The 56685-nt window shown below is 71.6% G+C and carries 48 protein-coding genes (1 of these 48 running past the window's edge); 27 read left to right on the forward strand and 21 right to left on the reverse strand.

All coding sequences use genetic code 11. The features are described from left to right. The 3 genes in view from chvE to mmsB are tightly spaced (each overlapping or abutting the next) and all read left to right on the forward strand, a layout consistent with a single transcriptional unit that may run on beyond the window. Positions 1 to 960, forward strand: partial view of a multiple monosaccharide ABC transporter substrate-binding protein gene (chvE, locus tag AB0C26_RS19110; RefSeq protein WP_360248561.1) — the 3' portion only. It extends 174 nt beyond the left edge of the window; the window shows 960 of its 1134 coding nt (coding positions 175–1134); the start codon falls outside the window, past its left edge; it ends in the stop codon at positions 958 to 960. Continuing rightward, positions 957 to 2489 carry a multiple monosaccharide ABC transporter ATP-binding protein gene (gene mmsA / locus AB0C26_RS19115; protein ID WP_360248564.1) on the forward strand — a complete coding sequence of 511 codons (1533 nt, stop codon included), beginning with the start codon at positions 957 to 959 and terminating at the stop codon, positions 2487 to 2489. Before chvE ends, mmsA begins: the two co-directional genes overlap by 4 nt. Continuing rightward, entirely contained in the window at positions 2486 to 3733 is a 1248-nt protein-coding gene (mmsB, locus tag AB0C26_RS19120; RefSeq protein ID WP_360248567.1) for a multiple monosaccharide ABC transporter permease, read from the forward strand. The genes mmsA and mmsB overlap by 4 nt, the downstream gene beginning before the upstream one ends. 48 nt (positions 3734 to 3781) lie before the next feature. On the opposite strand, the gene AB0C26_RS19125 is transcribed toward mmsB, so the two are convergent. Both AB0C26_RS19125 and AB0C26_RS19130 read right to left on the reverse strand, forming a co-directional pair. After that, positions 3782 to 5041, reverse strand: a complete 1260-nt coding sequence (locus AB0C26_RS19125; protein ID WP_360248570.1) for a hypothetical protein — start codon at positions 5039 to 5041, stop codon at positions 3782 to 3784. Positions 5042 to 5208: 167 nt separating this feature from the next. Beyond that, positions 5209 to 6090 carry an alpha/beta hydrolase gene (locus AB0C26_RS19130; protein WP_360248572.1) on the reverse strand — a complete coding sequence of 294 codons (882 nt, stop codon included), beginning with the start codon at positions 6088 to 6090 and terminating at the stop codon, positions 5209 to 5211. 99 nt (positions 6091 to 6189) lie between these two features. On the opposite strand from AB0C26_RS19130, the gene AB0C26_RS19135 reads away from it, so the two are divergent. Continuing rightward, positions 6190 to 7641, forward strand: a complete 1452-nt coding sequence (locus AB0C26_RS19135) for a pectate lyase (protein ID WP_360248575.1) — start codon at positions 6190 to 6192, stop codon at positions 7639 to 7641. 503 nt (positions 7642 to 8144) lie between these two features. On the opposite strand, the gene AB0C26_RS19140 is transcribed toward AB0C26_RS19135, so the two are convergent. From AB0C26_RS19140 to AB0C26_RS19160, 5 genes are read right to left on the reverse strand one after another with little or no spacing between them, the layout of a single operon-like run. Further along, positions 8145 to 8618 carry a GNAT family N-acetyltransferase gene (locus AB0C26_RS19140; RefSeq protein ID WP_360248578.1) on the reverse strand — a complete coding sequence of 158 codons (474 nt, stop codon included), beginning with the start codon at positions 8616 to 8618 and terminating at the stop codon, positions 8145 to 8147. Continuing rightward, the gene (locus AB0C26_RS19145) at positions 8618 to 9499 is read right to left on the reverse strand and encodes a hypothetical protein (RefSeq protein ID WP_360248581.1); all 882 of its coding nucleotides are present in this window, start codon (positions 9497 to 9499) and stop codon (positions 8618 to 8620) included. Before AB0C26_RS19145 ends, AB0C26_RS19140 begins: the two co-directional genes overlap by 1 nt. Continuing rightward, the gene (locus AB0C26_RS19150) at positions 9496 to 9852 is read right to left on the reverse strand and encodes a PadR family transcriptional regulator (RefSeq protein ID WP_360248584.1); all 357 of its coding nucleotides are present in this window, start codon (positions 9850 to 9852) and stop codon (positions 9496 to 9498) included. The genes AB0C26_RS19145 and AB0C26_RS19150 overlap by 4 nt, the downstream gene beginning before the upstream one ends. A 28-nt stretch (positions 9853 to 9880) precedes the next feature. Next, positions 9881 to 10099 (reverse strand): hypothetical protein, encoded by a 219-nt coding sequence (locus tag AB0C26_RS19155; RefSeq protein ID WP_360248587.1) that lies wholly within the window; start codon positions 10097 to 10099, stop codon positions 9881 to 9883. A 45-nt stretch (positions 10100 to 10144) separates the two neighbouring features. Next, positions 10145 to 11818: a GMC family oxidoreductase gene (locus tag AB0C26_RS19160; RefSeq protein ID WP_360248590.1), complete on the reverse strand. Its 1674-nt coding sequence runs from the start codon at positions 11816 to 11818 to the stop codon at positions 10145 to 10147. A 48-nt stretch (positions 11819 to 11866) separates the two neighbouring features. Between AB0C26_RS19160 and AB0C26_RS19165 the strand changes: the two genes are divergently transcribed. After that, positions 11867 to 12631: an alpha/beta fold hydrolase gene (locus AB0C26_RS19165; protein WP_360248593.1), complete on the forward strand. Its 765-nt coding sequence runs from the start codon at positions 11867 to 11869 to the stop codon at positions 12629 to 12631. Between the two features lie 553 nt (positions 12632 to 13184). Here the strand turns inward: AB0C26_RS19165 and AB0C26_RS19170 are convergent. After that, a complete protein-coding gene (locus tag AB0C26_RS19170; protein WP_360250027.1) occupies positions 13185 to 13817 on the reverse strand; it encodes a hypothetical protein in 633 nt (210 codons plus the stop codon). Positions 13818 to 13951: 134 nt separating this feature from the next. Between AB0C26_RS19170 and AB0C26_RS19175 the strand changes: the two genes are divergently transcribed. Then, a complete protein-coding gene (locus AB0C26_RS19175; RefSeq protein WP_360248596.1) occupies positions 13952 to 15394 on the forward strand; it encodes an NAD(P)/FAD-dependent oxidoreductase in 1443 nt (480 codons plus the stop codon). 121 nt (positions 15395 to 15515) lie between these two features. Then, positions 15516 to 20714 (forward strand): hypothetical protein, encoded by a 5199-nt coding sequence (locus AB0C26_RS19180; protein WP_360248599.1) that lies wholly within the window; start codon positions 15516 to 15518, stop codon positions 20712 to 20714. On the opposite strand, the gene AB0C26_RS19185 is transcribed toward AB0C26_RS19180, so the two are convergent. Beyond that, the gene (locus tag AB0C26_RS19185; protein WP_360248602.1) at positions 20698 to 21141 is read right to left on the reverse strand and encodes a hypothetical protein; all 444 of its coding nucleotides are present in this window, start codon (positions 21139 to 21141) and stop codon (positions 20698 to 20700) included. The genes AB0C26_RS19180 and AB0C26_RS19185 overlap by 17 nt on opposite strands. Positions 21142 to 21276: 135 nt before the next feature. Here AB0C26_RS19185 and AB0C26_RS19190 point away from each other — a divergent pair, with 135 nt between their 5' ends. Genes AB0C26_RS19190 through AB0C26_RS19200 form a run of 3 tightly spaced genes read left to right on the forward strand, consistent with a single transcriptional unit; the run spans position 21277 to position 23281 of the window. Next, positions 21277 to 21690 (forward strand): DUF1810 domain-containing protein, encoded by a 414-nt coding sequence (locus tag AB0C26_RS19190; protein ID WP_360248605.1) that lies wholly within the window; start codon positions 21277 to 21279, stop codon positions 21688 to 21690. A gap of 56 nt (positions 21691 to 21746) precedes the next feature. Then, complete coding sequence (locus tag AB0C26_RS19195; RefSeq protein ID WP_360248608.1) at positions 21747 to 22070, forward strand: YciI family protein; 324 nt, start codon at positions 21747 to 21749, stop codon at positions 22068 to 22070. Further along, a complete protein-coding gene (locus AB0C26_RS19200) occupies positions 22067 to 23281 on the forward strand; it encodes a DUF6596 domain-containing protein (protein WP_360248611.1) in 1215 nt (404 codons plus the stop codon). Before AB0C26_RS19195 ends, AB0C26_RS19200 begins: the two co-directional genes overlap by 4 nt. Here the strand turns inward: AB0C26_RS19200 and AB0C26_RS19205 are convergent. After that, a complete protein-coding gene (locus tag AB0C26_RS19205; protein WP_360248614.1) occupies positions 23278 to 24267 on the reverse strand; it encodes a LacI family DNA-binding transcriptional regulator in 990 nt (329 codons plus the stop codon). The genes AB0C26_RS19200 and AB0C26_RS19205 overlap by 4 nt on opposite strands. A gap of 161 nt (positions 24268 to 24428) precedes the next feature. Between AB0C26_RS19205 and AB0C26_RS19210 the strand changes: the two genes are divergently transcribed. From AB0C26_RS19210 to AB0C26_RS19255, 10 genes are all read left to right on the forward strand, one after another. After that, a complete protein-coding gene (locus AB0C26_RS19210) occupies positions 24429 to 25319 on the forward strand; it encodes a sugar ABC transporter permease (protein WP_360249986.1) in 891 nt (296 codons plus the stop codon). Next, positions 25319 to 26233 carry a carbohydrate ABC transporter permease gene (locus tag AB0C26_RS19215; RefSeq protein ID WP_360248617.1) on the forward strand — a complete coding sequence of 305 codons (915 nt, stop codon included), beginning with the start codon at positions 25319 to 25321 and terminating at the stop codon, positions 26231 to 26233. The genes AB0C26_RS19210 and AB0C26_RS19215 overlap by 1 nt, the downstream gene beginning before the upstream one ends. An 11-nt stretch (positions 26234 to 26244) precedes the next feature. Further along, positions 26245 to 27591: an extracellular solute-binding protein gene (locus AB0C26_RS19220; RefSeq protein WP_360248619.1), complete on the forward strand. Its 1347-nt coding sequence runs from the start codon at positions 26245 to 26247 to the stop codon at positions 27589 to 27591. Between the two features lie 8 nt (positions 27592 to 27599). After that, the gene (locus tag AB0C26_RS19225) at positions 27600 to 29567 is read left to right on the forward strand and encodes a beta-galactosidase (protein WP_360248622.1); all 1968 of its coding nucleotides are present in this window, start codon (positions 27600 to 27602) and stop codon (positions 29565 to 29567) included. Positions 29568 to 29697: 130 nt separating this feature from the next. Then, positions 29698 to 30252, forward strand: coding sequence for an endonuclease V (locus tag AB0C26_RS19230; protein ID WP_360249989.1), 555 nt, complete (start codon positions 29698 to 29700; stop codon positions 30250 to 30252). A 20-nt stretch (positions 30253 to 30272) separates the two neighbouring features. Then, on the forward strand, positions 30273 to 30902 hold the full coding sequence (gene lipB / locus AB0C26_RS19235) for a lipoyl(octanoyl) transferase LipB (RefSeq protein ID WP_360248625.1): 630 nt from the start codon (positions 30273 to 30275) through the stop codon (positions 30900 to 30902). Continuing rightward, entirely contained in the window at positions 30899 to 31579 is a 681-nt protein-coding gene (locus AB0C26_RS19240) for an MOSC domain-containing protein (RefSeq protein WP_360248628.1), read from the forward strand. The genes lipB and AB0C26_RS19240 overlap by 4 nt, the downstream gene beginning before the upstream one ends. Further along, on the forward strand, positions 31570 to 31848 hold the full coding sequence (locus tag AB0C26_RS19245; protein ID WP_360249992.1) for a TM2 domain-containing protein: 279 nt from the start codon (positions 31570 to 31572) through the stop codon (positions 31846 to 31848). Before AB0C26_RS19240 ends, AB0C26_RS19245 begins: the two co-directional genes overlap by 10 nt. Next, the gene (locus AB0C26_RS19250; RefSeq protein ID WP_360248631.1) at positions 31845 to 32168 is read left to right on the forward strand and encodes a hypothetical protein; all 324 of its coding nucleotides are present in this window, start codon (positions 31845 to 31847) and stop codon (positions 32166 to 32168) included. The genes AB0C26_RS19245 and AB0C26_RS19250 overlap by 4 nt, the downstream gene beginning before the upstream one ends. A gap of 10 nt (positions 32169 to 32178) precedes the next feature. Continuing rightward, positions 32179 to 32844 carry a hypothetical protein gene (locus AB0C26_RS19255; protein ID WP_360248634.1) on the forward strand — a complete coding sequence of 222 codons (666 nt, stop codon included), beginning with the start codon at positions 32179 to 32181 and terminating at the stop codon, positions 32842 to 32844. On the opposite strand, the gene AB0C26_RS19260 is transcribed toward AB0C26_RS19255, so the two are convergent. Next, positions 32816 to 34066, reverse strand: coding sequence for a vanadium-dependent haloperoxidase (locus tag AB0C26_RS19260; RefSeq protein ID WP_360248637.1), 1251 nt, complete (start codon positions 34064 to 34066; stop codon positions 32816 to 32818). The two genes, AB0C26_RS19255 and AB0C26_RS19260, sit on opposite strands and share 29 nt — an antisense overlap. A gap of 157 nt (positions 34067 to 34223) precedes the next feature. On the opposite strand from AB0C26_RS19260, the gene helR reads away from it, so the two are divergent. Then, positions 34224 to 36350: an RNA polymerase recycling motor ATPase HelR gene (gene helR, locus AB0C26_RS19265; protein WP_360248640.1), complete on the forward strand. Its 2127-nt coding sequence runs from the start codon at positions 34224 to 34226 to the stop codon at positions 36348 to 36350. On the opposite strand, the gene AB0C26_RS19270 is transcribed toward helR, so the two are convergent. The 3 genes from AB0C26_RS19270 to AB0C26_RS19280 are packed head-to-tail and all read right to left on the reverse strand — an operon-like array spanning position 36347 to position 38342. Further along, a complete protein-coding gene (locus tag AB0C26_RS19270; RefSeq protein WP_360248643.1) occupies positions 36347 to 37339 on the reverse strand; it encodes an acetylhydrolase in 993 nt (330 codons plus the stop codon). The genes helR and AB0C26_RS19270 overlap by 4 nt on opposite strands. Further along, complete coding sequence (locus tag AB0C26_RS19275; RefSeq protein ID WP_360248646.1) at positions 37336 to 37656, reverse strand: transcriptional regulator; 321 nt, start codon at positions 37654 to 37656, stop codon at positions 37336 to 37338. The genes AB0C26_RS19270 and AB0C26_RS19275 overlap by 4 nt, the downstream gene beginning before the upstream one ends. Further along, positions 37653 to 38342 (reverse strand): hypothetical protein, encoded by a 690-nt coding sequence (locus AB0C26_RS19280; RefSeq protein WP_360248649.1) that lies wholly within the window; start codon positions 38340 to 38342, stop codon positions 37653 to 37655. The genes AB0C26_RS19275 and AB0C26_RS19280 overlap by 4 nt, the downstream gene beginning before the upstream one ends. 144 nt (positions 38343 to 38486) lie before the next feature. Here AB0C26_RS19280 and AB0C26_RS19285 point away from each other — a divergent pair, with 144 nt between their 5' ends. Further along, the gene (locus AB0C26_RS19285) at positions 38487 to 39674 is read left to right on the forward strand and encodes an MFS transporter (RefSeq protein ID WP_360248652.1); all 1188 of its coding nucleotides are present in this window, start codon (positions 38487 to 38489) and stop codon (positions 39672 to 39674) included. Positions 39675 to 40064: 390 nt separating this feature from the next. Here the strand turns inward: AB0C26_RS19285 and AB0C26_RS19290 are convergent, their stop codons facing one another. Next, complete coding sequence (locus AB0C26_RS19290; RefSeq protein WP_360248655.1) at positions 40065 to 41030, reverse strand: helix-turn-helix transcriptional regulator; 966 nt, start codon at positions 41028 to 41030, stop codon at positions 40065 to 40067. A 104-nt stretch (positions 41031 to 41134) separates the two neighbouring features. On the opposite strand from AB0C26_RS19290, the gene AB0C26_RS19295 reads away from it, so the two are divergent. Genes AB0C26_RS19295 through AB0C26_RS19305 form a run of 3 tightly spaced genes read left to right on the forward strand, consistent with a single transcriptional unit; the run spans position 41135 to position 44145 of the window. After that, positions 41135 to 41821: an SDR family NAD(P)-dependent oxidoreductase gene (locus AB0C26_RS19295; RefSeq protein WP_360248658.1), complete on the forward strand. Its 687-nt coding sequence runs from the start codon at positions 41135 to 41137 to the stop codon at positions 41819 to 41821. Positions 41822 to 41862: 41 nt separating this feature from the next. Further along, on the forward strand, positions 41863 to 42609 hold the full coding sequence (locus tag AB0C26_RS19300) for an aminoglycoside phosphotransferase family protein (RefSeq protein WP_360248661.1): 747 nt from the start codon (positions 41863 to 41865) through the stop codon (positions 42607 to 42609). 48 nt (positions 42610 to 42657) lie between these two features. Beyond that, the gene (locus tag AB0C26_RS19305; RefSeq protein WP_360248664.1) at positions 42658 to 44145 is read left to right on the forward strand and encodes a hypothetical protein; all 1488 of its coding nucleotides are present in this window, start codon (positions 42658 to 42660) and stop codon (positions 44143 to 44145) included. On the opposite strand, the gene AB0C26_RS19310 is transcribed toward AB0C26_RS19305, so the two are convergent. The 4 genes from AB0C26_RS19310 to AB0C26_RS19325 are packed head-to-tail and all read right to left on the reverse strand — an operon-like array spanning position 44077 to position 50149. Continuing rightward, positions 44077 to 44631, reverse strand: coding sequence for a hypothetical protein (locus tag AB0C26_RS19310; protein WP_360248667.1), 555 nt, complete (start codon positions 44629 to 44631; stop codon positions 44077 to 44079). The genes AB0C26_RS19305 and AB0C26_RS19310 overlap by 69 nt on opposite strands. Continuing rightward, positions 44624 to 46237 (reverse strand): hypothetical protein, encoded by a 1614-nt coding sequence (locus AB0C26_RS19315; protein WP_360248670.1) that lies wholly within the window; start codon positions 46235 to 46237, stop codon positions 44624 to 44626. The genes AB0C26_RS19310 and AB0C26_RS19315 overlap by 8 nt, the downstream gene beginning before the upstream one ends. Then, positions 46230 to 48629 (reverse strand): hypothetical protein, encoded by a 2400-nt coding sequence (locus AB0C26_RS19320; RefSeq protein ID WP_360248673.1) that lies wholly within the window; start codon positions 48627 to 48629, stop codon positions 46230 to 46232. The genes AB0C26_RS19315 and AB0C26_RS19320 overlap by 8 nt, the downstream gene beginning before the upstream one ends. Beyond that, positions 48626 to 50149: a hypothetical protein gene (locus AB0C26_RS19325; RefSeq protein ID WP_360248676.1), complete on the reverse strand. Its 1524-nt coding sequence runs from the start codon at positions 50147 to 50149 to the stop codon at positions 48626 to 48628. The genes AB0C26_RS19320 and AB0C26_RS19325 overlap by 4 nt, the downstream gene beginning before the upstream one ends. Positions 50150 to 50184: 35 nt before the next feature. Here AB0C26_RS19325 and AB0C26_RS19330 point away from each other — a divergent pair, with 35 nt between their 5' ends. Continuing rightward, positions 50185 to 53004 carry a TIR domain-containing protein gene (locus AB0C26_RS19330; RefSeq protein ID WP_360248679.1) on the forward strand — a complete coding sequence of 940 codons (2820 nt, stop codon included), beginning with the start codon at positions 50185 to 50187 and terminating at the stop codon, positions 53002 to 53004. Here the strand turns inward: AB0C26_RS19330 and AB0C26_RS19335 are convergent. Then, positions 52992 to 55250 (reverse strand): AAA family ATPase, encoded by a 2259-nt coding sequence (locus tag AB0C26_RS19335; protein WP_360248682.1) that lies wholly within the window; start codon positions 55248 to 55250, stop codon positions 52992 to 52994. The two genes, AB0C26_RS19330 and AB0C26_RS19335, sit on opposite strands and share 13 nt — an antisense overlap. A 133-nt stretch (positions 55251 to 55383) precedes the next feature. Here AB0C26_RS19335 and AB0C26_RS19340 point away from each other — a divergent pair, with 133 nt between their 5' ends. Then, on the forward strand, positions 55384 to 56001 hold the full coding sequence (locus AB0C26_RS19340) for a hypothetical protein (RefSeq protein ID WP_360248685.1): 618 nt from the start codon (positions 55384 to 55386) through the stop codon (positions 55999 to 56001). 182 nt (positions 56002 to 56183) lie between these two features. On the opposite strand, the gene AB0C26_RS19345 is transcribed toward AB0C26_RS19340, so the two are convergent. Next, positions 56184 to 56426 (reverse strand): hypothetical protein, encoded by a 243-nt coding sequence (locus AB0C26_RS19345; RefSeq protein WP_360248688.1) that lies wholly within the window; start codon positions 56424 to 56426, stop codon positions 56184 to 56186. Positions 56427 to 56685: the final 259 nt, after the last annotated feature.

The following is a 56685-nucleotide window of genomic DNA, read 5'->3' on the forward strand; positions in this document are numbered from 1 at the left end:
GACGGCGACAACGTGAAGAAGCAGCTGGAGGGCCTCGGCTACAAGGTCGACCTCCAGTACGCCGGCGACGACATCGCCACCCAGACGCAGCAGCTCGACAACCAGATCACCAAGGGCGCCAAGCTGCTGATCATCGCGTCGATCGACGGCACCGCGATCACCACCCAGCTGGAGAACGCGAAGGCCAACAAGATCCCGGTCATCGCGTACGACCGCCTGATCCGCAACAGCCCCAACGTCGACTACTACGCGACGTTCGACAACTTCAAGGTCGGCGTGCAGCAGGCGACCTCCCTGCTGACCGGCCTCAAGGTGCTCAACGCCGACGGCTCCAAGGGCTCGGTCAAGGGCCCGCTGAACATCGAGCTGTTCGCCGGCTCGCCGGACGACAACAACGCCACGTTCTTCTTCAACGGCGCGATGAGCGTGCTCAAGCCGTTCCTCGACGACGGCACCCTGGTCGTCAAGAGCAAGCAGGTCGACTTCAAGACGGTGGCGATCCTGCGCTGGCAGCCGAAGGTGGCCCAGGAGCGCATGGAGAACCTGCTCACCTCGACCTACAAGGACGGGGCCAAGGTCGACGGCGTCCTGTCGCCGTACGACGGCCTCTCGATCGGCATTCTCTCTGCCCTGAAGAGCAGTGGCTATGGTACGGCCGCGCAGAAGTACCCGGTCGTCACCGGCCAGGACGCCGAGGCCGCCTCGGTCAAGTCCATCATCGCGAACGAGCAGTACTCGACGATCTACAAGGACACGCGCCAGCTGGCCAAGACCACCGTCGAGATGGCCGACGCCGTGCTGAAGGGCAACAAGCCGACGACCAACAACGACAAGGACTACGACAACGGCGTCAAGGTCGTCCCGTCGATGCTCCTCGAGTCGGTCATCGTCGACAAGGCCAACTACAAGAAGGAACTCGTCGACACCGGGTACTACACCGAGGCCCAGCTCGGGTCATGAGTGACACCATCCTGCGCATGCGGGGCATCTCCAAGACGTTCCCGGGCGTCCGCGCGCTCGACGACGTCAACCTGGAGGTGCTCCGCGGCGAGATCCACGCGATCTGCGGGGAGAACGGCGCCGGCAAGTCCACCCTCATGAAGGTGCTTTCCGGCGTCTACCCCCACGGTGAGTACGACGGTGAGATCGAGTTCGACGGCGCGCCGGTCCGGTTCGCCGGCATCCGCGACAGCGAGCACAAGGGCATCGTCATCATCCACCAGGAGCTGGCGCTGGCCTCGAACCTGTCGATCGCCGAGAACATCTTCCTCGGCAACGAGCTCGCCACCCGCGGCCTGATCGACTGGAACCGGACCAACGCGGCCGCGGCCGAGCTGCTGCACCGCGTCGGCCTCGACGAGAACCCGGTCACCCAGGTGATCGACCTCGGCGTCGGCAAGCAGCAGCTGGTCGAGATCGCCAAGGCGCTGTCCAAGAAGGTACGGCTGCTGATCCTCGACGAGCCCACCGCGGCGCTCAACGACGACGACTCGGCCCACCTGCTCGGGCTGCTGCGCGGCCTGCGCGACGAGGGCATCACCTGCGTGATCATCTCGCACAAGCTCAACGAGGTCCTCGACATCGCCGACCGGGTGACCATCCTGCGCGACGGTCACACGATCACCACGATGCCGTCCGAGGGCCTGACCGAGGAGCGGATCATCTCGGGCATGGTCGGGCGCGACCTCGACCACCGGTTCCCGCCGCACACCCCTTCGGTCGGCGCGGAGGTGCTGCGGGTCGAGGACTGGACGGTGCACAGCCCGACCCAGCACGGCCGGACCCTCGTACACCAGGCGAATCTGACGCTGCGGCGCGGCGAGATCGTCGGGCTGGCCGGGCTGATGGGCGCCGGCCGGACCGAGCTCGCGATGAGCATTTTCGGACGTTCCTACGGGGCGAACATCTCCGGGCGTCTCTACAAGGACGGCAAGGAGATCACCTTGCGGTCCGTACGCGAGGCGATCGAGCACGGCATCGCGTACGCCACCGAGGACCGCAAGCGCTACGGCCTGAACCTCATCGAGGACATCAAGCGCAACGTCTCGGCGGCGGCGCTCAGCCGGCTCGCCAAGAGCGGCTGGGTGGACGACAACGAGGAGTACAAGGTCGCCGAGGGATACCGCAAGAGCCTGAACATCAAGGCGCCCAGCGTGTCGAGCGTGACGGGCAAGCTCTCCGGCGGCAATCAGCAGAAGGTCGTCCTCGCGAAGTGGATCTTCACTGACCCGGACGTGCTGATCCTCGACGAGCCCACCCGCGGCATCGACGTCGGCGCCAAGTACGAGATCTACACGATCATCAACGAGCTCGCCGACGCCGGAAAAGCCGTGCTCGTCATCTCCTCCGAGCTGCCCGAGCTGCTCGGACTCTGCGACCGCATCTACACGCTCTCGGCCGGGCGGATCACCGGTGAGGTGCCCCGCGCCGAGGCCACCCAGGAGGGCCTGATGACCCTGATGACCGCCGGGCAGGAGGTCCACTCGTGAGCAGCCTGGCCCCGACCAACGCCGACCTGAGCGTCGACGCGCCGCCGCCGGTACCCGTACGCAAAGGCCCGGGTTTCTCCGTCAACCTGCGCCAGAGCGGTATCTACCTGGCGTTCGCGGCGATCGTTGCGCTGTTCACGATCCTCACCGGCGGCGACCTGCTGGCGCCGCAGAACATCAGCAACGTGATCGTCCAGAACTCGTACATCCTGATCCTGGCGATCGGCATGATCCTGATCATCATCGCCGGGCACATCGACCTGTCGGTGGGCTCCGTGGTGGCGGCCTGCGGCGCGGTCGCGGCCGTGCTGATGGTCGAGCACAGCGTGCCGTGGCCGCTGGCCATCCTCATCACGCTGGTGGTGGGCGGTGTGATCGGCGCGTGGCAGGGCTACTGGGTGGCGTACTTCGGCATCCCGGCCTTCATCGTGACGCTGGCCGGCATGCTGCTGTTCCGCGCGGTCACCCTGATGATCCTGGGCAACCGCGGCATCGGCCCGTTCCCCGACGAGGTCCGCACCCTGTCCAACGGCTTCATCGACGGCTATCTGGGCAACATCGGCCTGGGCGCGCTCGGCGGCGCCGACCTGCTCAGCCTGCTGGTGGGCGTGGCCGCGGTGGTGGGCATCGTGGTCGTGCAGTGGCGCGCCCGCGCGGGCCGCCTCAAGTACGGCCAGTCGGTCGAGCCGTTCCCGCTGTTCATCACGAAGATCGTGATCGCCGCCGCGGTGGTCATGTTCGTGGTGGTGCAGCTGGCCCGCTTCCGCAACCTGCCGTGGGTGCTGGTGCTGCTGGCGGCGCTGGTCCTGGGCTACTCGGTGCTGACGAACAAGGCGGTCTTCGGCCGTCAGATCTACGCCATCGGCGGCAACCTGCAGGCCGCGACGCTCTCCGGCGTCAAGGTCAAGTCGGTGATCTTCTGGATCTTCGTCAACATGGGTGTGCTGTCGGCCCTGGCCGGCATCATCTTCGCCGGCCGCCTGAACCAGGCCAACCCGACCGCCGGCAACAGCTTCGAGCTGGACGCCATCGCGGCCGCCTTCATCGGCGGCGCCGCCGTCCAGGGCGGCGTGGGCAAGGTTGTCGGCGCCATCACCGGCGGCCTGATCATGGGCGTCATCAACAACGGCATGTCCTTGATCGGCGCCGAGTCCGAAGAGGTCATGCTGGTCAAGGGCGCCGTGCTCCTGGCCGCGGTCGCCTTCGACATCTGGACGAAGCGCCGCGCGGGCGCCTCCCGCTGAGCCGTCGCTGAAGGCGGGCGCGTCAGTTCGAGCGCCCGCCTTCAGCCATCAGATCGTTCGTACCGCCGGCCGGCGGAGCAGGCCGACCGCGACCAGGACCACGAGCACGCTGGTGCTGATGACCGTGATCGGGCCGGGGCGCAGGGGGCCGAACACCCAGAGCGTTATCCCGCCGATCGACATGAAGATCAGGAACCAGGCCGACAGGGGAACGATCGAGCGGGCGGCGGACTTGGCCGCTTCGCTCACGCCCACCGCACAGGCGGCGATCCAGGCGACGTCGATCGCCACCACGGCGCCCAGCAGGCAGCCCAGCATCTCCGGGATCCCGACGAGTTCTCCGTACGCCAGATAGCGTTGCGCCGTCGTCGCGAAGGAGACGCTGAGCAGGGCGGCGGCCGCCAGAGCGGCGACCGGCACCACGATCCGGCGCAGCGAGTCGCTGGCGGCCCGGACGAGGCTCACGGCCGCGTCCTTGAGGTACGTGGCGCAGGCCAGGACGAACTGCAGCAGCCAGTTGACCACGCCGATCAGGAAGACCAGCAGCGCGTGGGCGATCCGCAGCAGCGCGGTGCCGGCCATCGAAAGTGCTGTCAGGACCGTGTACGCGGCGACCGCCACAAATCGCGCCACCGCATGGGTGATCTGGCTCAACGGGTCACGGTCGCGCATCGTCGTGGTCGCCGGCGGTCGCGGCCGGCGCAGGCTTCGGAACCGCGTCGGCGCCGGGATCGACCACTCCTCGCGCTCGTCGACGACGAGCAAGACGCCGGCGATCGCGGCGACTCCGACGATGAGCAGAGCGGCCGCCGCCGCGGCGAAGACGCTGATCAGCCGCAAAGCCGTAGACAGCTCGCCGGGCAGGGGAGCGAACGCGCCGAACGGCGGGCTGGTCGCGACCGACCGGAGCACCAGGGCGCCGAACGACAGCGTCAGAAGACCGGCGGCCACTCGGCCGATTCCAGGCCGATCGCCGGCCATGACGGCCACCGACCACGCCACGAAGACGGCGACGGTGGCGACGATCAAGAGAAGCGCGAACGTGGCGTGCAGTCGCGCGCCCTGACCGTCGAACGACACCAGCGCCGAAGCGCAGATACCGGCCCAGGCGAGGCCGGCCGCGATGGGCACCGCCCCGTGGTCTCGCAACGGCAGAGTCACCAAAGGAAGGCCCACGACCGCCGCCGCCGTGAAGATGGGCACCGCGCTTCCGGACCGAGCGGCGAGCAGGACCAGCAGGGTGAGCGCGATGCCGAAGCCGAGCAGTGTGGACGCCGCGACCCAGCCGGGAAGGCCAGCGAGCGGCAAGAATTGCTGATGGGTGTGGCAAAAGAGGTCTACCCGCCGGATCTTCTTGACGTCGCAATCCTGGTGCGAGCAACCCCGGAGCGGGGCAGTAGTCATGACGGTCATTGTCAGGTCACGCTGTGTGCACTCCCATGGGGTGATGCGGCCGACTCCGTCGCCTGAACGTGCTAGCCATTCCGGGCGGCTGATGGCTGGTGGAGAAAGCCGATCAGGGCGGCCGCCAGAGCTTCGGGGTTCTCCTCGGCCATGTGGTGGCCCGACTCGATGGGGACGCCGCGGACGTCGGGGGCCCAGCGGCGCCAGATGGCCAGCGGGTCGCCGTAGAGCTTTTCCATGTCGTCGCGGGTGGACCAGGCGAACAGGGTGGGACAGGTGATCGTCCGGCCCTGGGCGCGGTCGGCCAGCTCGTGCTCGTTGTCCACGCCGAGGCCGGCCCGGTAGTCCTCCAGCATCGCCCGTACCGTGTCGGGGTCGTTGGTGGCCTCTCGGAACTCGGCGTAGTTCTCGGCGCCCATGCGGGCCGGGTCGCCGGAGTACCAGGCGTCGGGGTCGGCCAGGATGGCGCGTTCGGGCTTGTCGGGCTGGGCGAAGAAGAACCAGTGGTACCAGTCGCGGGCGAAGCGGGCGTCGCAGCGGGACAGGGCTTCGCTGATCGGCACGCCGTCCAGGACGGCCAGCTGGTGGACGCTCTCCGGATGATCCAGAGCCAGCCGCAGCGCCACGTAGCAACCGCGGTCGTGGCCGGCGGCCGCAAAGGAGGCGTGGCCCAGCCTGGCCATCAGGGTGTGCAGGTCGCGGGCGACGGTGCGCTTCGACTGTTGCAGGTGGTCGTGTTCGATGGGGGCCTTGCCGGAGCGGCCGTAGCCGCGCATGTCGGGGCAGACGACGGTGAAGCCGGCGGCCACCAGCAGCGGGGCCACGCGGTGCCAGGTGGCGCCGGTACGGGGATGGCCGTGGATCAGAAGCACGGGCGGGCCGTCCCCCGCGTGGCGGACCCGCAAGCCCACCTCGCCGACGTCGATCCACTCGTCACGGAAGCCTTCGAACATGGCGAGTGACGTACCCGCGAAAAAATCTTTGGAACGCGAGCAACCTTTCGGCGGCGCCGGACCACTTGATCATGTCTGAAGTGATCAGGAGGACGTTTGATGAAGCACGCAAAGGGTGCGCTGGCCGTCGGGGTCGCCGTGGTGGCGCTCGCGGCGGCCGGGCTGACCGCCACCGCGTTCGCCGCGGGTGGGCCGTCGCTGAACGACACGTTCGAGGACGGCGACACCAGCGGCTGGTCCAAGTCCGGCGGGTCGTGGTCGGTGGTGGCCGACGGCAGCAAGGCGCTCCGGCAGGCCGACAACGGCAGTGAGCTGGCCCGGTTCTTCGCGGGGGACAGCGGCTGGACCGACTACTCGGTGCAGGCCTCGGTACGGCCGCTGACGCTGGCGTCGTCCGGCGCGTCGGCCGGCATCGCGGCCCGGGCCGGCGGCTCGCACGAGTTCGAGCGGCTGGTCCTCGCCTCCGGGGCGGCGCGGCTGGAGGAGGTCAAGGGCTCGTCGGTGACGGTGCTGGGTTCGCTGACCCTGCCGACGGCCGGCAGCGGCTGGCACAGGCTGCGCCTCGACGTCTCGGGCAAGCGCGTCACGGGCTACGTCGACGGCAAACTGGTGGGCGACGTGTCCACCGCGAAGCTGGCGAAGGGCCGGGTCGGCCTGCTCACGGTCGGCGCGTCGGCCTCTTTCGACGACATTTCCGTGGGTACGGCGGGAAGCACCCCCACAACCGCACCGACGTCCACCGCCTCCGCGACCACCCCGGCGCCGTCCGCTCCGTCCGCGGCGCCGACCGCGACGGCCACGGGCAAGCCGGCCACCACCGCGCCGACGGCCACCGCGACCGCCAAGCCGAGCACCACGGCGCCGACGGTGGCCGCCAGCTGGCCGACGCCGGTCAGCACCACCACGCTCACCGCCACCCGCAAGATCACGGGTTCGGTGGACGGCGGGAACGTGCGCTTCGTCGGCGGCGGTGACCTGGGCGGCGACGGGCAGGACGAGGGCCAGGACCCGCTGTTCCAGCTGGCCGACGGCGCCACCCTGTCGAACGTCATCATCGGCAGCCCGGCCGCCGACGGCGTGCACTGCCTCGGCACCTGCACGCTGCGCAACGTCTGGTGGCAGGACGTGGGCGAGGACGCCGCCACCTTCAAGGGCACCTCGGCGAGCCAGACCATGACCGTCGTCGGCGGCGGCGCCATGCACGCCTCGGACAAGACCTTCCAGCACAACGGCCCCGGCACCTTCGTCATCAAGGACTTCCAGGCCCGCGACATCGGCAAGCTCTACCGTTCCTGCGGCAACTGTTCCAAGCAGTACGCCCGCAAGGTCCAGGTCTCCAACGTCACGGTGACGACGCCGCTCAAGGCTCTGGTCGGCGTCAACGCCAACCTCGGCGACGTGGCCACTGTGGACAAGGTGACGGTGGTCGGCGGCACGAGCAAGACCGTCGTCTGCGCCATCTTCAAGGGCGTGACCAGCGGCGAACCGACCCAGGTGAGCTCGGTCCCGGACGGCAAGTCCTGCACCGCCACCAACATCACCCTGAAGTAGCACCACCCCGAACCGGAGCGAGGGCGCGCAGCCCCGCCCCCGCTCCCCGGGCGGACCGGCCGGTCGGGACCCCGGCCGGCCCGCCCGCACCAAGTCCAGCCCGCACCAAGTCCAGCCCGCACCAAGTCCAGCCCGCACCAAGTCCAGCCCGCACCAAGTCCAGCCCGCACCAAGTGCCGCCAGCGGCGACTTCAGCCCGCGCCAAAGTTCAGCCCGCGCAAAGTCGAGCTGGCGGGCGAGTCCGGCCCGCGCCAAGTCCAGCCGGAGGGCGAGTCCGGACCGCGGCGAGTCCAGCCGAGGCTGGGTGCGGCCCGTGCCGCGATCAGACCCGTGCCGAGTTCAGCCGACGCGGAGCGCGGCCCCTGCCGAGTCCAGCCGAGGCTGGGTGCGGCCCGTGCCGCGATCAGACCCGTGCCGAGTTCAGCCGACGTGGAGTGCGGCCCCTGCCGAGTTCAGACCGCGGGGAGTGTCAGCGGGGCGGAGTCCGCGGAGCTGGGCGGCTCTCAGTCGAGGCGCATCACGGTCTCCTCGATCTCTGTGTGGCGGCCGTTGGCGTAGCCGGTGTCAGTGCCGGTGACGGTGAAGCCGGCCTTTCGCAGGACCCGGAGCGAGGCCACGTTGTCGCTCGCGGCGCGGGCGAAGAGCGGGCGGGTCGGTACCAGGTCGAGGAGCAGGGTCAGGGCTCGGCCGGCGATGCCCTGGCCCCAGTGGGCGCGGTCGATCCAGTAGGTCACCTCGGTGTCGCCCTCGATGACGAAAGCGGCGATGCTGCCCACCGGGCGGCCGTCGAGCGTGACGATCCGGTTGGTGACGTCGGGCCTCGCCCTGATCGTGGCCATGTGGGCGTCGAAGGCGGGCCGGTCGTTCGGGTCGCGGGCCGTGAAGGCGGCCATGTGGACGGACTCGGGATCTCGCATCTGGTCGAACAGGGCGTCCAGGTCGGCGTCCTCGATCGGGCGCAGCGCCACCTCAGCCATCAGGTTCCTCCCCGTGTGGATGAGCCCGGACCGTACCAGCGGGGTACGACAACTCCGGCCGCCAGCAGAAGCGCCACCGGCGGGAGCGCCGTCACCGCCAGGTCGGCCGCCACGAGGGGGAAGGCGGGAAGGCCCTCCGCGGTGAACAGCGCGGCCCGGACCAGGACGGTGTTCAGCAGGAACAGGCCCGCCGCCATGGCCAGGCGCTCGTCGACGGCCAGCCAGACCAGACTGCCCAGGAAGAGGGCGGACAGGGCGGCGAAGTTCAGGATTCCCGACACGCTGGGGAAGAACGACGTCAGGATCAGCACGAGCGGCAGGACCGGCGCGTATCTGACAAGCGCGGTGGCCGGCGCCGGCCGGCGCCGGACCAGCGGGGCGAGCAGCACCACGGCCAGCGGGAAGCACCAGAAGCCGCTGAAGACCGGGCTTCCCATGGTGTACGCCAGGGACAGCGTCACGCCGAAGGCGGCCGCGGCCGTGACGATCGCGGCGGCGAAGCGATTCGCCAGGGCGGCCACGATGGCCAGGGCTCCGAGCGCGAGGGCCGCGAGGGTGAGGCGGAACTCGGTGGGCGACCAGAGGGCCGGCCCGCCGCGGGTGAGGTCGCTCGTGACGACGACCGCCCGGTCGGCCACGTCGTAGACGAGCAGCATGAGCGCGGCGGCCCGGAAAGCGGTGAGCCAGCCGCCCCGGTGGTGGCCGGCGTGTGCCCGCAGAGCACCCAGGATCAGCGCGGCGTCCTCCCGCGCCGAGGGTCGGCGCCGTCCCTCCTCAGTGGACTCGAGAAGCGTCGCCAGGAGTTCGGGTCCGCGCGAGTGGCGGTAGCCGGCCGGATAGAGGCGCAGCAGACGCGCGTACCGGCGCTCGAGCGGGCTCACGCGAGCCGGGCCGTGCGGTCGGCGAACCCGATGGCCCGGGCGAGGCGGCCCGCGGGGAACGGGCGGTCGGTGACCACGCGGGCGGCCTCGGCGAGGTGGGCGGCCTCGGCTTTCAGGGCGGCGAGGCCGTCGGGGGTCAGGGTGTAGTAGCGCCGGGCCCGCCCGTTGACCACCTCCTCCCGGACGGCCTGGACGAGGCCCTCGTGGGTCAGGCGGTCGAGCGCCGTGTAGAGGGTGCCGGTCGCCGGCTTCACCCGGCCCCGGGACAGGGCCTCGGTCCGTTTGATGATCGCGTAGCCGTGCAGCGGTTCGTCCTGGAGCGCGGCCAGGATGAAGTAGGTCGGTTCACGCATGGGCGAACTATATATGTAGCCGAACTACTTATGAAGGGTGATCCGCAGAATGTCGACCACAGCTGCCGGCGCGGCGGCAGGTGAGCATCGCGTGCGGCGAGTCCTTGCCGTACGGATAGGGCCGGGTCTCCTCGCCCGCCGCGTAGCTGACGGCGGCCGCGTCGAGCACGGTGGCCCCCGGCTCCGACCGGAAGATCGGCTCGATGGCCTGGAAGCGGACGTGCCAGCCGCCGACCGTGATCTCCAAGGCGGCCGGGTCGAGCGTTCGGAGAACTGTGGCATACCCGTGTTTTCACAGGCGGAGCGCGCCCGGAGCGTCGGCGGGAACGGCCGGCCGGGTGGGTTTCACCGGGCTCAGGCGGACGTACGGCGTACCGGGCCCCGGTCGTGGATCTTCATCTCCTTTGTTGGGCCACAGGGCGACCGCGCGCTCGGCCATCGCCGTGATCGTCAGCGACGGGTTGACGCCGAGGTTGGCCGCCACCGCCGAGCCGTCGATCACGTGCAGGCCCGGATGACCGAACATCCGGTGGTACGGGTCGAGGACCCCCGTCTCCGGTGAGGTGCCGATGGCGCAACCGCCCAGGAAGTGCCCGGTCACCGGGCGCCCGGCGAGCTCGGTCATGGCGCCCAGCGGCACCCCGTCGATCTTGTCGGCGACCCGGCGGGCCACGTCGTGCGCCGCCGGCACCCACTCCGGATTCGGCTCGCCGACGCCCTGCCGGGTGCGCAGCCGGCCCCGCTTGCGGTAGACCGTGATCGAGTTGTCCAGGGCCTGCATGGCCAGCAGCACCACGGTCTCGGTCGACCAGCGGCGCGGCGACGTCAGCAGCCGCAAGTCACGGCGGTCGCGGACCAGCTGGCGCAGCCCGGTGAGCATCCGGGACCGGCCGCCGGCGTCGTCGACCAGCGTGGTGGCCAGCAGCGCCAGCAGGTTGCTGCCCCGCCCGTACCGGACCGGTTCGACGTGGGTCTCGGCGTCGGGATGGATCGAGGAGGTGATCGCCACGCCCCGGCTGAAGTCGGCGTCGCGCCGGCGGGTGCGCACGCCCAGGATCGACTCCGAGTTGGTCCGGCTGAGCTCGCCCAGCCGTGGCGAGACGCCCGGCAGGGAGCCGCGGTCGCGCAGCCGGTGCAGGAGCCGCTGCGTACCCAAAGCGCCGGCCGCGAAGATCACCTGCCCGGCGGTGAAGGTCCGGCGGCGAAACCCGCCGGTGCGATGGGTGCGGACGGCGAAACCCCCTTGCGGGAGCGGTCGTACGTCGGTGACGGTGGTCAGGGGCACGACCGTCGCACCGAGGCGTTCGGCCAGGTACAGGTAGTTCTTGACGAGAGTGTTCTTCGCACCGACGCGGCAGCCGGTCATGCAGGAGCCGCACTGGGTGCACGCGGCCCGCGACGGCCCGGCGCCGCCGAAGAACGGGTCGGGCACGGCCGCGTGGCCTCCGCTGTCCGGGTCACGGCCCGGATTTCCGAAGAGCACACCCACCGGCGTACGGCGGAAGGTGTGCCCCACCCCGAGATCCTCCGCGACCGATCGCAGCGCCCGGTCCGACGCGGTCTCCACCGGGTTGAGTGTCACGCCGAGCATGCGTTTGGCCTGGTCGTACGGGCCCGCGAGCTCCGCCTTCCAGTCGGTGACGGACGACCAGCGGGGATCGGCGAAGAACGTGTCCGGCGGCTCGTACAGCGTGTTGGCATAACCCAGCGAGCCGCCGCCGACACCCGCGCCGGACATGATGAGCACGTTGTCGAGCAGCGTCAGGCGCAGAATGCCGAAGCAGCGCAACGCCGGCGCGTACACATAGCGGCGCAGCCGCCACGAGGTCTGCGGCAGCTCGTCGTCGGCGAAGCGGCGGCCCGCCTCGAGCACACCGACCCGGTAGCCCTTCTCGGTGAGCCGCAGCGCGCTGACGCTGCCGCCGAAGCCGGAGCCGACGACGAGGACGTCGTAGTCGTACGTCATGGGGTACGGTGGCACCGTTGTTGGCGGGCTGTCAACAAGGAGGATCCCTTGAATTTCCACCGGCGCGGAAGTGGAAGTCCCCTCGTCCTGATCCACGGCCTCGGCAGCCGCTGGCAGGTGTGGCAGCCGATCCTCGACGAGCTCGCCGAGCGGCACGACGTGATCGCCCTCGACCTGCCCGGCTTCGGCGCGTCCAAACCGGACGGAGGCCGCGGCGACGTGCCTCACCTGGCCGACCGGGTGACCGCGTTGCTCGACGACCTCGGCGTGACGCGGCCGGCCCTGGGCGGCAGCTCACTGGGCGGCGCGGTGGCGCTCGAACTCGGCCGCCGCGCCCTGGCCCGCTCGGTGACCGCGTTCTCGCCGGTCGGGTTCTTCGGCTCGCCGGGCGCGCGCTGGTGCCGGGGAGTGCTGACCGCGGCGCGGGCCGGGGGAGCGGCGCTGGGCCCGGCCATGCCGTGGCTGATGCGCACGACGCCGGGGCGGGTGGCGCTCTGCGGCGTCTTCTACGGCCGGCCGGCCCGCCTCGACCCGGCCGACTGCGTGACCGACGCCCGGGCGCTGGTCGCGGCGCCGGGCTTCGGCCCCGCCCGCAACCGGGTGGGGGAATGGCGTTACCGCCCCGGCATGGTGGACGGCATCCCGGTGACCATCGCGTGGGGCACCCGGGACCTCGTGCTGCCGTACCGGCAGGCGGCCCGGGCACGCGCGATGCTGCCCCGAGCCCGCCACGTACGGCTGTCCGGCTGCGGCCACCTTCCCTTCGCCGACGACCCGCAAGCCTGCGCCCGCCTCCTGCTGGACGCGAGTTGACCAGCCTCGAGCCGCGCGATCTCACGCCCGCCTTCATACCGGGGTGAGTCGGCCAGGGCTCAAGCCGCGCGACTTACGGCCGCCTTCATGTCGGGGGGAGTGGGCCGGGGCTCAAGCCGCGCGACTTGCGGCCGCCTTCATGTCAGGGTGGGTCGGCTGGGGCTCAAGCCGCGCGATTTACGCCCGCCCTCTGCCGGGCGTGAGTCGGCCGGGCCTCCGGCCACGCGAGGCGCGCGTACGGCCGGCTGCCGCTGGAGGCTAGCTGGCCGGGCCTTCGGTCACGTGACCGGCGCTGAGCGCGGCTGCTGCTGGGCGTGCGCCGTCCGGGTGTCGGGACCCTCGGCCCGCGCTGCGCCCGGGCCGCCACCGGCGCCTTGGTCGCAGACCTGCGGGATCCACGCGCCCGCGCCGGGCCGCTGCCGGCGTCTTGGTCGCTGGCCTACGGGATTAACGCGCCCGGGCCGCTGCCGGCGAGATCCGACCAGAGTTCTGGCCACTCGCGGGCTCTCGGCTGCCGCCGGACGTAAACCCGGCCGGGTTTCTGGCGAGGCGGTCAGGTCGTGGTTGCCCGGGCACTGCGGAGGTGGAGCAGTTCGCGCGCCACCTCCCGCGCTTGAGCGAGGTCATCCCGGCGTGGCGGTGCGGACCCCTCCGCGCGTGTCGGCCGGGCCGAGGGCTCCTCGACGGTGACGGCGACCTGGACGCGGCGGCCGAGCTGACGTGACAGGGCCTCGGCGATCGCCGGGCGCAGGCGCGTCTCGACGACGTCGCGGGTGAACGCGTCGGCGGCGACCAGCAGGACGGTGTTGCCGACGATCGTGTCGATGCCCACTTGGTCGAGGTAGGCCAGCTCGCGCCCGGACGGCAGGCTGATCGACGTGACGGCCCGGGACCACAACCGTTCCGGATCGACGAGTGGCGCGGCCAGTACATCGTGGACCAGGCGCGCCGCGCAGGCCCAGTCGGGCGTTCCGGACCGGGCGGCCTGCTCGTCGAGGAGCGCGGCCGTGCCGGCCGAGACCGGAACCGGCACGATCCTCGCGCCCGGCTGTCCCTGGACGGCGGCGTCGGCGAGAACCTGGCGGCGCCCCGCCGCGGTCAGCCACTGACCGACGCTCGTGCCGGCGGCCGCGGCCGCCTCGGTGAACGTCTCGTGGTCGTCGGATCCGATCTTCACTTTGGTCATCAGACCCCTCCGCGGTGGCTGTCGAAGCGGCCATTGAACAGAGCCGGGCGTGCCCTCGCAACCTCATCCGCGTGTCGCACGCGGCGCACCGACAGCCTATTGGCACCCCGCCAACAAGCTGATAATTTCGCCCCATGAACCCGCGAGTGGTCGTCATCGGAGCCGGCTTCGGCGGCATCGCCGCCGCCGCGGCGCTGCTCGAGGCCGGGTTCACCGATGTCGTCCTGCTCGAGCGGGCGGCCGAGATCGGCGGTGTCTGGCGCGACAACACCTATCCCGGCTGTGCCTGCGACGTGCCCGCCCCGCTGTATTCGTACTCCTTCGCCCCGAATCCCGTCTGGAGCCGGCGTTTCCCGCCACACCACGAGATTTTCGGCTATCTGCGGCGGGTCGCCGACGAACGCGACATCACCCGCCGGGTGCGGCTGAACACCGACGTCGTCGAGGCCCGCTGGCACGACGATCGTTGGCTGATCACCACGGCGGACGGTGACCGGATCGAGGCCGACGTGCTCGTGCCCGCGGTCGGGCAGCTCACCAAGCCGGTCGTGCCCGCGCTGCCCGGCGCCGAGCGGTTCGAGGGCCCGGCCGTGCACACCGCCCGCTGGCGTCCCGGCCTGCCCATCGACGGCAGCCGCGTCGCCGTCGTCGGCACCGGCGCCAGCGCGATCCAGCTCGTCCCCGCGATCGCCGGCCGCGCCGCCCACGTGACCGTCTTCCAGCGCACGGCCCCGTGGACGCTGCCCCGGCCCGACCGCCGTTACGGCGCCGGCCGCCGCGTCGCGTACCGGAAGGTCCCGGCCCTGATGGGTCTCCCGCGAGCCGGCGTCTGGGCCATGACCATCGTGACCGGCCGGGCCCTGCTCGGCCGGCGCGCTTCGGGCGCCCTGCTGCGGACCGTCTCCGGACTGCAGCGCCGATGGCAGGTCCGCGACCCGAAACTGCGGGCCGCTGTCACACCGGACGAGCCGATGGGCTGCAAGCGGGTCCTGTTCACCAGCGCCTGGCTGCCCGCCCTCGCGCGCCCCGACGTCAGCCTGGTCACCGAGAAGATCGTCGAGGTCACCGCCGACGGCCTGCGAACCGCCGACGGCACCCTCCACCCGTGCGACCTGCTGGTCTACGCCACCGGTTTCGCCGCCTCCGACCTGGTCACCCCACTGAAGATCATCGGCCGCCAGGGCAGCCTCGACGAGGAGTGGCGCGACGGCGCGTACGCCCACCTCGGCATGACGATCCCCGGCTTTCCCAACCTCTTCTTGATGTACGGGCCCAACACCAACACCGGCAACACGTCGGTGCTCTACTTCCACGAGTGCCAGGCTCGCTACCTGGTCCAGGCCGTCCGCCGGCTCGCGCAGGGGTCGAAACCCTTGGAGGTACGCCGTGACGTCGCGGCCGCCTACGACGCGGAGATCCAGCAGCGCTTGTCGGGCTCGGTGTGGACCGCGTGCCAGAACTGGTACCGCAACGCCGCGGGCCGCATCGTCACCAACTGGCCCGGCATGGCGTCGGAATACCGGCGCCGTACGGCTCGCCTGAACCCTGCCGACTATGCGGACGGTGGTGGCCGGTAAGCGCCGACCGCCGGCCAAGCCCCTGTCGACTTTCCGCGTCGATCACCTGAGCGGTTGACACGCCGGTTCGGCGGCGCAAACGTCATCTGACGGGCATGGGCTGTCCACGACGGAGGCCATGATGACTGACCTCGGTGCCGCGACGGGCGCGCTTGATTTTTCGCCGTACATCGCCGACCGGACCCGGGATTTCACCGGACGCGAGTGGGTTTTTTCCGAGGTCGACACGTGGCTGTCCGATGACCGGCTGCCGCCGAGGATGATCATTATGGGGGAGCCCGGTGTCGGTAAGTCGGCCATCGCCGCCCGGCTGACCCAGCTCGCCGACGTGGCCGCCAGCCACTTCTGCATCGCGAGAAGTGTGAGCACCATCGATCCGTCGTCATTTTCGCGGTCCATCTCTCAGCAACTCTGCCGCATCGACGGTTTCGCTCGAAAGATTTTGAACGACGGCAATGTCAGTGTCGCCGTCACTCAGAATGTGTACGGCAGCTACAGCACTGCCGTGGGCGCCACCATCAACAACCTTGTGATCAACTCGCCGTCCGGATCGGTGGCCTTCGTGCACACGGTGCTGGAGCCTCTGCGGTCGCTGTTCGCCGAGGGTTTCGATCAGCGGGTTCTGCTGGTGGTCGACGGCCTGGACGAAGCGATGCGGCATCAGGGCCCGGAAACGATCGTCGACCTGCTGGCCAACTCCGGCGAGCTTCCCGCGAAGGTGCGCCTCGTTCTCACCTCGCGTCCCGACCGCGCGGTATGGCGGCAGTTCGAGGCGCAGCGCGTCCCGTACTTCCGGGTCGACGCCGACCGCCCGGAGAATCTCGCCGACATCCGCGACTACGTTCGCGCTCAGATACGGACGTCACGTCCTCTTCGCGACCGGGTGGCCGAGCAGGATCCGGACACCGAGGAATTCGTCAGCCGTCTGTTCGGTGCGAGCGGGGGCAATTTTCTCTATGTCGTCTGGCTCTTGCCCTCGATCGCCGCTGGGACACAGCGTTTCGACACGACGGCCGCGTTGCCCCGGGGCATAGTCAGCGTGTACCGGGAATTTCTGCGCAACCGGAAGACCGGGAACGACACTGTATGGCGAACAACGTACGCACCGATCCTGCGCGCGCTGGTGGTCGCTCAGGAATCGCTGGACCGGGACCTGCTGGCGCGGCTCACCGGCCTCGGCCGGGAGGACACCTGGTACGGGGTTCAGGACCTGTACCAGTTCATGGATCCGGCCGAAGCGGACTCCGGGCGCTACTTCCTCTATCATCAATCGATCTCGGATTGGCTCGTCGAGCAAAGCCGTGCTCAGGATTTCTGGATCGATCGCGATGCGGCGCACCAACGAGTGGTGGATCACTATCGGGGGCCGGCGACATCCTGGGCGGCGGTCGACTGGCGTCAGGTCGACGACTACGGCGTATGCCATCTGGCCAAGCATCTTTTCGCGCTCCGATCCGCCGGTGCCCGCACCCAGCTGTACGACCTGATCTGCCAGCCGTACATGCGGGAGAAGTACCGCCGTTCCCTGTCGCATCGCGCGTTCGCCGACGACGTGGAGTTGATGATCCGCGCGGCCGGGCAGAGCGAGCCGGTCGAATGGGCCCCGCTGGTGCGCGGCTGCCTGCTCTACAGCAGCCTCGGCCTCGTCTCGTCGAAGATCACTCCGCGGGCGCTCGGATTGCTGGCCCGGATCGAGAACGCCGGCACCGCGCGTGACTACGCGGCCCTGATCCCGCACCCGAGGCACCGGTGTGACGCCTACCTGGAGATCGGCGGAGCCCTGCTGAACGAACGGCAACCGGGCGCCGCTCGGGAAGCGGCCGAACAAGCGGCCGCCGTCGCCTCCGGGCTCCCCGACGACGGTGCCCGATGGGAGGAGCTGGCCCGGGCGGCGGAACTGATGGCGCGGGCCGGCGACAGGCCGCGGGCGATGCGGATCATCGACGGTCTCCTGGCGGACCGGCTCGGGGTGCAAGCGCGCGCGGCCGCGGTGTCGGCTCTGGCGGCGGCCGGCGACCTGACCCGCGCGTGGTCCACGGCGCAGCTCCTCGAGTACGGCCAGCGCGCCCGCGCGCTCGGCGACATCATCCGGGCCGCGGTGGCGGAGGGGAATCTCGCGGAAGCGCGGCGGGTGCGTGACGTTCTGCTGGAGGGCGCGGACGCCGCCGACCCGGTCGTCGAGGCATTGGCCGGTCGGGGGCGGCTCGACGACGCCGGCCGCGAGGTCGCGCTGATCGCGAGCGAGCGGAGCCGCGACCTCAGCCGAGTACGAGTGGCGTCGGCTATGGCCGTGGCCGGCGAATATGAGCGTGCGCTGGTGACAGCCGCGGCGACGGTGGATCCCTCGGTCGCGATGGAGGCGTTCTCCGGGGTGGCCATAGCGCGGGCGGAGGCCGGAGAACCGGGCGCGGTGGCCGGCATCCTCGAGCAGGCGACGCCGGAGAGGCCGCGCGCGCTTGAACTCGCCCAGCGGGCCGTCGACGCGGCGGCCGGGACCGACGCCTCGGCCCGGTCACTGATCCACTTCACGGTGGCCGATGTGATGACCATTCTGGACCGGGCCGAGGACACGTCGGCCTTCGTCGGGGCGGCCGTGGCGGACATCGGCGGCATCGAGGACCCCGAGGTCGCGGTGGCGGCCTGGAGTGACGGCGCAGTCCGGCTGGCCGCGTGTCAGCGGCGGGAAGAGGCCGTTCTCGCCGCCCGGGAGGCGGCCCGGGTGATGGCGGAGCTTCCCGACCCGGACGTTCGCCGCGGTCTGCTGGCGACCGTCAGCCGGGCGCTGGACACCGCCGGACTGGCGGATGAAAGCGTGGCGATCGCGGCTCGGATGCGAGAAGAGTCGGCCGCACTGGGCGAGGCCGATCGCGTCGACGCTCTGCTGGACATCGCCTTCGCGCTTCCCGTGCCGGCGGGACGCGAGATCATCACGGCGATCATCAACGAGGTGGCCGGGCTGGTGGCGGAAGAGCCGAGCCGTATGGTCGCGGTGGCCCTCCTTCACCTGCGGACCGGTCCCCGGAGGCCGGCCCTGGAGATTGCCTCGAAAATCCTCGCGAAGACACCCGACGACGCGCGAGCGCTGCTTGAGATAGCCGACCTCGCATCGGAGCTCTTTGACCGCACCGCGGTCACCCGAGTTCTGGAACAGGCGGCGGACGCGGCGCTCCGGACACCGGCCCACGACGGCCGGGCCGCGACCTTCGTGGCTATCGCCGACCGGACATGGAACCTTCAGGATGGCCCATGGACCCCCGAGTGGGTCAGGCGGATCGGCGAGTCCGCGCTCCATGCGGTTCGCGAGATGGCGTCGGACATCGAGGCAGTCGAGCTGATGTGCGACCTGGCGGCCGGCGAACACTCGGCTTCTGAACGGTCACTCAGGTGGCGGGACGACCATGACGAGCAATCGATCGGTGATCGTGCGCTGCGTGCCGCCGCCGACCGTGCCGAGCGATCGACGGACCCGTACGTGCGAGCAGTGTGCTTCTGCCGGCTCGCGGTCACGACGACCGGGACCGGTGACCATCTCGCGGCCAAGAAAGCGGCCGATAGAGCGGCCGAGGCGGCGGCCGAAGCGGCGGATCCGCGGGAGCGGGCGTTCGCCTTCGCCGCCACCGCTGACGGCTACGCCCGGATGGCGGGGTCACGGACGTCGTCGGCGCCGGCCAAGCAGGCCCTTCTGGCCGCGGCGCAGGCGTTCAGCCGCGCCGGGCGGCGTACCGAGTGCATCGAAGCGGCCGGACGTGTGTTGGCGCTCGTCCGGCGATCACCTCCCGTGGAGGCGACGGAGGCGATGACCGCGTTGAGTCTTGCCGGTCGGCGAGAGGACGCGGTGGCGATCGGCTCCGCGTTCGAGCGGTCGCGACGAAACAAGAACCTCGACCTGTTCGCCGTCGTCAAAACGCATCTCGGAATCGACACATCGTGGATCAGGTTCGCGAGCGACGCGATCGAGCGAGCGGCCCGCGGTGTGGCCCGCGCATACGCGGTGGACGAGGCCCGCGAACTGGCCGGCATCCTTCGTGACCCGCTGGAGCGTACGGCCGTGCTGGTCGACATCGTGGACGCGCTGGCCGGCGCCGGTCTCCGGGACGGTGCCAGAGAGCTTCTGTACGACGTTCTCTCCTCCGCGGAAGCCGTGACCGGCGAGCCGCACAAGTGGGACGCCCTGCGCCGGATGGCCACCGCACTCGCGGAGTGCGGGCGGGTGGATGAAGCGTGGACGGTCGTACGGCGGATCGAGGACGCCGATGTCCAGCGGGACACCCTGGTCGACGTGGCCGGAACCGTCGCGGGGATCGACGAGGGAACAGCCGGGGTCTCGCTGCCGGAGGGGATGGGCGGCCTTGAGGATGTCCTCTCCGCGCTCGCTCGGATCGCCGAGGTTCAGGCCGGCGCGGGGCAGACCGCGCGGGCGATCGAGGCCGCCCGCCGGGTGGCCCGCGAAGCCGGTCAGGTTCGGCGACGCGGGCATCGGCTCACGCTTCTGACCGCTGCCGCCACGACGCTCGCCCGCGCGGGCGAAGTGGACCGGTCGGTCGGCCTGACCGAGAAAGTGCGGGCCGAGTTCACGGCGAAGGGCTTCGCCTCCAAGGCGGAGAAGGCGGCGGTCGGCACCGGCTTGGCCACCGTCTTCGCCGTGCTGAACGACAGTCACCGGGTCGCCGAGATCGTCGAAGTCGTTCTGACGACGGCCGACTCGGCCTCGGAGAGGGTCCGCGCCCGGACGCTGCGGGATCTCGCCCAACACCTGAACGGTGTGGGCTCCGAACCCGTACTCGATCAGATCACCGAGCACGCCCGGCGGATCAGGAGCGTCCGGGAACGCGTCATCGCCTTCGGCGGTGTCATCGAGGCGATGGCTGGCGCCGGGCGGGCCGGCGCCGCCCGGGACCTGACGGACCAGGCGATCGCCGTCACGGCGCCGATGAACGAGCTGGACCGGGTGACGGCCGTGGACTCCCTGTCCCGCTCGGCCGTGCGCTCGCAGCAGGCCGGGATCATCGCCGCGGTCGGCGACGTCCTGGTCCGGATGGCGACGGCCCTGCGCGATCAGCCGGCCCGGGTCGCGGCGCTCCGGGCTCAGGTCTGGTTCCTCGAACGGACCGGCCGTCACCACGAATCGATGTCGGTGTTGCGCGAAGCCCTCATGGCCGCGCATCTGGCCGGCCGGGACGAGACGCTGACCGTCCTGGGCTACGGCGCGCTGACGCTGGCGCGCGAGGACCGCGGGACCACCTTGTGGAACATCTACACCACCCTGGAGGAGATGGATTCCTGGTGGCCGGCTCCGGCTGTCGTCAGCCGAGCCGGTTGATGTCGACGCCTTTACTGTCCGAGCTGGCGCGGATGTCCTGCCGGACGGTCAACCGTCCGCTGACCATCTCGGTCACCTTGGCCCCGGTGATGCCGTGGCTCTCGGCGATCGTCTGGAAGACCTGGACCTCGGGGCCTTGCCGGGCGAACAGCGCGGCCAGTTCGTCACGCATCGCCTCGTCCGCCGTGAGCTTCCTGATCAAGCGGGCTTGGATCACCGATTGGTAGAGGTCAGGGTCGTCGGCGAACCGGTCCAGGTCGCCGGCGGCGGGCGGGTCACCGGCGAACCAGGACTTCACTTTTCCGAAGACGGTAGAGGCCTGCGCCTTGGCCGCCTCGCCGACGGCGTCGAGCGCACCCGCGCCGACGCGCCCGGCCACCTGCAACAGAGCCCCCATGATCAACGGCACCAGAGCTTCGAGTCCCATGTTTCACAGGGTCGCGGCGACGGATCGGAGAGTTTGTCAGGCACAGGTCATTCGGCGCGATGAGCGAAGGCCGACGGTGGTGGGTTCGCTCGCCCGTTTAGGCTCGTCGCATCACGTGACGGACGAGGTGGGGCGATGTCGGACCTGGGAAGGTTTGTGTCGGCGCAGAAGGGTGTCTACGACGAGGCCCTGGACGAGATCAAGCGGGGCCGCAAGCGGACGCACTGGATGTGGTTCGTGTTTCCGCAGCTGGCGGGGCTCGGGTCGAGCTCGACGGCCCAGTTCTACGCGATCCGGGATCTGGCCGAGGCTCGGGACTATCTCGCTCACCCGGTGCTCGGGCCCCGGCTGATCGAGATCGCCGAGGCCGTGGTGGCGTCGCCCGCGGCGACCGCCGATCAGCTCTTCGGCTATCCGGACAACCTCAAGGCGCGGTCGTCCATGACGCTCTTCAAGCGCGCGGCGCCCGACCAGACCGTCTTCACCGCTGTTCTCGACAAGTACTACGGCGGTGAGGCTGACCCTCGTACCGAGGAATTGCTTGCCTGACGGGTGTCGGATCCCGGCCGCGGCGTTCGTTGCACAGGTGACCGAGGGAGATGACCGTGCAGTATCTGGTTTCTGTGATCGACGACAAGAGCAACTCCGGCACCGACGACGAGATGGCCGCCATCCACGTGTTCAACGAAGGGCTTCAGGCCCGGGGGCACTGGGTCTTCGCGGGCGGGCTGGCCGCGCCCGGCACCGCCACCGTGATCGACAACCGGGATGGGCTCGGGCTGGTCACCGACGGGCCGTTCGTGGAGACCAAGGAGTACATGGCCGGGTTCTGGGTGATGGAGGCGGACGACCTCGACGTGGCCTTGAAGCTGGCCGCCGAGGGGTCGTGGGCCTGCCACCGCCGGGTCGAGGTGCGGCCGTTCCTGTGAACGCCGTCGTGCGGGCCTACCGTGCGGAGTGGTCCCGGATCGTCGCCGCGCTGACCAGGCGCTTCGGTGACCTCGACGTCGCCGAGGAGGCGGCCGCCGAAGCTTTCGCCACGGCCGTCGAGCGGTGGCCGGCCGACGGGGTGCCGCCGAACCCGGGGGCGTGGCTGACCACGACGGCCAGCCGCAAGGCGGTCGACCGGCTGCGGCGCGAGGGTAAACGCGACGGCAAAGAGCGGGAGGCTCGGGTGCTGTACGACGGTGGGCCGCCCGAGCCGGTCGGCGCCGTCGAGGACGAGCGGCTGCGGCTCATCTTCACCTGCTGCCATCCGGCGCTCGCCATGGACACCCGGGTGGCGCTGACTCTGCGCATGGTGGGCGGGCTGACCGTGCCCGAGATCGCCCGGGCCTTCCTGGTGGGGGAGGGCGCCATGGGGCAGCGGATCACCAGGGCCAAAACCAAGATCAAGGCAGCCCGGATTCCGTACGCGGTTCCGGCGGCCGAGGATCTCCCGGGGCGCCTGTCCGGCGTACTCGCCGTGCTTTTTCTGATCTTCAACGAGGGTTACCTGGCCACGGGGGCCGATTCCGATCCCGTACGGCGAGAGCTGACCGCCGACGCGATCCGGCTGACCCGGCTGGTGCGGGGTCTGATGACCGGGGACGGCGAGGTGGCCGGGCTGCTCGCGCTGATGCTGCTCATCGAGGCGCGGCGGCCGGCCCGGGTCGCCGCCGGCGGTGAGCTGATCCCGCTGGACGAGCAGGACCGGTCGGCCTGGGACACCGCCCTGATCGACGAGGGGCACCGGCTGGTGCGGGAACGCCTGGCCACGGGGGAGGCGCCCGGCCGCTATCAGATCCTGGCCGCGATCAACGCCGTGCACACCGACGCCCGGGACTTCCGGGACACCGACTGGTCGCAGATCGTCGCCCTCTACGACCAGCTGGTCCGCCTCGACGCGTCGCCGGTCGCCGCCCTGAACCGGGCGGTCGCGGTGGCCGAGCTCGACGGCCCGGAGGTGGCCCTGGCCGCCGTCGACCGCCTCGGCGACCGGCTGGACGGCTACCACGCCTTCCACGCGACCCGCGCCGGCCTGCTGCGGCGCCTGGGCCGCGGCCGGGCGGCCCGTACGGCGTACGACCGGGCGATCGAACTGGCCGGCAACACCGCCGAGATGGCCTTTCTGACCCGCCGGCGCGACCAGCTGGGTTAGGACGCGGGCGGCGGAGCCGTGCTGTCGCGGGCGACCAGGCGGGTCGGCACGAGGGTGCGGCCGGGCGGGGACGACTGGCCGCGGATCTGGTGCAGCAGGCGGTCGACGCAGCGGCGGCCCATCTCGGCGAAGTCCTGGTGGATGGTGGTGAGCGGGGGCAGGTAGGAGACCGCGTCGGGGATGTCGTCGAAGCCGACCACGCTGACGTCCTCGGGGACCCGCCGGCCCCGCTCGTGCAGGGCCCGCAGCACGCCCAGGGCCATCTGGTCGTTGGCCGTGAAGACCGCCGTGCACGTCGGGTCGGCGGCGATCTCGAGGCCGGCCCGGTATCCGGACTCGGCCGACCAGTCGCCCTGGAGCATGGGCGGGACCGGGCGCCCGGCCTCGGTGAGCACGTCGCGCCAGGCCTGGGCCCGGCGGCCGGCCGAGAACGAGTCGGCCGGGCCGCTGACGTGCCGGACCGTCTCGTGGCCGAGCTCGAGCAGGTGGCTGACGGCTTGGCGGGCGCCGTCGGCCTGGTCGGTGTCGACCACCGGGTAGCGGTCACTGGCGTCCGAGTCGACCACGACCACCTGGGCGCCCGGGGGCAGCTCGAGGGCGACCGCGTCGAGCAGGTGGACCTCCATGATGACGATGACGCCGTCGACCGCGAGCTCGCCGAGGCGGGTGAAGGCGCCGAGCACGCCGTCCTGGGTGGGGCTGGCCACCGGGATCAGCGTTATCGCATATCCCTGCTCGGCCGCGTGATTGGCGATAGCCTCGACCGTGCGGCTGTTACCGGTGGTGGCCAGGGTGAACAGGATGACGCCGATGGTGCGGAACTCGCCGCGTTTGAGGGCGCGCGCGGCGCTGTTGGGCCGGTAGCCCAGCTCCTTCATCGCGTCGAGGACCTGCTGTCGCGTCGCGTCGACGACACCGGGGTGCCCGTTCGAGACGCGCGACACTGTCTGGGAGGACACGCCGGCCAGCCGGGCCACATCCGCCATGGAAACTCGCCGAACACTGCTTGACGACGATCGCACGCGGTGACACTATCGCACTCACGATGTTTACGTAAACATCGAACATTCGAAAACAAGAAGAAACATCGAACGACATCGGTGCATGATGTTTACGTAAACATCATCGCATCACTGAGAGGGTGACCATGGCGGTCCTCCAGCCGGCGGTGGCACGCCGGCGCCGCTCCTGGCGAGGCTGGCAGTTCGTCGGCCCGTTCATGCTGATCTTCGCGCTGGTCTTCCTGGCGCCGATCGTGTACTCGATCTACCTGAGCCTGTATCGCAACCAGCTTATCGGCGGCAACTCGTTCGTGGGCCTGGACAACTACACCCGGCTGTTCTCCGACAGCCAGTTCTGGGAGTCGTTCGGCCGGGTCGCGATCTTCCTGGTCGTCCAGGTGCCGATCATGCTGATCCTGGCCCTGATCGTGGCTCTGGCCATCGACAGCGGGCGGCTGTACGGCAAGGCGTTCTTCCGGGTCTCGATCTTCCTGCCGTACGCGGTGCCGGCGGTGGTCGCGACGCTGATGTGGGGCTTCATCTACGGCGATCAGTTCGGTCTCGTCGGCAACATCAATGACGCGTTCGACATCTCGTTGCCGAACCCGCTGTCCCCCCACCTCGCGCTCGCGTCCATCGGCAACATCGTGACGTGGGAGTTCATCGGCTACAACATGCTGATCTTCTACTCGGCGCTGCGGGTCATCCCGGGCTCCCTGTACGAGTCGGCGTCGCTCGACGGCGCCGGCCAGTTCCGGATCATCCGGTCGATCAAGCTGCCGGCGATCCGGGGCGCGCTGTCGATCGCGACGATCTTCTCGATCATCGGCAGCTTCCAGCTGTTCACCGAGCCGGTCATCCTGCAGCCGCTCGCGCCGAACGCGATCACCACGTACTTCACCCCGAACCTGTACGCCTACCAGCTGTCCTTCTCGGGTCAGCAGTACAACTACGCCGCCACGGTCGCGATCATCATGGGCATCATCACCATGGTCATCGCCTACGTCGTGCAGCTGCGCGGAAACCGGGAGAGCTGATGACGACCTCGGTGGAAACCCGTTCGGCCAAGCCGCTCACGGTGCGCCCGTCGGCCCGCAAGAAGCGGCGTACCGGCAGCGTGACGCTGACCGTCCTGACCGCGTTGATGGCGCTGTACGCCCTGGTGCCGCTCGCCTGGCTGGTCATCAACTCGACCAAGACCCAGGGCAGCCTGTTCACCTCGTTCGGGCTCTGGTTCGACAGCGACGGCAAGTTCGCGCTCTGGCAGAACATCCATGACACCTTCACCTACAACGACGGCATCTTCCTGCGGTGGTTCGGCAACACCCTGCTGTACGTCGTCGTCGGCGCCGGCGGTGCGACCCTGCTGGCGGCGCTGGCCGGTTACGGCCTGGCGAAGTTCCAGTTCGTCGGCAAGCGCGCGGTCTTCGCGATCGTCCTCGGCGCCGTCGCCGTGCCCGGCACGGCTCTCGCCGTACCCACGTTCCTGCTGTTCAGCAAGATGGGCCTGACCAACACGCCGTGGGCCGTGATCATCCCGTCCCTGATCACGCCGTTCGGCCTGTACCTGATGTGGACCTTCGCGGCCCAGGCCATCCCGGACGAGATGCTCGAGGCGGCCCGGATGGACGGCGCGGGCGAGTTCCGCACCTTCTTCCGCATCAGCGTCCCGCTGCTCGCCCCCGGCATCGTGACCGTGGCCCTGTTCAGCATCGTCGCGACCTGGAACAACTACTTCCTGCCGCTGATCATGCTCAAGGACCCGGACTGGTACCCGCTGACCGTCGGCCTCAACGCGTGGAACGCGCAGTCGACCACCGCCGGCGGCGAGGCCGTCTACAACCTGGTCATCACCGGCTCGCTGCTCACGATTCTGCCGCTCCTGGCGGCCTTCCTCCTGCTTCAGCGCTACTGGCAGTCCGGCTTGTCGGCCGGCTCCGTGAAAGAGTGAAAGGTCCTTACATGTCCAAGCTCCTGAAGATCGGGGCGGTGGCCAGCGCGGCCGTGCTGTCCCTGGGCCTCGCCGCCTGTGGTGGCGGCGACGACGACTCGAGCTCGTCCGGCTCGTCGGCCACCGTCTCCGACGCCGACGTCACCGCGGCGCTCGAGAAGGGCGGCAACCTGACGGTGTGGGCCTGGGAGCCCACCCTGAAGAACGTCGTCACCGAGTTCCAGAAGAAGTACCCGAACGTCAAGATCGACCTGGTGAACGCCGGTACCGGCAACGACCAGTACACCGCCCTGCAGAACGCCGTGGCCGCCGGCAAGGGCATCCCCGACGTCGCGCAGATCGAGTACTACGCGCTGCCGCAGTTCGCCCTGGGCAAGTCGCTGACCGACCTGTCCGGCTTCGGCGCCGAGAACCTCAAGGCCGACTTCGCCACCGGCCCGTGGAACTCGGTCCACTCCAGCGACAAGGCGTACGGCCTGCCCATGGACTCGGGCCCGATGGCGCTGTACTACAACAAGACGGTCTTCGACAAGTACGGCATCAAGGTCCCCACCACCTGGGACGAGTACCTGGACGCGGCCCGCAAGCTGCACAAGGCCGACCCGAAGGCCTACATCACCAACGACACCGGTGACGCGGGCTTCACCACCTCGATGATCTGGCAGGCCGGCGGCAAGCCCTACACCGTCGACGGCACCAACGTCACCATCAACTTCACCGACGAGGGCAGCCAGAAGTTCGTCAAGGTCTGGCAGACCCTGATCAGCGAGAAGCTGCTGGCCCCGATCTCCAGCTGGTCCGACCAGTGGTTCCAGGGCATGCAGAACGACACCATCGCCACCATCGCGACCGGCGCCTGGATGCCGGCCAACTTCGTCTCCAGCGCCCCCGCCGCGTCCGGCAAGTGGCGCGCCGCCGAGATGCCGCAGTGGACCGCCGGCGCCACCGCCTCGGCCGAGAACGGCGGCAGCGCCCTGTCGCTGATGAACAAGGGCCTCAACAACAACCAGGCTTTGGCGTACGGCTTCGTGAAGTTCGCCAACGACGGCGACGGCGTGCAGGTCCGCGTCGACGGTGGCGCCTTCCCGGCCACCACCAAGCAGCTCACCGACCCGAAGTTCCTGGGCACCGAGTTCAAGTACTTCGGCGGCCAGAAGGCCAACGAGATCTTCGCCAAGTCGTCGCAGAACGTGGTCAGCGGCTGGACCTACCTGCCGTTCCAGGTCTACTCGAACAGCATCTTCAACGACACCGCCGGCAAGGCGTACGTCTCCAGCACCACGCTGGCCGACGGCCTCAAGGCGTGGCAGGACCAGTCCGCGAAGTACGGCAACGAGCAGGGCTTCACCGTTAAATGAGTGACTCAGTGACACCCCGTTGGCTGCGGACGGACTCGCGTATCGAGTACGGCGCGGACTACAACCCGGAGCAGTGGCCGAGGGAAGTGTGGGACGACGACGTCCGCGCCATGCGCGAAGCCGGCGTCACCATCGTCTCCCTCGCCATCTTCTCGTGGGCCCGGATCGAACCGGCCGACGGCCGGTACGACTTCGCCTGGCTCGACGAGGTGATGGACCTGCTCCACGCCAACGGGATCTCGGTCGACCTGGCCACGGCGACGGCCTCACCGCCGCCGTGGCTGACCACCGCACACCCGGAGATCCTGCCCGTCAACCACGAGGGGCAGATCCTCTGGCAGGGTGGCCGCCAGCACTGGCGGCCCACCTCGCCGGTCTTCCGGGAGTACGCGCTGCGCCTGGTCCGCACCATGGCGCAGCGGTACGCCGACCACCCCGCGCTGGTCGCCTGGCACGTCTCGAACGAGCTCGGCTGCCACAACATCTACGACTACTCCGACGACGCGGCCCAGGCCTTCCGGGTCTGGCTGCGCAACCGGTACGGAACGGTCGAGGCGCTGAACGAGGCGTGGGGCACGGCCTTCTGGGCGCAGCGCTACGGCGAGTGGGACGAGATCCTGCCGCCGCGGCTGGCCGCGTCCTTCCCGAACCCGACCCAGCAGTTCGACTTCAAGCGGTTCTCCTCGGACGTGCTCAAGGACTACCTGCGGGCCGAACGGGAGATCCTGCGCGAGCTCACCCCCGACGTCCCGGTCACCACCAACTTCATGGTGATGGGCGAGACCAAGGGCATGAACTACGCCGACTGGGCGGCCGAGGTCGACTTCGTCTCGAACGACCACTACCGGCTGCCCGGCGCGCAGAGCCTCGACGAGTTGTCGTTCTCGGCCAACCTGACCGGCAACCTGGCCGGCGGCCGGCCGTGGTTCCTGATGGAGCACTCGACCAGCGCGGTCAACTGGCAGCCGGTCAACCTGGCCAAGCGGCCGGGCGAGCTGTCCCGCGACGCGCTGACCCATGTGGCGCACGGCGCCGACGCGGTCTGCTACTTCCAGTGGCGGCAGTCGCGGGCGGGCGCCGAGAAGTACCACTCGGGGATGGTGCCGCACGCCGGCACGGACAGCCAGCTGTTCCGTGACGTAGTGGCCCTGGGGTCGCGCCTGCGCGAGCTGTCGTACGTGCAGGGCAAGCGCCGCACGCCGGCCAAGGCGGCGATCCTGTTCGACTGGGAGTCCTGGTGGGCCTCCGAGCAGGACTCGCACCCGACCGAGCTGCTGAAGTACAAGCAGGAGGCGCTGGACTGGTACACGACGTTCCTGGACCTCGGCGTCCGGGTCGACGTGCTGCCGGCCTCGGCCTCGTTCGACGGCTACGACCTGGTCGTGGCGCCGATCCTGCACGTGATGCCGTCGTCGCTGGCGTCTCGTCTCACGTCTTTCGTGGAGGGCGGCGGCCACCTGGTGGCGACGTACTTCTCGGGCATCGTCGACGAGAACGACCACATCTGGCTCGGTGGCTACCCGGGCCCGCTGCGTGACCTGCTGGGCGTGCGCATCGAGGAGTTCGCGCCGCTGCTGGAGGGCGACACGGTGGCGCTCTCGGACGGTCTCGAGGGCACGCTGTGGAGCGACCGGATCGACCTGATCGACCCGGCCACCGAGGTGCTGGCCACGTACAAGACCGGCGACTACGCCGGGCGCCCGGCGGTCACCCGCCGCGCGGCCGGTGCCGGCTCGGCCTCGTACGTCTCGACCAAGCTGGCCCCGAACGCGCTCGCGCCGCTGCTGAAGGACCTGGCCGGCCGGGCCGGCGTGGTCAGCGAGCTCCCGTCGGAGCTGCGCGGCCGGGTCGAGCTGACGGTTCGCGAGGGTGTCCGCTTCGTCGTCAACCGCACCGACGAGCAGCTGGACATCAGCTCGCTCGGCGGCCCGGAGACGACGCTGGCCGCCCGCGGCGTGGCGGTCCTGCCCGCCTGAGGTTGTGCACGGGAGCATCCCGGAGGCCGGTATCGTCTCCGGGATGCTCCCCGCCGAAGCCGCCGCGATCCAGGAGGCTCTGCGCCCGCGGGTGATCATGCCGCCGCCGGGCTTCGAGGTGCCGCCGACGGTGGTGGGGCTCGACGTCACGTACGCGGACGCGTTCGGCGTCGCGGCGGCGGTGGTCATCGACGTCGCGACCCTGTCGGTGGTCGAGGTCGCGACTGCTTCCGGGCCGGTCTCGTTCCCGTACGTGCCGGGGTTGCTGGCCTTTCGTGAATTGCCCCTGCTGCAGGACGCCCTGGCGCGCCTGTCGGTTTTCCCGCGCCTGCTCGTCTGTGACGGCTACGGTGTGGCCCATCCGCGGCGGTTCGGCCTCGCCAGCCATCTCGGGGTGCTGCTGGACGTGCCGTCGTTCGGCATCGCCAAGACGCCGTACGTCGGCGCCTTCTCCGACATCGCGAACGCGCGCGGCTCGTGGGCGGACATGGTGGACGACGGCGAGGTCGTCGGGCGCGCCGTGCGTACCCAAACCGGGGTGAAGCCTGTCTTCGTCTCCGCCGGCCACCGGATCGCGTTGCCGGACTGCACCTCCCTGGCGGTCCGGTTGAGCGGGCGATACCGCATCCCCGAGCCGACCCGCCAAGCCGACATCCTGTCCCGCCGGGTCCTCGCCGAGTCCTAGGAGGTGGCAGCATGGCGGCCATGGTTGACAGTTCTCTGCGGCGTGTCGATCTCGGTGAGGTGCCGTACGGCGAAGGGCTCCGGCTCATGTCCACGTGGGTCGACGAGCGGCGGGAAGGGCGCGCGCCCGATCGGCTGTTCCTGCTGACCCACCCGCCCGTCATCACGTACGGCAAGCACACCGCGGTCTCGGACCTGCCCGTGGACCCGGGGTTTCCGGTGGTGCCGGTCGACCGGGGCGGGCACGCGACCTATCACGGGCCGGGCCAGCTGGTCGGCTACCTGGTGATGAACCTGCGCGGCGGCGGGCCGGCCGACGTGGTCCGGTGGCTGGAGACGTCGCTGATCGAAGGGCTGGCCTCGCTGGGGTACGAGACGGTTCGGCGCGACACCCCCAAAGGCGCCGACAGCCTGGTCGGGGTCTGGACACCCACCCACGAGAAGCTGGTGTCGATCGGCATGCGCATCCGCGGCGGCATCACGTCGCACGGGTTCGCCCTGAACATCGACCCCGACCTGACGGTCTTCGACCGTTTCACGGCCTGCCGCCTGCCGGACGTCGAGATGACCTCGCTGCGCCGCATCTCGGGCGCCCCGGTGGACGAGGCGGCGGTCCGCGACGCGATAGCCAAGCACCTCGGCGCCGCGTGAACGTCACCGAGATCCGCCGCTTCCCCGTCAAGTCGATGCTCGGCGAGGTCGTCCCGGCCTCGGCGGTGGGCGCCCGCGGCCTCGACGGCGATCGCCTGTGGGCGGTCCGCGACGCCGACGGCAAGTTCGGCAGCGGCAAGAACACCCGCCGATTCCGGCGGATGGAGGGACTCTTCGGCTTGCGGGCGTACGCCTCGACGGCCGCCCCGATCGTCGAAACGCCGGACGGGCGCCGCTTCGCCGCCGACGACCCGGCCGGGCACGCCGCGATCAGCGAGGTGCTGGGCCGCCCGGTCACCGTCACCCCCGAGGCGGCCGTCAAGCACCACGACGAGGGCCCGGTCAGCCTGCTCACCACGGCGTCGCTGCGGATGGTGGCCGCCCTGACCGGCGACCCGGCCGAGGCGCTGCGCTTCCGGGCCAACCTCCTGATCTCCGCACCGGTCCTCGAGGACGACTGGCCGGGCCGCCTGCTGCGCGTGGGCCCGGCAACGGTACTGCGGGTGATCCGCCCGCCCACCCGCTGCGTAATGATCGACATGGCCCAGGAATCCGCCCGCCCCCGCAACGACCTCCTCAAGACGCTGGCCGCCCACCACGACATGACACTGGGCGTGGTCGCCGAGGTCGTCACCCCCGGCCCGGTCACCGTCGGCGACGCGTGCGCATGGACCTGACCGCGGCCCGCGCCGAATTCGAGTACGACGCCGTCAAGAAGGACCCCCGCGTCGCGTACGCCCTGTGGTGCGTGACGGGCCTGTTCGGCGGTCACCGCTTCTACCTGGGCGACACGGCCCGCTCGGTGGCGATGCTGTTCACCCTGGGCGGCCTGGGCGTCTGGACCCTGCTCGACGCCTTCGTCCTGGGCCGCCGGGTCCGCACCGTCAACCGTGCCCGCCGGGCCACCATCATGGCCCGCCCCGGCCTCGTGGAAGTCACGGCATGAGCGCCCAGCCGACGTGGCTGCGGGCCGAGAGCTCGTATCGGGCCTACGTACGCGGCCTCCGCTACGGCGTTCTCGGTTTCCTCCTCGCCGTGGCATCCGGCCTTCTGGGCCGCTCCGGCCTCGTCGCCCATGGGCTGCCGGTGGCCGGAGTCGCGGCGGGTTTCCTGCTGGCGTTCGGCTCCGTCGTCAGCGGCGTGGTCGGCTGGTTGCTGGTGCCCGACAAGAACCGAGCGAACGTCCACCAGGCCGCCCTCTTGCGCATGATCGCGCACGACATGATCCGCGGCCTGCCCGCGAAGGGCGCTTCGGGCTGGCGGTGACAATCGTCTGATGGGTGTCGATCTCGAAGTCAGCCGTGTGGTGCCGTCGCTTTACGCGACGCGATTTCCTCTTTTGGAAGCTGAGGTCGTCGCGTATGTCGAGCGGGCGCCCGGCATGAGCATGGTTCCGCGGATCACGCCGGGGATCGACTTTCGGCTCCTGGACGTGGCCGGTGGCTGGTGGACCCGGTACGAGCGCGGGCTGGTGGCCGTGAAGAACCCGGACGACGACATGGTTCGGCGGATGGCGGCGATGGCGACCGCGCTGGGCGCGTGGCTGAGTTTCGAGTCGGTTCAGATCCTCACCGTGGACGGGGACCGCATCGCCGCGAGGGACATTGTCGCGGCCGATCTGCCCTATCCGCGCTACTACCTGACGCGGAAGGTGCCGATCTCGGCCGCCGAGTGGGACCGTGTGGTCGCGGAGCAGGGCGACTTCGCGTGGGAGACGCGGATCGAGGCGCGTGTGCCGGACGGGCGGCGCTGGATCGCGTGCCCGCCCGTCGCGTGCTGGACGGGGCACCCGTCCGGTGAGCTCGTTCCGTTTCACCTTGACGACGTCAGTGACGGCAGCGTCGATGTGGGGGAACCGGACGAGCTCACCCTGGAGCGCATGCGGGCTCTCGCGGCCGTGCTCGGCGCGTGGGTCAGTGACGACTCCGGAAAGCGTGTCTGAGAACGTACGCGGCTACGCCCGTGCCGATTCTGGCGCCCTGGACGTCGGCCGAGCGGAAGTGGACGCCGCCCCAGGTCCGGGCCTCGATGACCTCGTTCAGGGCGCTGGAGAAGCTGGTGAACGAGCGGGTGGTGCCCGCGTCGGCGCTGTAGGCGCTGAACGGGATGTCGTCGCGGCCGAAGAAGGCGCGCATCGTGGCCATGATGGTGGAGGTCGAGCAGGTGTGGCCTGAGGTGTAGTCGGGGAACGGCGGCGTCACCAGCAACGGCGTCCATGATGGATCGGCGGTGGTGTGCGGGTTGCCGTCCGAGGCGGCCTCCCGGACCGCGGTGATCGGGCGCCAGAAGTTCCAGTGTTTCTTCTCGTTGAAGCAGGCGATCAGGGAGTCGGCGTTGGCGATCTCCGTGATCGCGAAGAAGCGGGCCGCCTGCAACGTGTTCAGGTGCTGGCGGGTGGCGACCTGGCGTTTGATCTCCCATTCGGTGAGGCGACGGTCGTGCCACCAGATCGCGGCTTCGGTCTGGTCAGCGGTACGGATCGTGCTGGTGGCGCCGCCGATCGCCTTCACCTCGTTGAGGTCGGCGGCGTAGCGGGCGGTGGTCAGCGGGGGCGGTCCGGCCGTACGGAATCGGGTGTTGCTGTCGATCACGAACGGTTTCATGTCGCCGACCCACCCGCCGTCGGCGGCCAGTGCCGGCGGGGTCGGGCGCCACTGGCCCGGTTCGGTCGAGATGTTCCAGGTGGCCGGCTCGAAGGCGCCGTCGCCGCGGCGGGCGGTGAGCATGGCGTCGGCGGTGCGGGCGCCGACGGCGATGCCGGCCGCCTTGGAACGGCCGGCGGGGATCGCGGCCAGGGCGGTGTCGTACTGCTCGCGGAGCGCGTCGCTCTGGGCGGGAAAGAGATCGAGCAGGACCGTGTACGCGGCGGAGGCGACCGCCGCGTCGGCCGAGTCGGTGCGGTGGGCGCGCGGGGCCATCAGGTACGGCTCGTAGGGGGTGCCGGCGATGGCGTTCACGGCGTCGTAGATGGCACCGTGCACCATGGCGAAACTGCGCGGGGCCACGTACGGGGCCTGGCGGGCCACCTCGTAGATGGCGGTCTGCGCGTGCGCGTTCCAGGTGACGACGGCGTTCTCGCGCGGCGGGGCGGCGGTAGGGGTGACGGCGGCAGCGGGTGTGAGCGTCAGCGTCAGCAATCCGGCGACGATCGGTGAGAGAACCATGAACTCACGATCGTCGATATAGGACGGCAAAGAAAAAGGCGAGAAGTAAAAAGCACTTCTCGCCACTTCCAACATATAGCACATAGGGGGTCTTGCGGCAAGAGCCGGTTAGTGCCGCAGAATGGCCGAATTGTCGGCGATTATCGGGGGACTTTCTATGCGCGCATTCGATCTGCCGGCCAATCTGGCGGCCAAGGCCGACCCGGCCCTGATCGCCGAGGACGACAAGCACTTCGCCGTCATCGCGCAGAGCCTGGCCGAGTCGATCGCCGAGCTGACCGCGCGCCTCGAGGTCGAGCGGAAGGCGCCCGCGGGCAAGGGGCGGCAGGCGGTCGACCGGGACGACGCGGTGAAGCGGCTGACCGCCCGGCTGCGCTCGCTGCGCCGCTACAGCCTCGACATCTGCCTCGGCCGGATGGTCGGGTCGGGCGACGGCGAACCGGTGTACATCGGCCGCTTCGGGCTCACCGACAGTCACGGGCGGCGGTTGCTCGTCGACTGGCGGTCGCCCGCGGCCGAGCCGTTCTTCGGCGCCACCCACGCCAACCCGATGGGGCTGGTCAGCCGGCGCCGCTACCGGTGGACGCGCGGGCGGGTCACCGACTACTGGGACGAGGTGTTCACCCCGGACGGCCTCGAGAACAACGCGGCCCTCGACGACCAGTCGGCGTTCGTGGCCAGCCTCGGCACGAACCGGTCGGCCCGGATGCGCGACGTGCTCGGCACCCTCCAGGCCGACCAGGACGCCATCATCCGGGCCGGGTCGCGCGGCGCGCTCGTGGTCGACGGCGGGCCGGGCACGGGCAAGACGGTGGTCGCGTTGCACCGTACGGCTTACCTGCTCTACTCCGATCCGCGGCTGGGCCACCGGCAGGGTGGTGTGCTGTTCGTGGGGCCGCACGAGCCGTACCTCGCGTACGTGTCCGACGTGCTGCCCAGCCTCGGCGAGGAGGACGTGCTGACGTGCACGCTGCGTGACCTCGTACCCCAAGGGGCGCAAGCCGTCCCGGAGAGTGACCCGGATGTGGCCCGGCTGAAAGCCGAGGCCGGCATGGTACGGGCGATCGAGGCGGCGGTGCGCTTCTACGAGGAACCGCCGCGCACCGGCCTGACGGTGACGACCGACGACGCCGAGATCCGGCTCACGGCCGGCGACTGGGCCGAGGCGTTCAGCGCGCCGGGGCCGGGCACGCCGCACAACGAGGGCCGCGATCAGGTGTGGGAGGAATTGCTGGCGATTCTGGTGGCGAAATACGACGGCGACGAGCCGGAGGAATCGCTGCGCCGTTCGCTGGTACGCCATCGCGAGTTGGCGAGCGCGTTCAGCCGGGCCTGGCCGATTCTCGAGGCGGCCGACATCGTGGGCGATCTGTGGTCGGTGCCGGCCTATCTGCGGCACTGTGCGCCGTGGCTCGGCCCGGACGGCGTACGTCAATTGCAGCGGGCCGAACCCCAAGCCTGGACCACCGCCGATCTTCCCCTGCTGGACGCGGCCCGGCAGCGCGTCGGTGATCCGGAGGAATCGCGGCGCCGGCGGCGGCGCGAGGCGGCGGTGGCCGGCCAGCGCGCGCGGATGGACCGGGTGGTCGACGATCTGATCGACTCGGCGCGGTACGACGACGGCGAGGGCCTGATGAAGATGCTGGTCCAACCGGATCTGCGTGACGTGCTGGTCGACGAGTCGGTGCTGCCCGCGGCGGATCCGGATCTGCTGGCCGGGCCGTTCGCGCACATCGTGGTCGACGAGGCCCAGGAGCTGACCGACGCCGAGTGGCAGATGCTGCTGCTGCGGTGCCCGTCGCGCAGCTTCACGATCGTGGGGGACCGGGCCCAGGCGCGCCGCCCGTTCACGGAATCGTGGCGGGAGAGGCTGGCGCGCGTGGGCCTCACTCACGTCGAGCTGGCCTCGCTGACGATCAATTACCGGACGCCGGAGGAGGTCATGGCCGTGGCCGCCCCGGTCATCCGGGCCGCGCTGCCCGACGCGAACGTCCCGGTCTCGATCCGCGCCAGCGGCCTGCCTGTCGTGTACGGCGCCGTCGGCGAACTGGACGGCATTCTGTCCTCGTGGCTCGCGTCCCATGCCGAGGGCGAGGGCGTGGCCTGCGTGATCAGCCGGACGGTGTCCCGGGGCGGCGGCCGAATCACGTGGCTGACGCCCGAGCTGTCCAAGGGCCTGGAGTTCGACCTCGTCGTGCTGATCGACCCCGCCGGCTTCGACGGCGCGGTGGACCGGTACGTCGCGATGACCCGGGCCACGCAGCAGCTCGTGATCCTGGCCTAGGGCCGCAGGTGCTGATCGAAGAAGGCCAGCGGGTACGTCTGCTGGAGCCGCACGGCGCGGGCCGGGTCGTACGTGCCGATCCAGCCGGCCAGGTCCTCGTCGCTCATTGCGGTGAGGCGGGCCAGCTGCGGTAGCAGCCAGACCGCGTCGGAGAGCGAGAGCTCGGTGCCGCCGTCGAGGTGCAGGCGGCGGCGCCAGCCGCGCAGGTGATCCCAGAAGTCGTCGGCGGGGAAGTTCGCGGTCATCATCAGGAACGGGCGGTCGAGGTCGGCCGTGATCGGCGGCTGGCACTCCATCGGGCCGTCCAGGCTGAGGCCGGCCCGTACCCGGCGGTCGCCGATCATGACGAGGGCGGTCGCCGTGCCGCCCTTGGAGAATCCGAACATGCCGACCGGCCCGAACCTGCGGGTTGCTTCCAAGCGGTCGAGCACGAAGGTGATGTCGGCGGCGTGGTCGTACGGGGTGACCGACACGTTGTCGTCGGGCACCCGGAGGCGGCCGCCGGGGAACTCGGTGTAGGCGTCGGTGTGGTCGACCGTGACGACGACGTAGCCGTGGCTGGCCAGCTCCTGCACGATGATCGTGGTCTCGGAGCGGTGACCGTCGGCGCCGTGCGAGAACACGACGACCGGCCGCCGGCCCGGGGTCTTGAGCGCCGGTGCGTTGTACCGCGCGGCCGTCAGCGGGGCCGCGGCGGCGTCGGCCGGAAGGCCGTTGCCGGCGAGCAGGGCGCGCATCGGCGCGTCCGGCATCCACGGCGCCGGCGGGCGGTGCTGGGCCGCCGCCGGGTACCAGACACTGGTCATCAGCTCCCGGCGCCGGGCGCGGTCGACCAGGTGCCGGTCGACCATCCCGATCCGATGGGGTCCCGTCGGCGCGGGCAGGGTGAGGCGGGGGCGCGCGGCCGAGGCGGGGCCGGCGAACTGTGTCGCCACCCCCGTGGCCAGGGCGGTGGTGAGCAGGCGGCGGCGGGTCAGGGCGAGGGTCATCTGTCCTCCGGGGTGGTCTCCACTCGGGCGATGAGTTGCTTCAGGCGGCCGATCTCGTCGGCCAGGGCGGTCGTGCCGGCCGGGGTGAGGGTGATCCAGGTGCGGGCGCGGCGGCCCTCGTACCCCTTCTCGACCTCGATCAGGCCCGCTGTCTCCAACACGGTCAGGTGCTTGGAAAGGTTGCCCGCGGTCAGGTCGAGCTGGTCGCGCAGGTAGCCGAACTCCACGCGGCGGGCCTCGTGCGCGACCGTGAGGATGCCGAGCCGGACCCGCTGGTGCACCACGTCGTCGAGGCCGAGGGAGGGGTGGGCGTTCACTGCCGCCGTCCGGCCCGGGCGAAGCCGGCCGCGCCCAGCAGCAGCACCAGGCCGATGAGGACCTGGGGGAGCGCCATGCCGGCCCGGAGGCTGAAATGTGGTGAGGCGAAGCCGTCGTTCATCGGCAGGATCAGCAGCACCAGGGCCAGGTAGCCGGCGGTGAACGCCAGCAGCGCGAGGTTGCGTTCGAGCCAGACCAGCACGAGCAGCGCCACCCCGATCATGCCCCACGGCATGACCAGCCGGTCCAGCACGAGATACCAGTACGGGAGCGGGCCGTCGGGGTACGGGTGGCTGCGGAAGTAGAGGAAGACCGCCAGCCAGGCGGCGGGGAACACGACGGCCGTGACGGCGCCGGTGATCGCGTACGGCAGCACGCGGGCGCCCACCCCGCGGGCCCGGGCGGCCCGGACGTAGCAGACGGCGATGACCGCGTACGCCAGCAGCATGGCCGCCGGCCAGAAGTAGAGCATGCCGTTGCGGGCGAACTCGCAGCTGCCGTCGGCATGGCAGTCGACCCGCATGCCGAACCAGTCGAACGGGATGGCGAGCAGCGTGGTGGCGCCCAGCACGAGCAGCGCGGCCCAGGTCATGCGCTGGTCGACGCGGACGCGGCGGGACAGCGCGCGCACCTCGGCCAGCATCCGGCGCGGGTCGCCGTCGGCGGAGATCGGGTTCGTCGTCATGCCAATAGGTTTCCATCGCCAACCGATCGGCGCAAGTAGGTGTTCGCCGCCACATGATCGTTGCTTGCGCTTCATATCTGCGTCCGCCTAGTTTTTATGACGCGTGCGCAACTATCAGCGTACGCAAGAAAGGGTGTGGATCCAATGCCTCTCGGACTGGTGGCTCTCGCCATCGGCGGCTTCGGTATCGGCCTGACCGAGTTTGTGATCATGGGCTTGCTGCCCGAAGTGGCGGCCGACTTCGGCGTCTCGACTTCGGCGGCGGGCTGGCTCATCAGCGGATACGCGCTGGCCGTGGTGGTCGGCGCGCTCGGCCTGACCGTCGCCACGACCCGGCTGCCGCGCAAGCCGGTGCTGCTCGGACTGCTGCTGCTGTTCATCGCCGGCAACCTGCTGTCCGCCGTCGCGCCGACCTACGGGGTGATGCTGGCCGGCCGGATCGTCGCCGCGCTGTGCCACGGCGCGTTCTTCGGCATCGGCGCCGTCCTCGCCGCCGGCCTGGTCGCCCCGCAGCGCAAGGCGGCCGCCGTGGCCACGATGTTCACCGGCCTGACCGCGGCCAACGTGCTCGGCGTCCCGCTGGGCACGCTGCTCGGCCAGGCGGCCGGCTGGCGCTCGACGTTCTGGGCCATCACGGCCGTCGGGGTGGTGGCCTGGCTGGGCATCCTGGCCCTGGTGCCGGCCGACGCCTCCGGAGCGAACAATTCGTCGGTACGCCGTGAGCTGAGCGCCTTCAAGTCGGTGCAGGTCTGGCTGTCGATCGCGGTGACGGTGCTGGGCTTCGGCGGCATGTTCGGCGCGTTCACCTACATCGCGTACACCCTGACCGACGTGGCCGGATTCTCCTCCGGCACGGGCCCGTGGCTGCTGGTCATCGTCGGCGTGGGCCTGTTCATCGGCAACGTCCTCGGCGGCCGCGCGGCCGACCGCGGCGTCGACCGCACGCTGCTGATCGTGCTGGTGGGCCTGGCCGTGGTGCTGGCCGGTTTCGCGCTGACCGCGCACAGCCGGTGGGCCACCATCGTCTGGCTGCTGCTGATGGGCGCCTTCGGCTTCGCCACGGTCCCCGGCCTGCAGACCCGCGTCATGCACTACGCGGCGGGCGCGCCGACCCTGGCCTCGGGCGCCAACATCGGCGCCTTCAACCTGGGCAACGCGCTGGGCGCCTGGGCCGGCGGCCTGACCATCTCGTCCGGCTGGGGGTACGCGTCGCCGCTGTGGGCGGGAGCGGCCATCACCGTCGCCGGCCTCGCGGTCATGGCGACGGCGGCCGCCCTGGCCCGCGCCCCGAAGAACGCGACCCCGGAGCGGGAACCGGCGCCGGCGGCCTGACCGAGGCGCGGCCCGGCGCGGATGAGAAGGGTTTGACGCCGGCCCGGGCCATCAGGCCGATGGCGGTGTCGATGGAGATCGCCCGGGCGAGCGTGAAGGCCAGGCCGGCCGCTTCCGCCCGGTCGCGGTCGGCGCCCTTCCTCTCGGACGCCGTGCGCCCGGGAACACCCGAGGGCGCAGCCCGTTGAACTCAGCTGGGGTTCCGCAATCCTGGGCTCCAGGTCGTGGGCCATTTGGTCGACCCGCGCCGCCAGCAGGTTCTCGAAGGCGAACAGCCAGGTGGCTCCGGTGGTCCGCTCCACTCCGGGCAGCAGCGAGCAGACGCCGACAGCGGCGGCGCACCGAAGTGTTCCAGGTCGTCCGCGTCCTCATCGTGCGGGAGGATCCGCTTCACTCATGGGGCTTAAGCCGCGCGCGCTCTCCGTCCATTGTCGGCGAAGTTCCGGGTCCACGAGTGGAGACGGCGGGCGCCGTGGCCGGATCCGGTTCATCGCGGCCGCGAGGTTGCCGACGGCCCGGTCCGGCCGTGCTCGATGCGGGCAGGCTGGCCGAGGCCAGCAGGGACAGTTTGTCGGCGTCGGGGGAAGCCGGGTCCGGGTGGAAGACGACCAGCATCAGGTCGTCGGTGCCGCTGATGGCCAGGCGTTCGCGGTTGAGTGTGAGTTCGCCGACCTGCGGGTGGTTGATTTTGATCGGGGCGCCGGTCTGGCCGCGTACCTCATGGCGGGCCCACAGGCGGCGGAAACGAGGGCTGGCCAGGGTCAGCTCGCCGGTCAGCTCGATGAAGCGAGGATCGTCGATGTCGTTGCCCACGGCCTGGCGCAGGTTGGCCACGAAGCACTCGGTCACTTTCTCCCACTCCGGGTGCAGCGCCTGCTCGGCCGGGTCGAGGAACAGGTCGCGCAGCTGGTTGCCGCCCGCGGCCAGGCCCGGGGACAGGGCGCGGGCCAGGCTGTTCGAGGCCAGGATGTCGAAGTACCGGTCCTCGATGAACGCGGGCTGGATCAGCGAGTCGAGGAGTTTGAGCGCGCCCGGCGGTGGGGCCTGCTTGCGCGGCCGGTGCTTGTGCCGCCGGGACGCCTCGGACACCAGCGTCAGCAGGTGGGCGAAATGGTCCTCGTCGAGGCGCAGCACCCGGGCGATCGCCTCGAGCACCTGCAGGGACGGGTTGCGGTTGCGGCCGCGCTCGAGCCGCAGGTAGTAGTCGGCGCTGATCCCGGCCAGCATGGCGACCTCCTCGCGGCGCAGGCCCGGCACCCGCCGGACGCCGCCGTCGGGGATGCCCGCCTGCTCGGGCGTCACCAGTTCGCGCCGGGCGCGCAGGAACGCCCCGAGCGGGTTCGTCGTGTCGCTCACCCGGCCAGCGTAATTCGCCGTACCGGAAACAGAGGGGGTCCTCTCGTTCCCCTGGCACGGCAGGGATCTGGTTGGCGCCGGCGGCCGTGCCTAGCGTTCGTGGCATGACCGTCACGTTGATCACCGGGGCCAACAAGGGCCTCGGATTCGAGACCGCCAGACAACTTCAGGAGCGGGGGCACATTGTGTATGCCGGTGCGCGCGACCCGGAACGAGGGGCGAAAGCCGCGGCCGCGCTGGGTGCCCGTTTCGTCCAGCTCGACGTGACCGACGACGCGTCGGTGCGCGCCGCCCTGGCCACGATCGGGGAGGCCGAGGGCCGGCTCGACGTGCTGGTGCACAACGCGGGCATCCTGGCCGACGGCCCGGTGGACGGGCCGGCCGCCCTGCGGGCGTTCGACACCAACGCGGTCGGCCTGGTCCGGGTCACCGAGGCGGCCCTGCCCCTGCTGCGCAAGTCGGCCAACCCGGTCGTGGTGACCGTGTCCAGCAGCATGGGATCGTTCTGGGCGGTCACCAACCCGGACCGGCCGGAGTACGGGCTGCCGCTGGCCCTCTACGCGGCCTCCAAGGCGGCCGCCACCATGCTCACCGTCCAGTACGCCAAGTCCGAGCCCGGCATCAAGTTCAACGCGGTCGAGCCCGGGCCCACCGCCACCGACATGACCGCGGCCTGGGGCATCGGCCGGCCCCCGGAGGAGAGCGCCCGCGTCGTCGTCGGCCTGGCCACGATCGGTGCCGACGGCCCGACGGGAACCCTGCGGGACGAGAACGGCGAGCTGCCCTTCTAAATGCGGCGACATCGGCCGTCTTCTTCGCCACGATGGCCGGTATGGAAGATGTGGAGGTCGTCGTCGCCCACCGCCAGCGCGCGACGTTGCGCGTCGGCGACGTGTTCCTGAAGGTCGACGGCGACCCGGCCCACGCCGCCATCGAGGTGCGGGCGATGGCCATGGTGCCGGTGCCGACCCCGGCCGTGCTCTGGCACGAGCCGCCGGTGCTGGCGATCGCCGCCGTACCGGGAAAAGCCCTCGGGGTCCTCGGCGAACCGTCGGCCGCGTCGCCGGCGGCGTGGGCCGCGACCGGCGCGGCCATCCGGCGGCTGCACGACGCGCCGCTGCCGCCGTGGCCGGGCGAAAAGCTCGAGGACGTGGCGGCCGAACTCGACAGCGAGTGCGCGTGGCTGCTCGCCAACGGCGTACTGCCGCCCGAGGTCATCACCCGCAACCGGGAGATCGCCGAGGCGGCGCTGCGGCCGTGGCGACCCGCGTTCATCCACGGCGACTTCCAGATCACCCACGTCTTCGTCGACGGCGACGAGGTCACCGGCGTCATCGACTGGTCCGAGGCGGCGCCCGGCGACCCCATGTCCGACCTGGCCACCTTGACCCTCGGCCACGAGGAACGGCTGGACGACCTGCTCGCCGGGTACGGCCCGGGCGCCGACCGCGACGTGATCCGGGCCTGGTGGTCGCTGCGCAGCCTGGTCGCGTCCCGCTGGCTGATCGAGCACGGTTTCGACCCGGACGCGCCGGGCTGCGAGTTCGACGTCCTCCGCTCCCGGATGCGCGACAGCTAGACACGTCGGCATCGGGGCATCGAATGGTCCTCAGGGAGGAGGTTCCGCATGACGGCGGACCGAGGTCAGGATCCCGGGGTGGGCCACGTCCTCAATTTCGGGCCGGTGCCGACGGGACGGTACGGCGCGGACGGCTGGATTGTGGCGGGGGTTTCCGGGGACACGTGGCTGTCGGCGTTCGTCAGTCTGCACGAGGCGGCGCACGCCGGGCTGAACGGGGCGACCGCGTGGGGGCAGCTTCTCGGCGCGATGTGGCGGCGGCCGGGGCCCAGACGCGCGGTTTCCGTGCTGGTCGAGGCGTGCGTGGCGACCCACGAGGCGTACGCGACGCACAGCGCCGTCATGGGTGTGCTGGGGCGGGCCGACGCGCCGTCCGTGGCCGGCATCCGGGCCCGCTATCCGTCGTACGGGACGCATCTCGACCACGCGCTGAAGGCCGGCCCGCATGCCCGGCCCGACAATCTGGTGCGGGCCGTGGCGGCCGACTCGGTGCTGGCCGGATGCATGCAGGCCGACGTTCTCGATGTCTCGCTGGAGGGGTTCACCGCGAGTCGCGTCAACGCCCGGAACTATCCGGACAGTCTGCTGAAGGCGGTTCTCGGTCTCGGCGCCACCTTCTGGGACGGCTGGGACCGGATGGCCGCGGACGAGTTCGGGCGCGGCCGGTGGGCCGAGCTGAGCGAGGTGGGCCTGCGCGACGAGGTCGGCGCGGGGGAACGCCGCCGGCTCAGCGCGCTCTGTTCGGCCTATGTGGCCGAGCGGTTCCGGGCGATGGGACGCCCGGTGCTGGACACGGCGGCCGTTCTCGGCGCGCTGCCGCGCATCGCGGAACAGGTCACCGACTCGCCGGTGACCATCGACCGTGATCCGGCCAACCTGTTCGATCTGGAGTCGCTGCGGCTGCGTGCGCCCCGGCCGGCCACGGTGACCGAGTTCGGGGGCTCGATGACCGGCGATCCGATGGTGGTGGTCCGGCGGGCGAGCGTGTGGCGCCGCCAGCACGCGCTCGGCGCCGATCCGCTGCCGCCGGGTGAGGAACCGGTTGTGGCGCTGTGCCGTCGCTCGGGTGCGGGAGTGCTGATCGAGCGGGTCGGGTCCCCCGGCGCGCTGCCGGCGGCCGGCCTCGCCAGCATCGCGCTCACCTGTGCCCGGGATGCGGCGTGGGCGGAGCGCTGGAAGGACGCCTTCGACCGGGTGGCGGACGTGTTCCTGCTCATCGACACGCCTTTCGGCGAGAGCCTGGACGCCCTGCTGTCCGGCACGACCGGCTTCCGCTACGCGATCGAACCGCTTCTCGACGGTACGGGGTTGTGGGCGTACGTCTGCTCGGTCGACGGGTTTCCGCCGTTGACGCTGCCCTGCTCGATGACCCGGGCGGCCGCCCTCCGCATCCAGACCGGGAAGCGTACCGGCGGGCGGGAGCCGGACGATCTGGGCCTGGTGGTGAGATCCCCGGCGGCGGCTCGGTCAGTGCTCAGCCGGATCGTCGCCGAGGAGAGCGTCGTCGGCGAAGGTCACGGTGCCGCCGGTCGATAGGGGCACGGTCGGATCGGCGCCGGCGAGCGTCGCGGCGAACTCGTCGAAGTCCTGCCGGTTGATGTCGTCCGCGAGCTCCGGCGGCAGGCCGGGGGCGGGCAGGCGGCGCAGGACGAAGTGCACGCCCCGATCGTCGGCGGTGACCGCCTCGACGGTCACGGTGGCCGGCAGGACGGTGGTCACCCAGGTGAGGGTGTGGAACAGGCCGAGGGCGTCCGTGATCGCGGCGGCGGCCAGCACGGTGCGCAGATAGCGGCGGCCGTCCGGGTCGGTGGCGTCGAGCCACCACTCGCGGTCGTGGATCTCCAGGAAGTCCGGTGGGCGGTTCTCCGCGTCGAACAGGCCGGCCACGCGGGGCGGGTGCAGGATGAGGCCGGCCACCGGGGAGGCGGCCTGGCCGGCGAGCCGGGCCAGTTCCTCCGGGCCCAGGTGGGCCGGGTCGACGCCGGCGGAGCGGAAGACCGCGTCGAGGTCGTCGTCAGGCATGGCTGCTCCCCAGGGCGTCGAAGCTGGTGAAGGACTCGGTCGCCAGGACGTCGGTGATGACCAGGCGAGCGGGCTCGCGGATGGTGGCGAAGGCGCCGCTGTCGACGCGCAGGGCCGGGCCGAGCAGGTGGCGGGCGTACTCCAGGACGAGGCGGACGGTGACGTCGTCGGCCACCACCAGCCACCAGACGCCGCTGTCGCCGGTGGTCATCAGCAACGCGGTCCGGTCGCCGCCGGTGTCGCTCACCCGCACCTCGACCGCGACGACCGGATCACCGCTCGCGGCCCAGCGGGGGACGAACCGGTCGAGCTCGACATCGACCAGCACGAAGGCCGGGCGCGGCGCGGACGGCAGCCACTCGCGGGCGAACCCGGGATCGGCGAGGCAGCTGGCGCCGGCGCAGAACGCGACGGCGCCGCGACCGTTCCACAGCCCGACGAGTTCGGTCAGGGCGGCCGGGCCGGTGACCGGCACGTGGCCGACGGCCGGGCCCTCGTCGTCCTCGACGATCAGCCGCACCGCGACCGGAGGGGGGTTCGCCGCCGGTGGCCACCGGTAGAGGACGGCCAGCCGGCTCGGTGGCCGGGCGTTCACGACGATCGCGGGACGGCCGTCGAGGACCGGCCGCTCCGCCAGCACCCGTACCAGGTCCTCGGTGGTCATGGGGACCGGCACCGCGCGATGGGGTGCCTCTCCGGCGAAGTTGTGCCGCACCTGCTGCAGAACGGAGGAGGCGATGTCGGCGTCGCTGCGCCGCTGCTCGGCGCTCATCGCGGCGCGCAGGCCCAGGTCGCCGTGCTCGGCCCGGGCCAGGTCCAGCAGCCGGGCGGTTCCCGCCTGATGCCCGTTCAGGTCGAGGCAGCGGGCGCCGGTAGCGGCCAGGGCCGTCCGGAGATGGTCGTACGCCGCGAGTTCCCACCGGTCCCAGGCGTCGTCGTGCTCGCGGCCGGTCGCCGTGTACAGGTCGCCGTCCGGTCCGTCGCCGGTCAGCACGGCCGGGCCGAACTCGCGCGCGACGACCCGGTCGGCGGCGCCGGCGGCCGCGGTGACCAGGCCGGGACCCTGCCGCTGGAACCAGTTCCAGCGGGTGTCGGGACGGTCGATCGCGCGGACCGCGGACAGGCGGAAAGCCGAGGGGCCGGCGGCGGTGACCGCGTCCAGGATCGGCGTCTGCATGCAGAGCCGGGCCAGGGCGGTGGCGACCTGCTGGCGCCGGTTGGGGCCGGCGACCCCGGCGGTGAGACGGGTGGCGGCCCGATGGAGCGGGACGTACCGCGGGTACGCGTCGAGGACGTCGTCCAGGCGGCCGTGCCGGGCGGTGGCGATCTGCACGCTGGCGAAGGTGGCCAGGGTCTCGTGGGTGGTCCGGCAGTGGTCGAGCAGGCGGGCGAACGGGGCCGCCGCGCCGGGCAGGCGGGCGAAGACGTGCAGCACGGTTCCCCACGCGGTCACGTCGTTCAGGGCGGCGTGGTGGACCTCGTGCAGGTAGACGATGTGGTCGGCGGCCTGCCGGGTGCCGAGCAGGCGCAGGTCGAACGAGTGCGGCGTGTAGTGGCCGGTGCTGCCGGCGCCCTCGGCGCACAGCCGCGCCAGATGGTCAGTCATCCCGGCCCTCCCACCGGCGCCGCACCCGATCGAGCGACGACCCGTACCGCTCGGGGGCCGTCGCCGCGAGCTCGGCGTAGATCCGTTCGGATTCCCGCGCCAGACCCGCCGCCTCCGCGCCGGATCCGAGCAGCACAGCCAGATTGAACAACGCGGCGGCCAGCGCCGGCCGGTAGGCGTCGGGCCGGGCCGCGGCGAGGGTCCGGCGCAGGGCCACGGCCGCGCGCGCGTAGTCCTGGCGGCCGGTGCGGGCGACGAGCAGGTCGAGGGCGTCGGCCAGCAGCGAACGGTAGCGACGGGGCCGGGCGGCGTCGAGGTCACGCAGGATTTCGTACGCCGTGACGGCCGGCCCGCTCCGCGTCTCGTCGCGGTGGGCCTGGCTGATCAGCGCGGTCGCCAGGGCGGCACGAGCCCGCTCGTCGGTGGCGAACCGCTGGAACATCGCGATCGCCCGGTCACCGGCCTCCCGGGCCGGGCCGGGGGAGTGGGCAATGTCGAGGGCCTGGGCCAAAGTGGCGTACGCCTCGGCGCGGTCCACCCCGTCCGCACCGAACCCGAGCAGGGCTGCCTCGGCCGCCCGCACCGCCTCGTCCGCCGGGCCGCCCTGGAACACCAGCCGGATGGCCAGTAGCCGGTGCAGACGTGCGGAGCCGGCCCCGTCCGGCCGTACCGGCAAAGCCCTGCGGGTCAGATCGGTCGCGAACGCGGCCAGCGCCTCGCTGCGCAGCGGCAGCGCGTCGACCAGCCCGACCAGATCGCCGGCGGCCACCTGGGGGAGGGCCCGGCTCATCGCCGCGACGAGCGGTTCCGGGTCGGCCAGCTCCGGCAGGGCCGTCATCGCCGCCGCCGTCAGCCGGCCGTGCCCGGCCACGAGAAGGGGACTGGCCGCGTCGACCAGACCGGGGTGGGCGGCGAGGCAGTTTCCCAGGGCGACCGCCGCGGTGCGGGCCTGGTCGTCCGAGAGGATGCCGACGACGCCGGCGGTCCGGGCGCCGCGGCGGAGATGGTCGGCGATGACCTCGTCGGCGAGGGGCTGCGGCTGCAGCGGGTTCAGGGCCAGCGGGCCGGGCAGCATGGTCCGGACCAGGGCCAGGGCGGTGTCGATATCGCCGGCCCGCCAGCCGTCGAGGGCGTGCAGGGCGGCCAGCAGTCGCCGCGCGCCGGCTTCGCCCGGCGCGCCGAACATCGTGACGGCGGCCAGGATCTCGGTGATGTCGCGGGGGCGCAGCCGGGGCAGATCCCAGGCCGCCGCCGTGGTGATCCACCGGTCCCGTTCCGCGGCGGCCAGGCGGGTCCAGGGGCCGCCTCCACCCTCCGGGGCCGACTGAAGGGTGGCCAGGGCCAGCGCCTGCGCCTCGACCAGCGTCATCGCGGGGGCCGTCGTCGTGGGGGCCGCTTGGCCGGAGAGGCCGAGCCGGTCGGCGAAGGCGGCGTGGGCGACGGCGAAGTCGCCCTCCTCGGCGGGCAGTAGGGGCAGGTGGGTGGTTTCCACTCGGCCGAGCAGCAGGGAGGCCTGGTCGTCGAGCCATTCGCCCGCCGAGCGGGCCAGCAGGAGGACCCGGGACGCCGAGCCACCGGCCGCGATCGCCTGCGCGGCGGCCACGACCACCTCGGGGCGGGACTCGGCGTCGTCGATCACGACCAGGAACGGCGTGGTGGTCTCGGACAAGCGGTCGAGCGCGGCCGGCGTGGCCGACCGGGGAAGCATCACCGCCGGCCGGTTCGGGGCCAGTTCGGCGCAGAGCCGCAACGCCAGGCGCGTCTTGCCGGCGCCGGACGGGCCGGCGAGCAGATGAAACGGCGGGCCGTCGGGCGCGGTCACCCAGGCCCGCAGGTCGTTGAGCTGCGGGATGGCGCGGAACGGGAACACCTCGTACTCGGGCCGGAGAAGCGCGGCCGGGGTCGCGTACGCCGCAACCGGTTGCCGCAGTGCCGAGAGAACCAGGTCGGGCACTTCCTGCTCGAGGCGCCCGGCCAGCCGCTGGAGATCGGCGTGTGCGGTCGCGCTGTTCAGCGGCAGCCCGATCCACCTGGTCAGGCCGGCCAGCTCGGTGGGCAGTTCGTCCCGGGCCGGCATGCCGGCACCGTCGAGCAACAGCGGGAGGATCTTCTTGTCACGATCGAGGAAGTACTGGATCTCCTTGCGGACCCAGTCCGACTCGTCGTGCAGGAGGTTGATCCGGTCCAGCCAGTACCGGTCGATGATCACGACCAGCACCGCGCAGCGCTCCAGCCACGCGGCGATCGAATCGGCGAAGTGGATGCCCGGCTGGTTGACGTAACCGGCCTCGAAGACCAGGCCGTCGCCGAAGCGCTCCCGCAGGACCCAGTGCACGAGCATGGGCGCGTACGAATGGTGAATGCCGCGGTAGCCCAGGAAGACCCCGGTCATGCCGGCGTCCCGTCGATCCGGCCGCGCAGATCCAGGTAGGACTCCGCGTGCAGCAGCTCGATCAGCACGAGCTGGAGGGCCGGCAGGTCCGCCGACCAGTCGCGCCCGGTCATCCGCAGGTCGGCACCCAGCTCGTCCACCTGTTGCGTGATCAGCTGAATGCCCAGCTCGTCGGCGACGGCCACCCAGGTGCCGGCCACCCCGTCCACCTTGAAGGCGACCCCCTTCCGGGCGCCGGCCGGGGCCCGTCCGAGGTCGAGGTAGACGCCGTGCACCGGGCCGCGCCCGAACTCGCCGGCCAGCGCGGAGACGCCGACGTCGATCAGCCACACCAGCGGCCCGGCCGAGCGCATCACGGGCAGCCACGCCGACCGCCAGGCCGGATGGGGGAGGCAGCTGGCCGCTACGCAGAAGGTCAGGTCACCGCGGCCGTCCCAGGCGGTGACCAGTGCTTCGGCCTCGGCGGTGGTGGGGAGTTCGGCCCACCAGACCGCGTCGCCCCCGTCGCCGTCGCCGGCCGGCGATCGGACCCCGACCACCGGTTCTCGCCGGTCCTCGAGGGCGGCGGCCCCGTCGTCCGGATAGTCGTATCCGGCCAGCAGACGGCCGGGCAGCCGGGCGCTGATCACGAGGGAGGGGCGGCCGCCGATCTGGGAGGTGGCCTCGGCGACCCGGACCACTTCGGCGGGATCCACGTCGGCTCCGACCGTGATGAAGCGGCCCGGCCGGCGCCGGCCGTGCAGCCAGAGCCGGGCGTGGTTGAGCACCATTCCGATCAGGCGGCGGTCGGCGCCCGGGGTGGCGTCCACGGCGAGGCGGCTGCCGGGCACGACGCCGGCCACCCGGGCGAACAGCTCGGCCGCGGCGGCCAGATGCCCGTCGTTCCCGTCCAGGACGGTTGCTCCGGCCCGGCGCAGTTCCTCGGCGAAATGCTGGAAGACGGTGTCCTCCCACAGCGCCCAGGAGGCGTCGGCTGCGGCGGTGGCGGCGAGCCCCGGTGAGCGGCACAGCAACGCGAACCGCTCGTCGGGCTGGTCGATGCGCAGCGGCACGCCGAGGGAGAGCGACTCCGGCCAGGCCGCGAGCATCTGGTCGAGGATCGGCGTCTGCATGCAGGCCTGGGCCAGCGCCGTCACGGCCAGGGCCCGGCGCTGCGAGCCCTCGAACGGCTCGACGAACTCGTTCAGAGCGTGCAGCAGAGGCGCGTACTCGCCGAAGACCGTCTCCGCTTCGGCGGCGTCCCGGCCGAGGTAGGTCGCGAACGACTCGTGGGTCGTGCGGCAGCGGTCGAGAAGCCGGCCGAACAGCGGCTGCCATCCGGGCATCGCCGCCGCGGCGTGCAGGGCCGCGCCCCACGCGCTGGCCGAGTTGAGGATGACGTGTTGCGCCTCATGATGATGGATCAGCCGGTCGGTGGACGCGTCGGCGCCGTGCAGCCACAGGTCGTAGCGCCCCGGTACGTACGCGCCCCGCCCGCCGCCCTCGGTGGTGGCGAACAGCGCCGCCAGATGGTCGGCCACGCGCCTCACCGTACTGCGTGTGGCAGGCTGGCGCGATGGACGACGAGGCGGGTTCGTACGACGTCTTCCTCTGCTACTCCTGGGCCGACGGGGAAGCGGCCGGCGCGCTGCACGACGCCCTGGTCGACGCCGGCCTGTCGGTGTTCCAGGACAGGGTGGAGGGTGAGCTCTACGTCCCGCTGGGCGAGTCGGTCGTCGAGGCGCTGAACCGGTCGCGGACGCTGGTCGCGCTGATGTCGCCGCGACTGCAGGACAGCCCGCACTGCCGGGAGGAACTGCATCTGGCGCTGTCGGCGGCGGCCCGGCTGGGTGACGAGGCGCGGGTGATGGCGGTCGTGCTCGACATGTCCCCGGACGACGTCTGGCCGCCGGAGCTCACCCGCCTGCGACTTGCCCGGACGGCGGCACCGGACGCCGGTCTGGCCCGCCGGATCGCCGCGGTGGTGGGCCGGTACGAGGGTCTTCTCGGCGACGCGCCACCCGTACCGGACCCGCGGTGGTATCCCCGCGAGCTGCCCGGCACGACGCGGTTCCGGGGACGGTGGGACGAGCTCTGGCAGATCCGGCACGGCCTGCGCGCCCGGACGCGGAACTCGGACCGCGGCCATCCGGTCGTCGTCGTCACCGGGCCGGGCGGGCTCGGAAAGACCGCCCTTTGCCTGCAGTACGCCCGGTGGCTGCCCCAGGAGCATCCCGGCGGCGTGTTCCTTTTCGAGCTCGGCGGCGGCCGGACCGAGAGCTCGGCCCGGTCGGCCTTCCGGCATCAGCTGGCGGCGCTCGCCGATCGCTGGGGACTGCGCGGCCCCGAGGCGCTGGCGCCCGCCCTCGAGGCTCGCGGAACCCCGTACCTCTGGCTGGTCGACGATCTTCCGGTGGGCGTGCCCGGCAAGCTGATCGACGAGCTGTGCGCGCCGACCGCGGAGGGCCTCACGTTGATCACCAGCCGTGGGCGCGTCGACCGTCCCGACCAGGCGACAGTGGTCCTCGAACCGTTGACCCGTACGATCGGCGGCCGGGTCCTGACCAGCCGCCGGCCCGCCGCCCCCGGCGAGCGGGCGGCCGTCGACGGCATCGTCGACCTTCTGGGCGGTCACCCGCTGGGGCTGACCCTGGCCTCCGGCCTGAGCACGCCGGCGGACTTCGCCGGCTATCGAGCCCTCCGGGACGATCTGACGACGGCCGAACCGGACCGGCTCGAGGCGGTCGCGGCCGGACTGGCCGGTGACCTTCCCGCGGGCTGTGCGAAGCCGTTCGCGGTGGCGCTGCTGCGCGGGTTCGCGGCGCTGCCGGGCCCGGCGCGGGAGGCGCTGACCGCGCTGAGCGTCCTGAGCCCCACCTTCGTCGGTGACGACCTGCTCGGCGCGATGGCCGGCGCCTCGTCGTCCGCGCTCGGGGCCGCCGCCGACCGGGGCCTGGTCGAGCTGCGGGCGGGTGGCTGCCTGATGCACGCGCTCACCGCCCGGGCCTTGCGGGTGCGGACGTTCCCGGCCGAGGTCCGGGCGCGGTTCCGGGACTCGGCCCTGCGCGCGCTCACCACCGCCGTCGAGGCCACCCGGGAGACCTACCGGCACCGGGAGATCGCCCACCACCTGCCGCACGTCCGGGCGGTGACCGGCCTCCGGCCCGGCGGTGACGCGTGGCCGGTCGGACCGGACGAGCGGTACCTGCTCCACGAGACCGGCCGGACCGAGATCGAGGCGGGCCGGTCCGGGGCGGCGCTGGAGTTGCTTCAGGCGCTGCACGACGCCTGCCGGGACGGATCCGGCGCCGATGCCGAGACCCGGTACGCGGTGGTCACCGCCCTGGCCGCCGCCCACGCCGAACAGGGGAACCGGACGGCCGCGCTCGGTCTGCTGGAAGGAGCGGTGGCGGAGCTGGGCCGTAGCCTCGGGCCGGGCCATCCGGACGCGATCACCGCCCGGCACAACCTCGGGCTGGCCTGCCTGGCCGCCGGGCGGGCCGACCGGGGCTACGAGCTCGTCCGGGCGTCGTACGAGGCCCGCCGCGACCATCCGAGGCTCGGGCCGCTGCACCGGGAGACCCTGCTGGCCCTCAACAGCGTGGCCCTTGCCCGCGGCCGTCTCGGCGCCACGGCGGCCGAACGGGACCGGAGCCGCCGGGCCGCCCACCGCATCTGGCTCGGCGCCGACGAGAGATGGCGCCGCGTGGCCCGGCCCGGCGACCAGTACGTCCTTGACGTCCGCAACGGGCTCGGGCTCAGCTACCGCGCGATCGGCCGGCCCGACCGGGCGCTGGCCGTCCTCGACGACCTGCGAAACCGCCGCGAGACGTTGCTCGGGCCGGAGCATCCGGACACGCTGGGCACCGCGGAGAACGCGCTGATCGTCCGGGCCGATCTCGGTGAGCCGGTGAGTACGGGATTGCGCGACGTCCTGCTCGGCCGGCTGCGCACCCAGGGGCCGGGCCATCCGAGGGTCGGGGTGACGATGGCCAACCTGATCCGGTCCGAACGGGACCAGGCCGAGCTCCGGGCCCGCGCGGTGACCGGCGCCGAGGCCGCGGCGGCCCCGCCCGGCGCGGTCCGGCTGGACGGCGACCACGTCGACGACGAGATCGACCTTCAGCAGCTGGCCATGGACTGGCAGGATTCGTGCACCCTCCGGTTCGGGCCGGACGACCCGCGCAGCCTGACGGCGACGTGCTGGCTCGCCTACTCGCTGGCCGCCGCCGACCACCTCGACGGGCAGGTCGGCTGGGCGCTCGATCAGGTCGAGGCGAGCTGGCCCGGGATCGCGGACGCCGTCGACGCCGGCCGGGCCGACGCGGCCGACCTGGAGATCGCCACGACGATCCGGGACTGGGTACGGGGTCTGGCCGCCGATCAGGAGGACTGACCGTCGAGGTCGGCCCGCACCTCCGCCGCCTTCGCGGAGCCCAGCGCGGCCAGGACGGTGTAGGCCCGCGTCCACCGGGCGTGGGCCTCGCCGGTGTCACCGGCCGCGGCGGCCACCGTTCCCAGCCCGTGGTCGGCGAGGGCCTGCTCGTAGCGGCTCCCGCACTCCGCGGCGGCCCGGGCAGCGGCCCGGTACGCCTCGACCGCGTCCGGGTGCCGGCCGGCCAGCACCAGCGCCCGGCCCAGGGCGTTCCAGCTGCGGGCCAGATCCATCGTCATGCCGAGCTCGGCGCACAGGCCGGCCGCCTCGCGCAGGTGGCCCTCGGCCTTCTCGTAGTCGCGGGCCTCGGTCTCGGCGAGCGCGAGGGACCGCAGGGTGATGGCGACGTAGCGGCGGGCGTCCGGGTGGTCGGCGGCCGCCTCGCGGTACCGGCCGAGCGCCCGCTCGCTGAGTTCCAGCGCCCGCCGCAGATCACCCCGGCGGCGGTGCACGACGGCCTGACTGGCCACGGCGTTGCTGACCCCGTGCGGATCGCCCACGGCGGCGAACAGCTGCTCGGCCCGCTCGTACTGCGGCCGGGCCCGGTCGTCGTCGCCCAGCTCGTGCCAGGCCAGGCCGAGATTGTTGCGGGTCATCGCCTCGGCCCGGCGGTCGCCGATCCGGATCGTGGCGGCCAGTGCGGCCTCGTGGCTGAGCAGCCATTCCTGAGTGCGCTTGCTGAGGAAGTAGTAGCTCTTGAGCTGGAAGGCGAGCCGCCAGCGCAGCGGGTCGGCCCGCTCCGGGCCGGCCGAGCCGAGACACAGGGCGAGCATGGTGCCGCTCTCCGATTCCAGCCAGCTCAGCGCCCCGTCGTAGTCGTCGAACGGGGCCGGCGGGGGATCGTCGCCGTCCGGAAGGTCGATCTGATAGCGGCGCGGTGCGATCCACGCGTCCGCGCGGCGGCAGACGTGCAGGTAGTAGCCGTACACCCGGGTCAGCGCGCCGTCGTCCGGGTTCGCCGCCGCGAGTTCGGCCGCGTAGTCGCGGACCAGGTCGTGCATCGCGTACCGGCCGTCCGGCTCGCGGTGCACCAGGCTGGCCCGGGTGAGGACGCGCAGGTGAGCCAGCGTCTGGGCGCGCCGGCCGCCGGTCAGGGCGCTGACCACCGCCGTACTGAAGACCCGGCCGGGGAAATGCCCCAGCAGCCGCACCGTGTCCCGGGCCGGCTCCGGGAGCCGGTGGAACGACCAGGAGATGACGGTACGCACGTCGGTACGGGGGTCGTCGCTGCCCAGGCGGTCGAGTCGTCCCCGGCTCTCCAGCTCCTCGACCAGGGCCGACACCTCCTCGTGGGACGAGGCCGGCAGGGAGGTGGCCACGACGCGCAGGGCCAGCGGCAGATGGCCGCAGAGCCGGGCGATCCGCTCCGCGTGCCCGGCCAGACCGGCGCCGGCGATCTCGCGGACGAGCCCGGCCGAGTCGGCGGCGGACAGCGGGGCCAGCGTCACGGTCCGCCCGCCGTGGTGCACGCCCAGCCCGCTGAGCTCGTGCCGGCTGGTCAGCAGGACCGCGCAGGCCGGGGAGCCCGGGAGCAACGGCCGTACCTGCTCCTCGGACCCGGCGTTGTCGAGGACGAACAGCATCCGCCGGGCGGCGGCGGCGTCGCGCAGGGCCGCCGTCCGGCTGGCCACGTCGCCGGGCAGGGCGGCCGGGTCGAGGCCCAGCGCCCGCAGCCAGCCGGGAAGGACCTCGGCCGCGGTCAACTCGCGGGCCGGTCCCCAGCCCTGAAGGTCGACGTAGAGGACGCCGTCGGGGAACCGGTCGCGGGCCTGGTGCGCCCAGTTCACCGCGAGGGCGGTCTTGCCGACTCCCGGCGGCCCGGTGATGACCACCATGGAGGTCGACCGGCCGCCGGACGTGTCCAGCAGCTCGCTGATGCGGCGCGACTCGGCCTGGCGGGCGACGAACGGCAGCGTCCCCGGCGGAAGCTGGTGGAGGGCGGGCCGGGGCGGGCGCCGTCCCTGTCCGGCCAGGACCTGCCGATACAGGGTCTCCCAGTCCGGTACGCCGGTCAGCCCGGCCGGAACCGACTCCAGCAGGGCCCGCATCGCCGGCCACCGCTGGTCACCCGGCACGGAACGGCCGGTCTTGGCGTCGTACCAAATCGCCTTGCTGACCCCGCTGCGGGCCGCCGCCGTCCGATCGCCGCCGAGGTGAGTGACCGCCTTCCGAACGCCGGACCGGAAACGCTCCGCGGCTGTCACCATGCCCGGCACCTCCCCCCGCCGGACGAGTTCCGCCGGACATCCGCGGCCCCGTCCCCTGGTCACGGGGCTGGGCACCGCCGTCCGGCGCCGGACGGCCGTCGCCGGACCCGGTCCGCTTGGGCAGGCTGACCGCATGTCCACCATCGCACAGGAATCCAAGGCCGCCGCGCCGCGCGCGGTCACGGCCCCGCTGAACTGCTCCATTCTGGTGACCGACATCGCCGGGTTCGGCGATCCTCGTCGCGACGACCACGACCGCCTCCGGCTGCGGGCCGGCCTGCTGGGTGTGCTCGCCGGCGCGTTCGCCGACGCCGGGGTGCCCTGGCGGCGCTGCCGGCATCAGGACCGCGGCGACGGGCTGCTCACCGTGGCGCCGCCGACGATCTCCACCACCCCGCTGGTCGATCCGCTGCTGTCCCGGCTCGCGGAGCGGCTCGGGCGGTACAACGAGGCGGCGGACGACCCGCTCCGGATCCGGCTACGGTGCGCCCTGCACGTCGGCCCGGTCCTTCCGGACGGCACCGGATATCCGAGCGCGTCGATCATCCACGCCACCCGGATGCTCGACTCGAGGCCGCTGCGGCGCGCGGTGGCCGGTTCCGGAGTGGAACTCGCGGTCATGGTCTCGACGTACGTCTACGAAGCGGTCGTCCGGCACGTGGCCGCCCGCGAAGCCTTCCGGCCGGCCCGTTACCGGGCCAAGGGCACACCGATCACAAGCTGGCTGTACGTCGCGGGCGGGCCGGGCTGATGCGCGGCCGGTGGGCGGCGGTGATCATGGTGGGCGCGCTGGTCCCGGCCACCGTGACCGGGATCCTGTCGTGGTTCGGCGGGGCCAACCCGCCGAACGCGGTGATCGCCGGTGGCGCGGCGTTCTGCGGCCTCGCCTCGTTCGGCTTCACCGTCTTCGAATTCCTGGCCGCCGATCGGGGGTCAGGACGCCGTTTCGGTGGACGACCCGTCGCACACCAGATGCCGCACGATGAGCGGCAGGTCGACCCACACCTGGGCCACCGTGTACCGCGGGCCCGGATCGGCGGCGGCCAGCGCGTCGATCGAGGGCGGGAACGGAAGGTCGAGCAGCATCGTGAGCCGGGTGGACCGGTGCCGGGCGGGCAGCCGGACCGCGCGCCACCCGCCGTGGCGCGAACTCGACGCGGCGACGCCGGCCGGCACCCCGCGATTCGTGGCCGCCCCAGGCGAACACGCTCGCCGGGTTGGGCCATCGGATAGAGCGCCGCCGTCCGGTCGCCGTCCGGTCCGGTACGGGCCACCCGCACAGCTCGGCCCACCGCGGGCCGATCACCTCCGCGCGCAGGCCGTCGAAGGCCAGTGCGTGAGCACCGTCGAGCCCCACGAACGCCTGGTATGCCGTACGGGGGAATCGGTGATCCGACCGGGTTACGGGCCGTCCGGGGCGGGGCCGAGCCACTAG

It is taken from the genome of Actinoplanes sp. NPDC048796 (assembly GCF_040650035.1).
Lineage (GTDB): Bacteria > Actinomycetota > Actinomycetes > Mycobacteriales > Micromonosporaceae > Actinoplanes.

What these genes read in the sequence shown, in the direction of transcription:
- AB0C26_RS19285 (WP_360248652.1), top strand. Translation starts at nt 38,487, where the DNA reads ATGCCTCTCGGACTGGTGGCTCTCGCCATCGGCGGCTTCGGTATCGGC.
- AB0C26_RS19340 (WP_360248685.1), top strand. Translation starts at nt 55,384, where the DNA reads ATGTCCACCATCGCACAGGAATCCAAGGCCGCCGCGCCGCGCGCGGTC.
- AB0C26_RS19170 (WP_360250027.1), bottom strand. Translation starts at nt 13,817, where the DNA reads ATGACCAAAGTGAAGATCGGATCCGACGACCACGAGACGTTCACCGAG.
- AB0C26_RS19130 (WP_360248572.1), bottom strand. Translation starts at nt 6,090, where the DNA reads ATGTTCGAAGGCTTCCGTGACGAGTGGATCGACGTCGGCGAGGTGGGC.
- AB0C26_RS19175 (WP_360248596.1), top strand. Translation starts at nt 13,952, where the DNA reads ATGAACCCGCGAGTGGTCGTCATCGGAGCCGGCTTCGGCGGCATCGCC.
- lipB (WP_360248625.1), top strand. Translation starts at nt 30,273, where the DNA reads ATGGTTGACAGTTCTCTGCGGCGTGTCGATCTCGGTGAGGTGCCGTAC.
- AB0C26_RS19160 (WP_360248590.1), bottom strand. Translation starts at nt 11,818, where the DNA reads ATGACGTACGACTACGACGTCCTCGTCGTCGGCTCCGGCTTCGGCGGC.
- AB0C26_RS19250 (WP_360248631.1), top strand. Translation starts at nt 31,845, where the DNA reads ATGAGCGCCCAGCCGACGTGGCTGCGGGCCGAGAGCTCGTATCGGGCC.
- AB0C26_RS19280 (WP_360248649.1), bottom strand. Translation starts at nt 38,342, where the DNA reads ATGACGACGAACCCGATCTCCGCCGACGGCGACCCGCGCCGGATGCTG.
- AB0C26_RS19185 (WP_360248602.1), bottom strand. Translation starts at nt 21,141, where the DNA reads ATGGGACTCGAAGCTCTGGTGCCGTTGATCATGGGGGCTCTGTTGCAG.
- AB0C26_RS19260 (WP_360248637.1), bottom strand. Translation starts at nt 34,066, where the DNA reads ATGGTTCTCTCACCGATCGTCGCCGGATTGCTGACGCTGACGCTCACA.
- AB0C26_RS19220 (WP_360248619.1), top strand. Translation starts at nt 26,245, where the DNA reads ATGTCCAAGCTCCTGAAGATCGGGGCGGTGGCCAGCGCGGCCGTGCTG.
- helR (WP_360248640.1), top strand. Translation starts at nt 34,224, where the DNA reads ATGCGCGCATTCGATCTGCCGGCCAATCTGGCGGCCAAGGCCGACCCG.
- AB0C26_RS19210 (WP_360249986.1), top strand. Translation starts at nt 24,429, where the DNA reads ATGGCGGTCCTCCAGCCGGCGGTGGCACGCCGGCGCCGCTCCTGGCGA.
- AB0C26_RS19320 (WP_360248673.1), bottom strand. Translation starts at nt 48,629, where the DNA reads ATGACCGGGGTCTTCCTGGGCTACCGCGGCATTCACCATTCGTACGCG.
- AB0C26_RS19180 (WP_360248599.1), top strand. Translation starts at nt 15,516, where the DNA reads ATGACTGACCTCGGTGCCGCGACGGGCGCGCTTGATTTTTCGCCGTAC.
- AB0C26_RS19295 (WP_360248658.1), top strand. Translation starts at nt 41,135, where the DNA reads ATGACCGTCACGTTGATCACCGGGGCCAACAAGGGCCTCGGATTCGAG.
- AB0C26_RS19205 (WP_360248614.1), bottom strand. Translation starts at nt 24,267, where the DNA reads ATGGCGGATGTGGCCCGGCTGGCCGGCGTGTCCTCCCAGACAGTGTCG.
- AB0C26_RS19315 (WP_360248670.1), bottom strand. Translation starts at nt 46,237, where the DNA reads ATGACTGACCATCTGGCGCGGCTGTGCGCCGAGGGCGCCGGCAGCACC.
- AB0C26_RS19150 (WP_360248584.1), bottom strand. Translation starts at nt 9,852, where the DNA reads ATGCGTGAACCGACCTACTTCATCCTGGCCGCGCTCCAGGACGAACCG.
- AB0C26_RS19270 (WP_360248643.1), bottom strand. Translation starts at nt 37,339, where the DNA reads ATGACCCTCGCCCTGACCCGCCGCCGCCTGCTCACCACCGCCCTGGCC.
- AB0C26_RS19245 (WP_360249992.1), top strand. Translation starts at nt 31,570, where the DNA reads ATGGACCTGACCGCGGCCCGCGCCGAATTCGAGTACGACGCCGTCAAG.
- AB0C26_RS19190 (WP_360248605.1), top strand. Translation starts at nt 21,277, where the DNA reads ATGTCGGACCTGGGAAGGTTTGTGTCGGCGCAGAAGGGTGTCTACGAC.
- mmsA (WP_360248564.1), top strand. Translation starts at nt 957, where the DNA reads ATGAGTGACACCATCCTGCGCATGCGGGGCATCTCCAAGACGTTCCCG.
- AB0C26_RS19255 (WP_360248634.1), top strand. Translation starts at nt 32,179, where the DNA reads ATGGGTGTCGATCTCGAAGTCAGCCGTGTGGTGCCGTCGCTTTACGCG.
- AB0C26_RS19305 (WP_360248664.1), top strand. Translation starts at nt 42,658, where the DNA reads ATGACGGCGGACCGAGGTCAGGATCCCGGGGTGGGCCACGTCCTCAAT.
- AB0C26_RS19300 (WP_360248661.1), top strand. Translation starts at nt 41,863, where the DNA reads ATGGAAGATGTGGAGGTCGTCGTCGCCCACCGCCAGCGCGCGACGTTG.
- AB0C26_RS19335 (WP_360248682.1), bottom strand. Translation starts at nt 55,250, where the DNA reads ATGGTGACAGCCGCGGAGCGTTTCCGGTCCGGCGTTCGGAAGGCGGTC.
- AB0C26_RS19140 (WP_360248578.1), bottom strand. Translation starts at nt 8,618, where the DNA reads ATGGCTGAGGTGGCGCTGCGCCCGATCGAGGACGCCGACCTGGACGCC.
- AB0C26_RS19135 (WP_360248575.1), top strand. Translation starts at nt 6,190, where the DNA reads ATGAAGCACGCAAAGGGTGCGCTGGCCGTCGGGGTCGCCGTGGTGGCG.
- AB0C26_RS19215 (WP_360248617.1), top strand. Translation starts at nt 25,319, where the DNA reads ATGACGACCTCGGTGGAAACCCGTTCGGCCAAGCCGCTCACGGTGCGC.
- AB0C26_RS19310 (WP_360248667.1), bottom strand. Translation starts at nt 44,631, where the DNA reads ATGCCTGACGACGACCTCGACGCGGTCTTCCGCTCCGCCGGCGTCGAC.
- AB0C26_RS19330 (WP_360248679.1), top strand. Translation starts at nt 50,185, where the DNA reads ATGGACGACGAGGCGGGTTCGTACGACGTCTTCCTCTGCTACTCCTGG.